The 52,481-nt window shown below is 57.3% G+C and carries 46 protein-coding genes (1 of these 46 running past the window's edge); 25 read left to right on the top strand and 21 right to left on the bottom strand.

What is annotated here, in order from left to right:
* Together LB462_RS05605 and LB462_RS05600 are read left to right on the top strand one after the other, a co-directional pair.
* Window positions 1-145 (top strand): NAD(P)(+) transhydrogenase (Re/Si-specific) subunit beta (locus LB462_RS05605; protein WP_224506381.1); only part of this gene is annotated, 145 nt, incomplete at its 5' end.
* Between the two features lie 57 nt (window positions 146-202).
* Window positions 203-976 (top strand): fumarylacetoacetate hydrolase family protein, encoded by a 774-nt coding sequence (locus LB462_RS05600; RefSeq protein ID WP_224506355.1) that lies wholly within the window; start codon window positions 203-205, stop codon window positions 974-976.
* A 117-nt stretch (window positions 977-1,093) separates the two neighbouring features.
* On the opposite strand, the gene sucD (LB462_RS05595) is transcribed toward LB462_RS05600, so the two are convergent.
* From sucD (LB462_RS05595) to LB462_RS05580, 4 genes are all read right to left on the bottom strand, one after another.
* Window positions 1,094-1,975 (bottom strand): succinate--CoA ligase subunit alpha, encoded by an 882-nt coding sequence (gene sucD, locus LB462_RS05595; RefSeq protein WP_224506354.1) that lies wholly within the window; start codon window positions 1,973-1,975, stop codon window positions 1,094-1,096.
* Window positions 1,972-3,147 carry an ADP-forming succinate--CoA ligase subunit beta gene (sucC, locus tag LB462_RS05590; RefSeq protein WP_224506353.1) on the bottom strand — a complete coding sequence of 392 codons (1,176 nt, stop codon included), beginning with the start codon at window positions 3,145-3,147 and terminating at the stop codon, window positions 1,972-1,974. The genes sucD (LB462_RS05595) and sucC (LB462_RS05590) overlap by 4 nt, the downstream gene beginning before the upstream one ends.
* A gap of 203 nt (window positions 3,148-3,350) precedes the next feature.
* Complete coding sequence (frc, locus tag LB462_RS05585; protein ID WP_112532306.1) at window positions 3,351-4,628, bottom strand: formyl-CoA transferase; 1,278 nt, start codon at window positions 4,626-4,628, stop codon at window positions 3,351-3,353.
* 95 nt (window positions 4,629-4,723) lie between these two features.
* Complete coding sequence (locus LB462_RS05580; protein ID WP_224506352.1) at window positions 4,724-6,475, bottom strand: thiamine pyrophosphate-binding protein; 1,752 nt, start codon at window positions 6,473-6,475, stop codon at window positions 4,724-4,726.
* 566 nt (window positions 6,476-7,041) lie between these two features.
* Here LB462_RS05580 and LB462_RS05575 point away from each other — a divergent pair.
* The 8 genes from LB462_RS05575 (at window position 7,042) to LB462_RS05540 (ending at window position 17,991) form a co-directional block, all read left to right on the top strand.
* Window positions 7,042-7,179: a hypothetical protein gene (locus LB462_RS05575; RefSeq protein WP_224506351.1), complete on the top strand. Its 138-nt coding sequence runs from the start codon at window positions 7,042-7,044 to the stop codon at window positions 7,177-7,179.
* 202 nt (window positions 7,180-7,381) lie between these two features.
* On the top strand, window positions 7,382-8,674 hold the full coding sequence (gene oxlT / locus LB462_RS05570) for an oxalate/formate MFS antiporter (RefSeq protein ID WP_224506380.1): 1,293 nt from the start codon (window positions 7,382-7,384) through the stop codon (window positions 8,672-8,674).
* Between the two features lie 240 nt (window positions 8,675-8,914).
* A complete protein-coding gene (locus LB462_RS05565) occupies window positions 8,915-11,041 on the top strand; it encodes an acetate--CoA ligase family protein (RefSeq protein ID WP_224506350.1) in 2,127 nt (708 codons plus the stop codon).
* A gap of 81 nt (window positions 11,042-11,122) precedes the next feature.
* Entirely contained in the window at window positions 11,123-12,322 is a 1,200-nt protein-coding gene (gene sucC, locus LB462_RS05560; protein WP_224506349.1) for an ADP-forming succinate--CoA ligase subunit beta, read from the top strand.
* Window positions 12,322-13,239 carry a succinate--CoA ligase subunit alpha gene (gene sucD, locus LB462_RS05555; RefSeq protein WP_224506348.1) on the top strand — a complete coding sequence of 306 codons (918 nt, stop codon included), beginning with the start codon at window positions 12,322-12,324 and terminating at the stop codon, window positions 13,237-13,239. The genes sucC (LB462_RS05560) and sucD (LB462_RS05555) overlap by 1 nt, the downstream gene beginning before the upstream one ends.
* Window positions 13,240-13,265: 26 nt before the next feature.
* Complete coding sequence (locus LB462_RS05550; protein WP_224506347.1) at window positions 13,266-16,076, top strand: phosphoenolpyruvate carboxylase; 2,811 nt, start codon at window positions 13,266-13,268, stop codon at window positions 16,074-16,076.
* 105 nt (window positions 16,077-16,181) lie between these two features.
* Window positions 16,182-16,898: a GntR family transcriptional regulator gene (locus LB462_RS05545; RefSeq protein ID WP_112532300.1), complete on the top strand. Its 717-nt coding sequence runs from the start codon at window positions 16,182-16,184 to the stop codon at window positions 16,896-16,898.
* Between the two features lie 82 nt (window positions 16,899-16,980).
* Window positions 16,981-17,991: an NAD(P)H-quinone oxidoreductase gene (locus LB462_RS05540; RefSeq protein ID WP_224506345.1), complete on the top strand. Its 1,011-nt coding sequence runs from the start codon at window positions 16,981-16,983 to the stop codon at window positions 17,989-17,991.
* 159 nt (window positions 17,992-18,150) lie between these two features.
* Here LB462_RS05540 and guaD read toward each other — a convergent pair whose 3' ends face one another.
* Together guaD and LB462_RS05530 are read right to left on the bottom strand one after the other, a co-directional pair.
* The gene (gene guaD, locus LB462_RS05535) at window positions 18,151-19,506 is read right to left on the bottom strand and encodes a guanine deaminase (protein ID WP_224506344.1); all 1,356 of its coding nucleotides are present in this window, start codon (window positions 19,504-19,506) and stop codon (window positions 18,151-18,153) included.
* Window positions 19,503-20,744: a urate hydroxylase PuuD gene (locus LB462_RS05530; protein WP_224506343.1), complete on the bottom strand. Its 1,242-nt coding sequence runs from the start codon at window positions 20,742-20,744 to the stop codon at window positions 19,503-19,505. The genes guaD and LB462_RS05530 overlap by 4 nt, the downstream gene beginning before the upstream one ends.
* Window positions 20,745-20,880: 136 nt before the next feature.
* Here LB462_RS05530 and LB462_RS05525 point away from each other — a divergent pair, with 136 nt between their 5' ends.
* Window positions 20,881-21,795, top strand: a complete 915-nt coding sequence (locus tag LB462_RS05525) for a LysR family transcriptional regulator (protein WP_224506342.1) — start codon at window positions 20,881-20,883, stop codon at window positions 21,793-21,795.
* 9 nt (window positions 21,796-21,804) lie between these two features.
* On the opposite strand, the gene xdhC is transcribed toward LB462_RS05525, so the two are convergent.
* From xdhC to uraH, 4 genes are read right to left on the bottom strand one after another with little or no spacing between them, the layout of a single operon-like run.
* Window positions 21,805-22,662, bottom strand: a complete 858-nt coding sequence (xdhC, locus tag LB462_RS05520; protein ID WP_224506341.1) for a xanthine dehydrogenase accessory protein XdhC — start codon at window positions 22,660-22,662, stop codon at window positions 21,805-21,807.
* 6 nt (window positions 22,663-22,668) lie between these two features.
* Window positions 22,669-25,005: a xanthine dehydrogenase molybdopterin binding subunit gene (gene xdhB / locus LB462_RS05515; RefSeq protein ID WP_224506340.1), complete on the bottom strand. Its 2,337-nt coding sequence runs from the start codon at window positions 25,003-25,005 to the stop codon at window positions 22,669-22,671.
* Between the two features lie 10 nt (window positions 25,006-25,015).
* Window positions 25,016-26,494, bottom strand: coding sequence for a xanthine dehydrogenase small subunit (gene xdhA, locus LB462_RS05510; RefSeq protein ID WP_224506339.1), 1,479 nt, complete (start codon window positions 26,492-26,494; stop codon window positions 25,016-25,018).
* A gap of 6 nt (window positions 26,495-26,500) precedes the next feature.
* Window positions 26,501-26,872, bottom strand: a complete 372-nt coding sequence (gene uraH, locus LB462_RS05505) for a hydroxyisourate hydrolase (RefSeq protein WP_224506338.1) — start codon at window positions 26,870-26,872, stop codon at window positions 26,501-26,503.
* A gap of 195 nt (window positions 26,873-27,067) precedes the next feature.
* Between uraH and puuE the strand changes: the two genes are divergently transcribed.
* Genes puuE through LB462_RS05490 form a run of 3 tightly spaced genes read left to right on the top strand, consistent with a single transcriptional unit; the run spans window position 27,068 to window position 29,981 of the window.
* Entirely contained in the window at window positions 27,068-28,468 is a 1,401-nt protein-coding gene (gene puuE / locus LB462_RS05500) for an allantoinase PuuE (RefSeq protein WP_224506379.1), read from the top strand.
* A 9-nt stretch (window positions 28,469-28,477) separates the two neighbouring features.
* The gene (alc, locus tag LB462_RS05495) at window positions 28,478-29,491 is read left to right on the top strand and encodes an allantoicase (RefSeq protein ID WP_224506337.1); all 1,014 of its coding nucleotides are present in this window, start codon (window positions 28,478-28,480) and stop codon (window positions 29,489-29,491) included.
* A gap of 4 nt (window positions 29,492-29,495) precedes the next feature.
* Window positions 29,496-29,981 (top strand): ureidoglycolate lyase, encoded by a 486-nt coding sequence (locus LB462_RS05490; RefSeq protein WP_224506336.1) that lies wholly within the window; start codon window positions 29,496-29,498, stop codon window positions 29,979-29,981.
* Window positions 29,982-30,049: 68 nt separating this feature from the next.
* On the opposite strand, the gene LB462_RS05485 is transcribed toward LB462_RS05490, so the two are convergent.
* From LB462_RS05485 to LB462_RS05470, 4 genes are all read right to left on the bottom strand, one after another.
* Window positions 30,050-30,637, bottom strand: coding sequence for a tRNA-specific adenosine deaminase (locus tag LB462_RS05485; protein WP_370637072.1), 588 nt, complete (start codon window positions 30,635-30,637; stop codon window positions 30,050-30,052).
* Window positions 30,638-30,742: 105 nt separating this feature from the next.
* Window positions 30,743-32,035 (bottom strand): NCS2 family permease, encoded by a 1,293-nt coding sequence (locus tag LB462_RS05480; RefSeq protein WP_224506334.1) that lies wholly within the window; start codon window positions 32,033-32,035, stop codon window positions 30,743-30,745.
* A gap of 256 nt (window positions 32,036-32,291) precedes the next feature.
* On the bottom strand, window positions 32,292-33,068 hold the full coding sequence (tam, locus tag LB462_RS05475) for a trans-aconitate 2-methyltransferase (RefSeq protein ID WP_224506333.1): 777 nt from the start codon (window positions 33,066-33,068) through the stop codon (window positions 32,292-32,294).
* A 96-nt stretch (window positions 33,069-33,164) separates the two neighbouring features.
* The gene (locus tag LB462_RS05470) at window positions 33,165-34,394 is read right to left on the bottom strand and encodes a DUF2865 domain-containing protein (RefSeq protein WP_224506332.1); all 1,230 of its coding nucleotides are present in this window, start codon (window positions 34,392-34,394) and stop codon (window positions 33,165-33,167) included.
* Window positions 34,395-34,890: 496 nt separating this feature from the next.
* Here LB462_RS05470 and LB462_RS05465 point away from each other — a divergent pair, with 496 nt between their 5' ends.
* From LB462_RS05465 to LB462_RS05440, 6 genes are all read left to right on the top strand, one after another.
* Window positions 34,891-35,289, top strand: coding sequence for an SH3 domain-containing protein (locus LB462_RS05465; protein ID WP_224506331.1), 399 nt, complete (start codon window positions 34,891-34,893; stop codon window positions 35,287-35,289).
* A 140-nt stretch (window positions 35,290-35,429) separates the two neighbouring features.
* On the top strand, window positions 35,430-35,804 hold the full coding sequence (locus LB462_RS05460) for a YciI family protein (protein ID WP_224506330.1): 375 nt from the start codon (window positions 35,430-35,432) through the stop codon (window positions 35,802-35,804).
* Window positions 35,801-37,042: an RNA polymerase sigma factor gene (locus tag LB462_RS05455; protein WP_224506329.1), complete on the top strand. Its 1,242-nt coding sequence runs from the start codon at window positions 35,801-35,803 to the stop codon at window positions 37,040-37,042. The genes LB462_RS05460 and LB462_RS05455 overlap by 4 nt, the downstream gene beginning before the upstream one ends.
* A 70-nt stretch (window positions 37,043-37,112) precedes the next feature.
* The gene (locus tag LB462_RS05450; protein WP_224506328.1) at window positions 37,113-37,544 is read left to right on the top strand and encodes a YybH family protein; all 432 of its coding nucleotides are present in this window, start codon (window positions 37,113-37,115) and stop codon (window positions 37,542-37,544) included.
* Between the two features lie 263 nt (window positions 37,545-37,807).
* The gene (locus LB462_RS05445; RefSeq protein ID WP_224506327.1) at window positions 37,808-38,956 is read left to right on the top strand and encodes an alpha-D-ribose 1-methylphosphonate 5-triphosphate diphosphatase; all 1,149 of its coding nucleotides are present in this window, start codon (window positions 37,808-37,810) and stop codon (window positions 38,954-38,956) included.
* 11 nt (window positions 38,957-38,967) lie between these two features.
* Window positions 38,968-40,107: an alpha-D-ribose 1-methylphosphonate 5-triphosphate diphosphatase gene (locus LB462_RS05440; protein WP_224506326.1), complete on the top strand. Its 1,140-nt coding sequence runs from the start codon at window positions 38,968-38,970 to the stop codon at window positions 40,105-40,107.
* Between the two features lie 13 nt (window positions 40,108-40,120).
* On the opposite strand, the gene LB462_RS05435 is transcribed toward LB462_RS05440, so the two are convergent.
* The 7 genes from LB462_RS05435 to LB462_RS05405 all read right to left on the bottom strand — a co-directional run bounded on the left by LB462_RS05435 (window position 40,121) and on the right by LB462_RS05405 (window position 48,305).
* Window positions 40,121-40,741: a DapH/DapD/GlmU-related protein gene (locus LB462_RS05435; protein WP_224506325.1), complete on the bottom strand. Its 621-nt coding sequence runs from the start codon at window positions 40,739-40,741 to the stop codon at window positions 40,121-40,123.
* Window positions 40,742-40,833: 92 nt separating this feature from the next.
* Window positions 40,834-42,462: an MFS transporter gene (locus LB462_RS05430; RefSeq protein WP_224506324.1), complete on the bottom strand. Its 1,629-nt coding sequence runs from the start codon at window positions 42,460-42,462 to the stop codon at window positions 40,834-40,836.
* A gap of 744 nt (window positions 42,463-43,206) precedes the next feature.
* Window positions 43,207-44,022: a formylmethanofuran dehydrogenase subunit C gene (locus tag LB462_RS05425; RefSeq protein WP_224506323.1), complete on the bottom strand. Its 816-nt coding sequence runs from the start codon at window positions 44,020-44,022 to the stop codon at window positions 43,207-43,209.
* Window positions 44,019-44,927 carry a formylmethanofuran--tetrahydromethanopterin N-formyltransferase gene (gene fhcD / locus LB462_RS05420; RefSeq protein ID WP_224506378.1) on the bottom strand — a complete coding sequence of 303 codons (909 nt, stop codon included), beginning with the start codon at window positions 44,925-44,927 and terminating at the stop codon, window positions 44,019-44,021. The genes LB462_RS05425 and fhcD overlap by 4 nt, the downstream gene beginning before the upstream one ends.
* A gap of 8 nt (window positions 44,928-44,935) precedes the next feature.
* Complete coding sequence (locus tag LB462_RS05415) at window positions 44,936-46,561, bottom strand: formylmethanofuran dehydrogenase subunit A (RefSeq protein ID WP_224506322.1); 1,626 nt, start codon at window positions 46,559-46,561, stop codon at window positions 44,936-44,938.
* Window positions 46,555-47,649, bottom strand: a complete 1,095-nt coding sequence (locus LB462_RS05410; RefSeq protein WP_224506321.1) for a molybdopterin-binding domain-containing protein — start codon at window positions 47,647-47,649, stop codon at window positions 46,555-46,557. The genes LB462_RS05415 and LB462_RS05410 overlap by 7 nt, the downstream gene beginning before the upstream one ends.
* A 266-nt stretch (window positions 47,650-47,915) precedes the next feature.
* Window positions 47,916-48,305: a 4a-hydroxytetrahydrobiopterin dehydratase gene (locus LB462_RS05405; protein ID WP_114431955.1), complete on the bottom strand. Its 390-nt coding sequence runs from the start codon at window positions 48,303-48,305 to the stop codon at window positions 47,916-47,918.
* A 100-nt stretch (window positions 48,306-48,405) separates the two neighbouring features.
* Here LB462_RS05405 and LB462_RS05400 point away from each other — a divergent pair, with 100 nt between their 5' ends.
* The 5 genes in view from LB462_RS05400 to LB462_RS05380 are tightly spaced (at most 41 nt apart) and all read left to right on the top strand, a layout consistent with a single transcriptional unit that may run on beyond the window.
* On the top strand, window positions 48,406-49,371 hold the full coding sequence (locus tag LB462_RS05400; RefSeq protein WP_224506320.1) for a beta-ribofuranosylaminobenzene 5'-phosphate synthase family protein: 966 nt from the start codon (window positions 48,406-48,408) through the stop codon (window positions 49,369-49,371).
* Between the two features lie 34 nt (window positions 49,372-49,405).
* Window positions 49,406-50,302, top strand: coding sequence for an NAD(P)-dependent methylenetetrahydromethanopterin dehydrogenase (locus tag LB462_RS05395; RefSeq protein ID WP_370637071.1), 897 nt, complete (start codon window positions 49,406-49,408; stop codon window positions 50,300-50,302).
* Window positions 50,268-51,407, top strand: a complete 1,140-nt coding sequence (locus LB462_RS05390; protein ID WP_224506319.1) for an ATP-grasp domain-containing protein — start codon at window positions 50,268-50,270, stop codon at window positions 51,405-51,407. The genes LB462_RS05395 and LB462_RS05390 overlap by 35 nt, the downstream gene beginning before the upstream one ends.
* Window positions 51,404-52,357, top strand: a complete 954-nt coding sequence (gene mch, locus LB462_RS05385) for a methenyltetrahydromethanopterin cyclohydrolase (protein WP_224506318.1) — start codon at window positions 51,404-51,406, stop codon at window positions 52,355-52,357. The genes LB462_RS05390 and mch overlap by 4 nt, the downstream gene beginning before the upstream one ends.
* 41 nt (window positions 52,358-52,398) lie before the next feature.
* Window positions 52,399-52,481: the beginning of an ATP-grasp domain-containing protein gene (locus tag LB462_RS05380; RefSeq protein WP_224506317.1), read on the top strand. 832 nt of this gene lie beyond the right edge of the window; only the first 83 of its 915 coding nucleotides appear in the window; the start codon lies at window positions 52,399-52,401; the stop codon falls past the right edge of the window.

Below are 52,481 nucleotides of genomic sequence, written 5' to 3'. Positions count from 1 at the left end.
GGGCACCGTGCTCTTCATCAAGCGCGGCATGGGCTCGGGTTATGCCGGCGTCGAGAACGAACTGTTCTTCCGCGACAACACCATGATGCTCTTCGCCGACGCCAAGAAAATGGTCGAGAACATCGTCAAGGCACTCGATCACTGACAACCGGCGGAGGGCTGAAGAAGAGATCCGCACTTTGCAAAATGGAGGATAGACAAAATGGCTCAATGGGTACGATTCGACGATGAGGGCATAGAGGGCTTCGGCCTTCTGCAAGGCAAGGATATTGTCGTTTATCAAGGCAATATGTTCGAGCAACCGATCGCCACCGACATGCGGCTTCCGCTTGCCTCGGTTCGCTTGCTGGCGCCTTGCGAGCCTTCCAAGATCATCGCGCTGTGGAACAATTTCCATCAGCTTGCCGCCAAACTCGATGTCGCGAAACCCGATGAGCCGCTCTATCTATTGAAGGCCCTGTCGAGTGTCGCATCTCCGGAGGCTGTGGTCCGCCGCCCTCCTTCCTACACCGAACGCGTCGGCTATGAAGGCGAACTTGGCATCGTGATCGGCAAGCGCTGCAGCAATGCGTCGGAAGCGGAAGCCGCAGCCGCCATTTTCGGCTACACCTGTGTCAACGACCTGACGGCGAGCGACATCATCGCCCGCGACAAGACCTTCGCACAATGGGCTCGCGCCAAGAGCTTCGACGGTTTCTGTCCGTTCGGTCCGGTCATCGCCACCGATATCGATCCGACCGAATGCAGTGTCAAAACGGAGCTCAACGGTGCCCTGCGCCAGGACTATCCCTTAAGCGATATGATCTTTCCGCCGGCAATTCTTGTCAGCGCACTGTCCAAGGATATGACGCTCGAGCCTGGAGATCTGATCTGCTGCGGTACGTCGCTCGGCGTCGGGTCGATAAAGGATCCGACCAATACCGTCTCCGTCACCATCGAGGGTATCGGCACCTTGTCGACCACATTTGTTCAGTAGGCATCGATGCTGAAATGAGAGAATACCCGGAAGCCAAGGTTCCGGGTATTCTTCTATCAAACCGGGATTGGATGTTTCAGCGCTCAATCCAACTCCGGCCAGACACGTCATATTCTTTCAGGCGGCCGCGGCCATCGCTTCGCGGATCGTCTCACCGACGAGATGCGGGCTCTGGGCGATGATCACGCCGGCATCCTTCAGCGCACTGATCTTGTTTCCGGCATCACTGGCAGCGCTTTGCGCAAAGGCACCGGCATGGCCCATGCGGCGTTCCGTCGGAGCATACCGGCCGACAACGAGCCCGACGACCGGAATGCCCGGTTTGATCCCGGCGAGAAACTCCGCCAGTTCCTGCTCTTCCGATCCGCCGATCTCGCCGATGGCGATCACACCGCGCGTATCGTCGTCGGCAAGGAAAAGCTCCATGCAATCGCGCATGCTCAGGCCGTGAATGGCGTCACCGCCAATGCCGACTGTTGTCGACTGGCCCAGTCCCGCCGCACTCACCTGAGCGATGACTTCGCTGGTCAGCGATGCCGAGCGCGACAGGATGCCGACGTGGCCCTTTCGCTCGCTGCCCGTCGCCATAACGCCGATCTTGCAGACCCCCGGCGATAGGATACCCTGCGAGTTCGGGCCGACAAGAACCGTCGAGCTTTGCTTCAGCGCCGCGCGCACGCGCAACATGTCCTGTACAGGCACCCGCTCCGTCAGAGCCACCACAAGCGGCATACCTGCCTCGATCGCCTCGATCATTGCTGCGGCAGCGTTTTCCGGCGGCACGAAAATCATGCTGGCATTGGCGCCAGTCTCCTTCATCGCTTCTGCAACCTCGTCAAAGACCGGGAGGTTCAAATGGTAGGTTCCGCCCTTGCCGGGGGTGACGCCGCCTACAATCCGGGTTCCGTATTCCATCATGGCCGCCGAATAATGCGTTCCCGCCCAACCGGTCATGCCCTGGCAGATCACACGGGTGTTCTGATCAACGAGAATGGTCATGATCTTTCTCCATGGGCAGCGGAAACGGCACGGTTCACTGCCGTCCACATGTCGGGACAGTCGATCACCTTGCAGCCGAAATTGGCGAAGCGGAACCGGGCATATTCGGCATTGTTGCCGGCCAGACGAACGACGACAGGGCACGTGCGGCCCGTGCGCCGCATCGCGATGCCGAGACCGTCGGCTATGGTATCGCAGGGCTGCATTCCGCCGCCATGCACATTGACGAGAATCGAGCGCACGGCCGGATTGTTGAGAAGAAGCGTGAACCCATGCGCGACATCGAGGCTAGTGGCCGTCGTGCGGATATCCATGAAGTTCGCCGCGCTGCCATTGGCCGCACGGACCATATCGAGTGTTGCCAAGCCGAGTCCGGCCCCGTTGACCGCCAGACCGATATTGCCGTCCATCCGCAGATAGTTGAGCCGGCGATTCTGCGCGACAAGCTCGGTTTCATCGCCGTCATGCTCTTCGCGCAGGGCCACCAGCTCGGGATGCCTGAACAGCGCGTTGTCGTCGATGATCATCTTGACGTCGACCGCGACGAACTTGCCCTCTTCTGTCACCACCAATGGGTTGAGCTCGATGAGTGTTGCATCGAGTTCGACAAAGGCCAGGCGCAACTGATCGACAAGCGAAGCAAAGGCAGAGTGAAGGCCGGAACCAAGGCCAAGCCGCTGGGCCAAGCCAGTCACGGCGGCTTTCTCCGGTGCATCTCCGGTACCGAGGGAAAGCCGTTCCAGACGGGTTTCGCCCGATTGAAGCCGCTGCTCGATATCCTCGCTCCCTTCAGCACCGGCGAGGATGGCAATTTCAGCCCTTGCCGCATCAACGAGCAACGATAGATAGAGGCTGCGGACAGGGCGAACCGCCGTTTCGATCAACACTCTGTTGACGCGGCAACCGGCTGGTCCTGTCTGTTCGGTTATGAGAGTGCGCCCAAGCATCGAGGCTGCAGCGGCTTCGACGTCGCCTGCAGATGAGACCAGACGGACGCCGCCTGCGAGGCCGCGGCCCCCCGCCAGAACCTGTGATTTCACGGCGATTCTGTCCACGCCCAAAGCCTCTGCTGCTTCGCGGGCTTCGCCGGGGGTCAGCGCCACCCGGCCTTCGGGGACATTGACGCCTCTGGCGGATAAGAGTGCTTTCGACTGGAACTCATGAAGCTTCATAGCCGCCTCCTCCCTGAAGCGAATAGGCTTATGGTGTGGCGATGCTTAGTACCGCCCGCGAGTCAGTGGAATACATAATGCCAACAAAGATCAGACCTGTCAATCGGTAGCCAGGTTATGATTTCTGCGCCCACAACCGCAACCCGGTCGAAAAGAAAACGGCGGCACCGGGGGGGGTTATGCCGCCGTTTTCTCGATGCGGATTACTCGGCAGCGATTTTCTGCGGGGTTCCGAGTGCACCGCTTTTCTGCAGTTCGTCGATCGTCCGCTCGTCGAATCTCAAGACGTCGCGCAGAATTTCGTCCGTGTGCTCTCCCAAGAGCGGGGAACGCGTAACGTCTGTCGGACTGTCGGAAAGCTTGATGGGGTTACCGACAGAAAGATAGTTGCCGCGTTCCGGATGCTCCACCTCGACGATCGTGCCCGTAGCTCTCAGCGATTGGTCTTCGGCGATCTCTTTCATGGACAGGATAGGACCGCACGGGATGTCCCTGTCGTTGAGGATTGCCATCGCCTCGAACTTGTCCTTGGTCATCGTCCATTCCTCAATGCGGGCAAAAATCGCGTTGAGGCGCGGCAGACGAGCAACGGGTTTTGCATAGTCGGGGTGGGTCTTCCATTCCGGCTCGCCGATCACGTCGCAAATCGCCTCCCAGACCGGCGCCTGGGTAATGAAGTAGATATAGGCGTTGGGATCTGTCTCCCAGCCCTTGCACTTCAGGATGCGCCCGGGCTGGCCGCCGCCAGAATCATTGCCGGCGCGCGGCACGCTTTCGCCGAACTCGATACCCTCGCCATATTGGCTGTATTCGTTCAACGGACCGTGCGCCAGACGTTGCTGGTCCCGCAGCTTGACGCGGCACAGATTAAGCACGCCATCCTGCATTGCTGCCGAGACTTTCTGGCCGCGCCCTGTTTTGGTGCGTTGGAAAAGCGCCGTGACGATGCCGAGGCAAAGATGCAGACCTGTGCCGGAATCACCGATCTGCGCTCCGGTAACCAGCGGCAGACCATCGCGAAAGCCGGTGGTCGAGGCCGCACCGCCGGTGCATTGCGCGACGTTTTCGTAAACCTTGCAGTCCTGATAGGGGCCGGGGCCGAATCCCTTGATCGAGGCAACGATCATTGCCGGATTGAGTTCCTGGACACGCTCCCACGTAAACCCCATGCGGTCGAGTGCACCGGGAGCGAAATTCTCCACCAGCACATCGCAATTTTTGATCAGTTCTTCCAGAACCGCCTTCCCGCTCTGATTCTTGGTATCGAGCGTGATCGAACGTTTGTTGTGATTGAGCATGGTGAAATAGAGGCTATCCACCTCGGGGACGTCGCGCAGCTGGCCGCGCGTAATATCTCCAACCCCGGGGCGCTCGACCTTGATGACATCGGCACCAAACCAGGCAAGAAGCTGTGTGCATGTGGGCCCAGATTGAACATGGGTGAAATCCAGGATGCGAACACCCTCCAAAGCTTTCGTCATTCTCTTCTTCCCTTTTTCTGGCGCGGAACTTGTTCCTTCGTTCTGCTCTCTGTCGATTTTGGGCCGGCGGCCTTTATGACCGCCGGGCTTTATCGTTATTTGTACATCGTCTGGTTTTTGGTCCCGGGCGCATACTCATTCGGATCGACCCAGATGTTGACGACCGCCGACCGGCCGGTCTTTGCTATGGCCTCGCGGGCCCGCAGCAGCGCCGGCTGAATTTCGGACGCTTCGCGAACTTCCTCGCCATGATTGCCGAGCATGTGGGCGAATTTGGAGAACTCGACGTCGCCAAGCTTGTTGCCGACATTGCCGCGTTCCTCGCCATATTTTGCAACTTGGCCATAGCGGATCTGGTTCATCGAGGAGTTGTTGCCGATAACCGCAAGATAGGGCGCGTTGAACCGGTCACAGGTTTCCATGTCGAAGGCCGTCATCGAGAATGCGCCGTCACCATAGTAGCAAAGCACTTCCTTCTGCGGATGAGCCAGCTTGGCTCCAAGCGCGAAGCCGGTCCCGACGCCCAGCGAACCAAGTGCGCCAGGATCCATCCATTGACCCGGATTGCGCGGGCGCACCGCCTGAGCCGAGATAGTCACCACGTCGCCACCATCGCCGATGTAGATCGTATCCTCGCCGAGGAACTCATTGAGCTCGTATGCAACACGGTAGGGGTGGATCGGGCTTTGGTCCGACTTGAGAAGCGGCAGCACCTTGTCATAGGCGATAACTTCCTGCTGCTCGAGAGTCTTCATCCACTCGCGGCGTGCCTGCCGCTTGCCCTTGTCGATCCGGGCGGATGCGGCCTGCAGGACCGCCGAAAGTATGGCGCCCGGATGGCCAACGAGCCCCAGATCGATATCGCGGTTTTTGCCGACGGTGCGGTAGTCCTGATCGATCTGTACCAGGGTAAGGTCTTTGGAAATCCGCTTGCCATAGCCCATGCGGAAATCGAACGGCGTGCCGATTACCACGATCACATCGGCATTGTTGAAGGCAAAGCCGCGTGTACGGTCAAAATGATGGGGATCGCCAATAGGCAATGTGCCGCGGCTTGCGCCATTGAAATAGCCGGGAATATCCAGGCCGCGAAGCAGCTCGATTGCTGCCTGAGTGCTGCCCGACGTGAAGACCTGTTGTCCAAAGAGGACGGCAGGGCGTTCGGCGTTGACCAGAACGTCGGCAAGCTTTTCGATGTCTGCTGGATCACCGATTGAATATGTCGATGCCCTGTAATGACCGGGCTGCGGTATGACGGCCTTTTCAATAGGGATTTCGCGATCCAGAACGTCACGCGGAATTTCCAGATAGGAAGGTCCAGACGCACCAGAGAAACACTCGCGCGCCGCCATGGAAATCATATCGGCAATACGTTCGGTCGAAGAGACGCAGGCAGCAAATTTGGTGATCGGCGTCATCATGTCGACATGCGGCAGATCCTGCAGCGAGCCCATCTTGTGCTGGGTCAAGGCGCCCTGCCCGCCAATATGAAGCACCGGGCTTTCCGAGCGGAATGCCGTAGCGATACCGGTTACCGCATTGGTACAGCCTGGACCGGCAGTCGTGACAACACAGCCCATTTTGCCTGTTTGGCGGGCATAACCATCGGCCGCATGAGCAGCGACCTGCTCGTGGCGCACATCGATAATGCGGATGCCTTCATCGATGCAGCCGTCATAGATATCGATGATGTGACCGCCGCAAAGCGTGAAGATGGTGTCGACACCCTCATTCTTCAGCGCCCGTGCCACCAGATGGCCACCGGACACCACGCTCCCGTCGCGAACCTTCCGCTTCAATGTATCTTCGGCCGTTGTGGCCTTCTCAACCTTTGTGACGATTGTCATGAACGTCTTTCCTCCTATTGAATTTTGTCGTCTCTTATCGTTGGCGCTTGGCCGTCCACCCGTTCCCCGTCTGCAGCTCTAAATGAGGCTGCCGCACCAGTAGCGAATACTTCAAGGGCTTGTTCAGGGAGCCAACCGGCTCAACTACATCGAGATTTTGCATGCGATAACGCTCGTTGAGATCGATGGCCTGCCTTCCCCCTGTTCCAGATTGCCGCCTCAAAGACGCAACCAGCGGAGACAGTCGAAAGAGCCAAGCCGGATTTACAAAGTCCGCAGCGCTTCCCCACCCGTATGCCGGGTCAGCTAAAGTGCTCTTGCGGAATTTCTGGCATAATAAATACCATAAGTCAAACACCCTTGATAAAGATAATCGCGGGTTGGGGAAAACCAGTTGAGAGGTGTAAAAAACATCGAAACAAAAGGGCTGCCTGAAGCGTTGTAAGAGTGTGCAGTGCACAACCTATGCAAAAATGGGATGCTGATATGCGTCTGGCGCCGTTGTGAACTGGGATATGGTATGCCAGATAAGGGCCAAGTTAAACGGTAAACAGGAGCGTCAAATCATGCCGGCACGTGCAGAAATAGCCAATACAGTCGATCGTACCGTCCCCCGCGGTATCATCGAGACGATTCTTGCCTTCCTCGACAGCGTTGCACGCACAAATGCACGCAACAAAAATAACGAACCTTTCGGTCTTTAATCGCTGAAAAGTTACTTTTCGTCCCCTTAAGCGGCTGCCGGATCACCTCCAGCGGCCGCTTAACGTTTTGAATACATTCAATTTTCACAAAAGTTGTATAGCATTACCAGCTTGGCTCTTGTCTTTTGGTATAACAGATACCAGTATGTCCCAATCAGCGCATGGCATTTTAGCTACATAAAAGGCGTAGAAAGGGATGAACATGACTCAAGCGGTAAAAGAGGAGTTCCGCTCGCACCAGGTCAGCGACGGATTCAGATGGGGACAGTTGGCAATTGGCGTGATCTGTATGGTCATGATCGCCAACCTGCAATATGGCTGGACATTCTTTGTTCCCGAAATTACCAAACAATTCGGTTGGGGGCGTGCAGAAATTCAATGGGCATTCACACTCTTCGTCCTGTTCGAAACATGGCTCGTTCCCATCGAGGGCTGGTTTGTCGATAAATACGGCCCGAAGATCGTTATCCTGTTCGGCGGCATACTTTGCGCAATCGGCTGGGTCATTAACTCATATGCCGATACCATGTTTCTCTTCTGCGTCGGCCAGGCTGTTGCCGGTATCGGCGCGGGCGCAGTTTACGGCACCTGCGTGGGCAACGCACTGAAATGGTTTCCGGACCGTCGCGGACTTGCCGCGGGTATCACAGCTGCCGGTTTCGGTGCAGGTTCGGCACTGACGGTTTGGCCAATCCAGGCCACAATCGCCAATTACGGCTTCCAGAACGCCTTCTTCTCTTTCGGTATCGGACAAGGCATTGTCATTATGGTTCTTGCGTTCTTCCTGCTGGCTCCGAAGCCAGGTCAGGTGCCGGAACCAACAAACAAGGGCCCGATCCTTCAGAGCCGCAAGCAGTATTTGCCTTCTGAAGTGGTCAAGCATCCGATTTTCTGGCTCATGTATGCCATGTTTGTTGCAGTTGGCGCCGGTGGCCTCGTTGTAACCGCCAATCTTGCACCAATGGCGAAGGACTTCGGTGTTGCGGACATTCCGATGTGGCTGGGCATACCGGCTCTCACATTGGCTGCTACCCTCGACCGTCTTCTTAATGGCGTGACGCGACCGCTCTGCGGCTGGGTGTCGGACAAGATCGGGCGCGAGAACACCATGTTCATCGCCTTCGGAATTGAGGCGATCGGTATCTATCTGCTCTATCTCTACGCGGGCAATCCGGTGATGTTCGTCATCCTCAGCGGCTTGGTGTTCTTTGCCTGGGGCGAGATCTATTCTCTCTTCCCGTCAACCTGCACCGATACGTTCGGCTCGAAATATGCCGCCACCAATGCCGGCCTGCTCTACACCGCCAAAGGTACTGCAGCGCTTCTCGTGCCGTTTGGCACAGCGATGGCGGCGGATGGCAACTGGAACTCGGTATTTATCATCGGCGTCGTTCTGAATGCAGGTGCAGCCCTTCTGGCTCTGTTCGTACTCAAGCCATGGCGTGCAGGCATTATTCGCAGGACGGAAGAGAACGTTCTGCAGCCTGCCCAATAATATCCCAACAGCAGTCGCCTGGGCTGAATGATCCAGCCCAGGCATTCAACATTCAAACAGTCAATCGCATTGAATACAAACAACTGCTGCCAGACATCAGGACTTGACACTAATTTTTCTGGCATACAATATACCAATACGGGGCGCCAAAAGCAGTTTCACCAGTTCGCGCCGCTGGCAAACCAAGCCACATCAATGCCGCCGTCACCGGGAGTGTACGCGGCCATCACGGAGGAAATCATGCTCGACAAAACCGTTGTCCGTAACGTACTGGAAGCGGCGCGGGCCGAGGGCCGCCAGGCACTCACCGCACCCGAAGGCAAGCTTATTTGCGATGCTTATGGCATAGCAGTTCCGCAGGAAGGTGTTGCAGGCAGCGCCGAAGAAGCCGCCTCGCTTGCGTCGGCCATGGGCTTTCCGGTGGTCATGAAAATCGTCTCTCCGGATATCCTGCACAAGACGGAAGCAGGCGGCGTTATCGTCGGCGTCAAATCTGCCGAGGAAGCCAAGGCCAGTTTCGACAAGATCATCGCCAACGCTCAAGCCTATAAGGCCGATGCGGAAATCATCGGCGTGCAGGTCCAGCAAATGCTGACCGGCGGCCTCGAAGTCATCATCGGCGCGGTAACCGACGACAGCTTCGGCAAGCTCGTTGCCTTTGGCCTTGGCGGCGTTCTCGTCGAAGTCCTGAAGGACATCACCTTCCGTCTTGCACCGGTGACGAACGATGAGGCCCTGTCGATGCTCGACAGCATTCAGGCAGCAGAAATGTTGAAGGGCGTACGTGGCGGTGAGCCAGTCAATCGTATCGCGCTTGCCGATATGATTGTGCAGGTTTCCAAGCTTGTCGACGACTATCCGGAAATCTCCGAACTCGATCTCAACCCGGTTTTCGCCACCAGGGAAGGCGCGATTGCCGCCGACGTGCGCATCGTCATCGACTACAACCAGGCTAAGCCCCGCCACCGCCCGACCCAGGACGAAATCCTCAAATCCATGAACCGCATCATGCGCCCGAAGGCGGTAGCAGTGATCGGCGCTTCGGCAGAGGATGGCAAGATCGGTAATTCGGTGATGAAAAACCTCATCAACGGCGGCTACAAAGGGCAGATCTATCCGATCCATCCGAAGGCCGAAGAGATCCTTGGCTACAAGACTTACAAGAGCGTCAGGGATGTTCCGGGCGATATCGATACGGCGGTCTTTGCCATTCCCGCCAAATTGGTTGCCGGCGCTCTTGCGGAATGCGGCGAGAAGAAAATTCCCGGCGCAGTGCTCATTCCCTCGGGCTTTGCTGAAGCCGGCGAACCGGAACTGCAGGACGAAATCGTCAAGATCGGCCGCAAATACAATATCCGCCTGATGGGCCCGAACATTTACGGCTTCTACTACACGCCGGAAAATCTCTGCGCGACATTCTGCACGGCTTATGACGTCAAAGGCTCGGCGGCCTTGTCGTCACAGTCCGGCGGTATCGGCATGGCGATCATCGGCTTTTCGCGTTCGGCCAAGATGGGCGTATCGGCGATTGTCGGTCTCGGCAACAAGTCGGATATCGATGAGGACGATCTGCTCACCTTCTTCGAGCAGGATGACAATACGCGGATCATCGCCCAGCATCTCGAGGATCTGAAAGACGGGCGCGCCTTTGCCGAAGTGGCAAAACGCGTCTCGAAGAAGAAGCCGATCGTCGTCCTCAAGGCGGGACGCACCTCCGCCGGTGCCAAAGCGGCCTCCTCCCATACGGGCGCGCTTGCCGGTAACGACAAGATCTACGAGGACGTTTTCAAGCAGGTCGGCGTCATCCGCGCCCGCTCGCTGCGGCAGCTCCTCGAATTCGCCCGCGGCATTCCGGTCATGCCGACGCCGAAGGGAGAGAATGTCGTCATCATCACCGGCGCTGGCGGCTCGGGCGTGCTTCTCTCCGACGCCTGCGTCGATAATGGCCTCAGTCTCATGGGAATGCCGGACGATCTTGATGCGGCCTTCCGCAAGTTCATTCCACCCTTCGGTGCCGCGGGCAATCCCGTCGACATCACAGGCGGCGAACCACCCCTCACCTACAAGAACACGGTCAAACTCGGCCTCGAGGATGATCGTATCCACGCGCTGATCCTCGGTTACTGGCACACGATCGTGACCCCGCCGATGGTCTTTGCCAAGCTCATGGTCGAGGTGAAGGAGGAGATGGCGGCCAAGGGTATCGAGAAGCCGATGGTTGCGTCGCTTGCCGGCGATGTCGAGGTCGAAGAGGCCGCCGAATATCTCTACCAGCATGGCATCCCCGCCTATGCCTATTCGACCGAGCTACCAGTCGAGGTGCTGGGCGCGAAGTACAAATGGGCCAGAGGCGCAGGTTTGCTCTAGGTTCTCCCCGCTGGGCCCTGGCGCAAGCCAGGGTCTGGTGCTCTCACAAAATCCGCAAATTTCAAGGGGAGGTTTTCCTCAATGCATATTCATGAGTATCAGGCCAAGGGTGTCCTGAAGTCCTTTGGCGTGCCCGTCCCGGAAGGCTATCTGGCCGTGGACATCGAAGAGGCCGGTGAAATGGCCGCAAGGCTCCCTGGTCCGGTCTTTGTCGTCAAATCGCAAATTCATGCCGGCGGTCGCGGCAAAGGTTCGTTCAAGGAACTGGGCGAAGGTGCAAAGGGCGGTGTCCGTCTTGCCCGTTCGATTGCGGAAGTTCGCGAACATGCCGCTGAAATGCTCGGCAATACATTGGTGACGATCCAGACCGGCCCTTCAGGCAAGCAGGTCAACCGTCTCTATGTCGAGGACGGATCGCAGATCGAGAAGGAATTCTACCTCTCGCTTCTCGTCGACCGCGCAACCAGCCGCGTTTCGTTCGTTGTCTCCACCGAAGGCGGCATGGACATCGAAACCATTGCGCACGACACACCGGAAAAGATCCTGACGTTCTCGGTCGATCCGGCAACGGGCATCTTGCCCCATCATGGCCGCGCCGTTGCCAAGGCGCTTGAACTTGACGGCGATCTCGCCAAACAGGCGCATACACTCGTTGCAAAACTCTATACCGCGTTCACTGCCAAAGACATGGAGATGCTCGAGATCAATCCGCTGATCGTCTCGAAGGACGGCCAGTTGAAATGTCTCGACGCCAAGGTCAGCTTCGATTCCAACGCACTCGCACGTCATCTCGACATTTTCGAAATGCGTGATGAGACCGAAGAGGATGCCAAGGAGATAGAAGCGTCGAAATACGACCTCTCCTACATCACGCTCGACGGCAGCATCGGCTGCATGGTCAACGGCGCCGGCCTTGCCATGGCGACCATGGACATCATCAAGTTCTACGGTGCAGAACCGGCCAACTTTCTCGATGTCGGCGGCGGCGCCACTGCCGAGAAGGTTGCGGCGGCATTCAAGATCATCACTGCAGATCCGAATGTAAAAGGCATTCTCATCAACATCTTCGGTGGCATCATGCGCTGCGACGTGATCGCGGAAGGTGTGATCACGGCCGTCAAGGAAGTGGGGCTGACGGTACCGCTCGTCGTTCGCCTCGAAGGCACCAATGTGAACGAGGGCAAGAAGATCATCGCGGCATCAGGCTTGAACGTCATCCCCGCCGACGATCTCGACGATGCCGCCCAGAAGATCGTCAATGCAGTGGGAGGCTCAAACTGATGTCGATACTGATCAACAAGAACACCCATCTCCTCTGTCAGGGCTTCACCGGCAAGACCGGCACCTTCCACAGCGAACAGGCGATCAAATATGGCACCCACATGGTCGGCGGCACCTCTCCCGGCAAAGGCGGAACGTCACATCTCGGTCTGCCCGTCTTCGACACGGTAGCGGAAGCACGTGAAGCAACCGGAGCTGACGCCTCGGTTATTTACGTGCCGCCTTTCGGCGCGGCAGACGCTATCTGCGAGGCGATCCAGGCGGAAATTCCACTGATCGTCTGCATCACCGAAGGTATTCCGGTTCTCGACATGCAGCGTGTCAAACGAGCATTGAGCGGTTCGAAGTCGCGACTGATCGGCCCCAACTGTCCGGGCATCATGACTGTCGATGAATGCAAGATCGGGATTATGCCCGGCTCCATCTTCCGCAAAGGATCCGTCGGCATCGTGTCGCGTTCGGGCACACTGACCTATGAGGCAGTATTCCAGACCTCGCAACAGGGTCTTGGCCAGACAACCGCGGTCGGAATCGGTGGCGATCCCATCAAAGGCACCGAGTTCATCGATGTGCTGGAAATGTTCCTCGCTGATCCGGCGACAGAATCAATCGTGATGATTGGCGAAATCGGCGGTTCGGCTGAAGAAGAAGCCGCGCAATTCCTCGCCGACGAGGCAAGACACGGACGTTCGAAGCCAACGGTCGGGTTCATTGCGGGTCGCACGGCACCTCCGGGACGGCGCATGGGCCATGCTGGAGCCATCATATCCGGCGGCAAAGGTGGCGCAGAAGACAAAATCAGTGCCATGGAAGCGGCTGGCGTCCGGATCGCCTCTACACCGGCGCGTCTTGGCACAACACTGGTCGAACTTCTGAATGAGCGTTCGATATCTCCACGCCTGTCGGCAACCGGTTGATGGATCGAGCGCCGGATCAAACCGCCATGTCGCTTGAAAATCACTGCCGCGAAAGGCTTGCCGCCTTTCGCGGCCGGCTGACCGACGAACCACGCTATAATCCTGTCGCACAGCTCTCCTTCGAACTGTCGCGTGATCTCGAAGCGGGCACGCTCAGCAGACAGGATTTGGCCGGCCTCATTCATACTCTCGGCAAGGCCAGCTTTCAGGCTCGCGCCCTCGCCCTCGCGGGTTATGTCGGCCCGCTCGATATGGATGAGAATCGCAAGCGTCTGACGTCCGCCATCGAATCCCTGCTCGGCGATGACGGCACATTCGAGGAAGATCTTGCCGTCCTTCGTTGCCAGCTTGGACTGGTATTTACAGCACATCCAACCTTTCTCCTGTCGCGCCGCCAGCGCAACATGCTCGCCCGCCTCGCCAATGGCGAAATCATTGAAGACGATGAAACAGGTTTGGGTCCTGATCGCCCGATTGCGCTGAATGATGAGCATGAAGCGGTGCTTATGGCGATCGATAGAGCCAGCGACGCGATCGCCGAGTTTTCGAGATTGTCGATTGAGATCCTGCGCAAGCGCCATGGAGATAGGTGGCGGGAGGCGCAGATCGGTTTCGTCGGCGTCGGTACCTGGGTCGGATACGACCTGGATGGACGCACGGACATAGCCTGGATCGACATGTTTCGCTTCAGGCTTGCTGAAAAATCGCGGCAGATCCGTCGCTATGAAGCTTCAATCGCCCGGATACTCGCAAAGCCCGGATGCGGATCGGCGACCGGAAACAAGCTCGGGCAGATGGCCCTGAAACTCGAGCGGCTCCACGCATGGAGCGGTCTTGTGCTGGAAGCCTTTTCGCAAATACCGCTCGATCCGTCAGCCCTTGAGGCCGCTTCGGAGATATTGACGACCGATCATCCCGACCGGATCGTCAGCATCGATCCCTTGCTCTCCATCCTGGACGCGGCCGTTGCGGATGCCCCCGACGAAATCGCGCTGGACCTGCTCATTCTGCGCAGCGAGATGGCAGCGCTCAGCTTTGGCGTGGGTGAAGTTCACCTGCGTATCAATGCGACACAGCTTCATAACGCCATCATGCAGTATTTGGACCTTGATTCCGAAGAACAGATCGGCAGTCGATCCATTCTCGAAATGCTTGGCGAACTCATCCGCGATGCCGATAAGTACCAGGTCAACTTCGCCTCCCTCGATATCGAGCAAAAAACTGCGCTGCGTCAGTTCTTGCTTGCCGCCCAGATTCTCAAGCATGTCGATAGCGATTCCTCCATTCGCCTGTTGATTGCCGAATGCGAAAACCCGGCAACTGTGCTTGCCGCAATGTGCTTCGCCCGGCTGTTCGGCGTCGACCACAAGCTCGATATATCGCCGCTGTTCGAAACGCCCACAGCACTGGAGAACGCAGCCCGCTTCTTCGACGTGCTTTTCGCCATTCCTGAATACCGGGACATCGTGCGTGCCCGCGGTCGCATAGCGATACAAACCGGCTTTTCCGATTCCGGTCGTTTCATGGGTCAGATTCCAGCGGCTCTCGCCATTGAACGCGTCCAGGGGCAACTGGCGCGTGCATGTACTCGTCACGAACTCACGGATGTCGAAGTCCTCATTTTCAACACGCATGGCGAATCTGCGGGCCGCGGCGCCCACCAGCGCTCATTCATGGACCGGGCCTTCTACGTGCTTAGCCCATGGATCCGCCACCAATACCGCGATGCCGGCATTGCCCTGAAACATGAGGTTAGTTTTCAAGGCGGCGACGGATATCTCTATTTCGAGACGCCCGAGCTGGCTCTTGCCACGTTGACGAGACTTGTCGAATGTGAGGTGCCGGCACGCGGCGCGCCCGAAGATGACATGCTCTATGCCAAGACGAGCTTTTCCTTCGATTTTTATCGGCATATTGCGAATTTTCATGATCATCTTCTGAATGACCGGGCCTATCACAGAACGCTCGGCTCGTTTCCGCAAGGGCTTCTCAACGAGACCGGTTCGCGCAAATCGCGCCGGCAGTTCGATGTCGCTGGCGCCGAAGTCCATCAGGTCAGGAAAATTCGCGCGATCCCCCATAATGCCATCCTGCAGCAACTCGGCTACCCGCTGACTGTTGTCTCCGGTTTCGGAAGTGCAGTGCGCGATGATGAGGATCGCTTCGTGGAAGTTTATAAGGGATCGGATCGCCTGCGCCGGCTTACGTCTCACGTTTTTGCCACGAAACAAAAGTCGAGCATCAAGGCGCTTGCAGCTTTCGCGACCATTTACGACCCCGCATTCTGGTCGTCGCGACCCTATGCCGGCGCCGAGCCGCACCTCGCCGCACCTTGTCTTTCGATAACACAACTCCTTGAAGGCGATGAAAGGGCGACGGCCATAAGCGCGCTGGCGGTCAAGCTGAGGATCGATGCCATCTGGCTTCACCGCATCCTGGATGCGGTCGAACTACCTGCGGGCAAGCCACGGGAGTCAGAACATGAGCGCAGCGACATGCTGCAGGCCATACGCCTGGCACTATTGCAGCATATCTTTCTGATGGCCGCTCGCGTTCCGCGATTTTCGACGCGCAACGATATTTCTCGCGACGACATCATGGAACTGATCTTCAGCCTGCGCATACCCGAAGCAGTCGAATTGCTCCGCGGAGCGTATCCCGGGGACCCCGTCGATATGAAGAACTATCACCTTAGCGAGCCATTCACCTATCCGGGAGAACGTCCCTCGAACTATGCCGATCTCAGCGCCCGGTTGATCGACCCGATTGCCGATACGTACACCGCTATTCTTGAAGCCGGCACAGCGCTGGCTCTTGATTTCGGCGCTCATGGCTAACGTAAATGGTTGCAAAAACTCGCAAAATGACTTCAATGACTTAAATATGGTATTATACATTCCAAATATAAATGGAGATGATCCGACGTGAGCCCGAGAACCCACATGCGTTGGCCGCTGGCCGATGACGTCACCCCGGACCTCGTCCTTGAGCCCTTTGCGGCCGAGCCGAACTTCAAAACGCGAATCTATGCGACATTGAAACAGGCCATCGCCAATATGGACATCTATGCCACGTCGGAAGATACCTGGCTCGACGAACGGCAATTGGCCGATCGGCTTGGTGTTAGCCGTACACCCATCCGCGAAGCGATCGCGATGCTGGAGCAACAGGGGTTTGTGAAATCCATCCCTCGCCGCGGCATCATGGTGTTGCGCAAGACAAAGCGCGAAGTAATCGAAATGATCCAGGTCTGGGCTGCTTTGGAAGCCATGGCTGCCCGCCTCGTCTCGCTCAATGCCAGCGGCAAGGATATTGCACGCTTGAGGACGCTCTTCGAAAAGTTCCATGAGGGCCACAAGCCGGCCGATTATCTGGGTGAGTATTCCGAAGCCAATTTGCAGTTTCACCAGACCCTGATCCAGATGACGGATTCGAAAATTCTCCGGGAAACAACCGAGAACATTCTCCTCCACGTTCGAGGCATCCGGAAGATCACCATCGGGCGCGACGACCGCGCATCCCAGTCGATCAAGGATCATCTGGCAATCATTGCGGCCTTGGAAAAGCGCGATACCGAGACGGCCGAAAAGCTCTGCCGCGATCACACGCTCGGCCTCGCCGCCTACGTGGAGAAGCACAGCGAAGGTATTTTCGACTGAGAAACCTGACCGCTCGCCGCGCTTGAAGCAGCGAGCAGTGTGGACCTCTCACTCCTTCCATCCCACCTTTGGAGATGCGGCAATGATCGGCCTTCCCGAAACCATGACTGTGATCGCCATCAGCGAACCGGGCGGTCCTGATGTTCTCAAAGCGGAGCAGCGTCCTATTCCTGCCCCTGCGGAGAACGAAATACTCATTCGTGTTGCTGCCGCCGGTGTCAACCGCCCCGATCTCTTCCAGCGCGCGGGTAACTATCCGCCGCCGAAAGGCTCCTCCGACCTGCCCGGTCTCGAAGTTGCCGGCGAAGTGGCGGCCGTGGGAATGGGTGTGTCGCGATGGAAGGCGGGAGACAAGGTCTGCGCCCTGACACCGGGGGGCGGCTATGCCGAATACGCGCTCGTCGACAGCTTGAGCGCACTACCGATCCCCGACGGGCTCTCTTTCGTAGAAGCTGCCGCCATACCGGAAACCTTCTTTACCGTTTGGCATAACGTCTTCGAGCTTGGCGCCTTGAAGCAGGGTGAAACCCTGCTGATCCATGGCGGCGCATCGGGCATAGGAACGACTGCGATCATGCTTGCCAAGGCATTCGGTGCGACAGTGATCGTAACCGCAGGGACGGACGAAAAATGCGCCGCTTGCCTTAAGCTCGGTGCGGATACGGCAATCAATTACCGCACGGCGGATTGGCTGGCAGAGGTCAGGGACGTGACCGGGCGGCAAGGCGCCAACGTCATCCTCGACATGGTCGGCGGTCCCTATATCGAGAAAAACTACCAGGCGGCCGCGATCGGCGGACGAATCGTCAATATCGCATTCCTGCAAGGCTCGCGCGCCGATGTCGATTTTATGCGTCTGATGATGAAGCGCCTGACGCACACCGGCTCAACGCTGCGCGCGCAACCTCTGGAGGCAAAGGCGCGCATCGCCGCCGAGCTTGAAGCCAATGTCTGGCCGCTCCTCGCCGAGGGTAAATGCCGGCCGCTTATCCACGCGTGTTTTCCATTTACCAAGGCAAGTCAGGCCCACACATTGATGGAAGCCAATACCAATATCGGCAAGATCGTGCTCACAATTGAAAACGACCGGTAATTTTTAGAAGCCGAACAGTTTTTTGCGCAAGATGGCGTGATTCCTGCACAAGACTGACCGATTCCTATGCAAGAAATGCCGAAACCCATATGGTTTTTGCAATCGCAGATTTAAATTTTGGTGTAGTGACGCGAAAATCGCGCCACTACACGTGACTGATCAAGCCGGCTGCAATTCAGGCAAGGACCGAGCGCCATGAGACGCGGCAGCTTTATCGAGTCCGCTCTTCATGGGCTTGCCGGCGACGTAAACCTCTGAAACAGAACGATCATCGCCCATGGTCTGGAGAATAAACAGCTCCTCTGCCAAGGTCGTGGCAGTCCTCATGCGCAATTCCATCGCCGGCTTGGCACGGCTGTCGAGAATGGTGATATCGGCATCTGCCCCCGCACGCAGCGAACCGATACGATCCTCAAGACCTAGTGCCCGGGCATTGCCAAGCGTCATCATGTAGTAGGAAGCGAATGGCGAGAGGCGCTGGCCCTGTACATGCAAAACCTTGTAGGCCTCGCTCATCGTCTCCAGCATGGAGAAGCTGGTCCCCCCGCCCACATCGGTCGCGACGGACGTGCGTGCACCGAGCTCTTTGAACCGACCTTGGTCAAACAAGCCGCTGCCGAGGAAGAGATTGGAGGTCGGACAGAAAACCGCGACTGATTTTGTCTCAGCGAGCGCCGAAATTTCCCGGTCCGAAAGGAAGATGCAGTGGCCCAGCAACGTCTTGGATCCTAGCAGATCATAGTTCGCATAGATGTCGGTATAGTCCTTCGCCGAAGGATAAAGCGAAGTTGCATAGGAAATTTCGTCTTTATTTTCAGATAGATGCGTCTGGACATAACATTCCGGATGTTCGCGCACCAAAGCGCGGCTCATGTCCATCTGCTCGGGTGTTGAAGTGATGGCGAAGCGCGGACTGATTGCGTAGTGCGCGCGTCCGCGGCCATGCCACTTGGCGATAAGAGCCTTGGTATCGTCATAACCGGACTGCGGCGTATCGCGCAGTGCGTCGGGAGCGTTGCGATCCATCATGACCTTGCCGCCGATCATCAGCATATTGCGCTTCTCAGCGGCAGCAAAGTAGGCGTCAACGCTTGTCCGGTGAACCGAACAATAGGCAGCGGCGGTTGTCGTGCCGTTGCGCAACAACTCGTCCATGAAGCGCCCGGCGATGAAATCGGCGTGCGCGGTGGACGAGAATTTCTGCTCCTCGACGAAGATATAGGTATTCAACCACTCTAGCAGCTGCGCGCCGTAGGAGGCGATTGCCTGGGTCTGCGGGAAATGCAGGTGGGTGTCGATGAATCCAGGCAGGATCAAATGCGGACGGTGATCGACGATCTGCGCCTGCGGACCCGCAATCGACGCCAAGGCCGCGTATTCGCCAGCTTCGACAATCTTGCCGTTGTCGACCAGCACCGCGCCATCTTCGAAATAGTTGTAGGCTGACTGATCGTCGATGCTCTTTGGCTCGTCGACGAATGTCAGCACGCGGCCACGTAAAAGCAATTTGCTCATTGGACTGTTCCTCCCTGAACTGTGGTCTCATACCAGCTGGCGAGCAGGCGGCGTTCCTCGTCGGTAATGCCGCTGACATTGGCCGGCGGCATTGCATGTGAACGTCCGGCCTGCAGATAAATCTCACGGGCATGCGCTGCGATCTCGCTATCGGTCTCAAGCACGACACCCTTGGGCGGCACGATGATGCCCTCCCAGCCGGGTTCCTTGGCGTGGCACATCGAGCAGCGTCCGAGGATAGTGTCCTTCACCTTGGGGAAGGCTTCCGCGGAAATGAACGGTTGCTGGACAGCGGAGATTCTCTCCTCTCCGCTTTCGCCCGAAAGAATCTTCGGCACAGTCGAGAGCCACATGATGATGACGAAGAGGATCGCGGTAACCAGCCACGTCCATGTCGGTTCCCCCTTGCGCGCGTGGCGGGTGTTGAACCAATGGCGGATCGTGACGCCCATCAGGAACACCAGCGATGCGATGATCCAGTTGTATTTGGTGCCGAATGCCAGCGGATAGTGGTTCGACAACATCAGGAACAGCACTGGCAGGGTCAGATAATTGTTGTGGGTCGAGCGCTGCTTGGCCTGCTTGCCCAGCGCGGGATCCGGAACTTTTCCTGCGATCAGATCGGCAACGACTTTCTTCTGGTTCGGGATGATGATCATGAACACGTTGGCGGACATGATCGTCGCTGTGAACGCGCCTAGGTGAAGAAACGCTGCACGCCCGGTGAAGAGCTGCGTATAGCCCCAGGCCATGCCGACGAGCACGAAATACAGCAGCACCATCAGCTGCGTGTCGTTCCTGCCGAGCGGCGACTTGCAGATCGTGTCGTAGACGATCCAGCCGCCAAAGATCGAAGCGAGGGAAATCGCGATAGCCACTGGCCGCGACACGTCGAGTACATGCGGATCGATCAGGTAGAGATCGGCGCCTACATAGTAGACGATGCAAAGCATGGCGAAGCCCGAAAGCCACGTCGCATAGGATTCCCATTTGAACCATGTCAGATGTTCAGGCATCTGCTCCGGGGCCACCAGATATTTCTGGATATGATAGAACCCGCCGCCGTGGACTTGCCACTCCTCGCCGTGGGCACCAGCGGGAAGGTCCGGCCGCTGGCGCAGACCGAGGTCAAGCGCCACGAAATAAAAGGATGAGCCGATCCAGGCGATGCCGGTAATCACATGCAACCAGCGAACGGCGAAGTTCATCCAGTCCCAGGCAATAGCGTATTCGTACATGCGGCTCTCCCATTTATTGTGGGAGAGTATGTGCCAAAGCCTATGCTCATGGGAAACACCGTAATGGACCCATCTCTTTCAAAAAAATCTTTAAAATGCTAGATCATCAGACAGTGTAAGGCTTCGGGCGAAAATAATGTCGTACCTTGATAACCTTCGTGTTTTTGTTCGAGTCGTCGAACTTGGAAACCTCTCTGCCGCCGGACGCGACCAGCGCGCTTCTCCGGCTGTCGCCAGCAATCGGATCAAGGAACTCGAGCGTCATCTTGGCGTCCGTCTTTTCAATCGCACGACGCGCAAACTGACTCCTACCGAGCACGGCCGCGTATTCTACGAAGGCGCAGTCAAGATCATCGAGGCAATCAATGAGGCCGAAGCGGCGATTGCCGATCTGTCGAAAAAGCCCAAAGGTGCAATTCGCATCACCGCACCGCTCGGGATCGGCCGGCGCCTGATTGCATCCGGCATTCCGGAGTTCCACGACAAGTACCCGGATATCGAAGTGCGGCTGCGATTGTCGGATCACAACGTCGATATCATGAGCGAGGGTGTCGACGTTGCCTTCAAGCTCGGCATACTCGAAGACTCCAATTTGCGCATGCGCGGCATCATGAATTGCGAAAGGGTAATCTGCGCGTCGCCGGATTATCTGGAAAGGCGCGGTACACCTCTAACGCCCGATGATTTGATAGCCGAACATCATGACTGCCTGCTGCTACGCTATCCGGGCTCCAAAGAATATTTCTGGACGCTGCAGATGCCCGAAGGTACTCGCAAGCTGGAAGTCAGTGGTCCTTATGATTCCGACGATGGCGATGTCCTGACACAATGGGCGCTTGAGGGTCGCGGCATCATCAACAAACCGTTGTTTGAAGTGAAAAGCCATTTGAATGACGGAACGCTGAAAGCGATCCTCGAAGACACGCCTCCGGCCAGTATTCAGCTCGCAGCAATCTACCCGCACAAGCGTTTCCAGGATCCGAAGGTCCGGCTGATGATCGACTTCATGACCGAGCGCTGTCAGCGCCTGGTCAGTGCAATGTTGGAATAAGAGCTCACCTCAGGCTGGAACGCGCCTACGTTCTTTGGGTGCAACATTTGGCGTAAGGCGATAGTTCAACGCCGAAACCATGATTTCAGCCGCCGCCAGAGCCGCAATGACAGTTGGGCGCTTGTCCTTCACGGCGGTCCCGCCGACCGGACAAACCAGCCTGTCGAAAAACTCAGGACGACCCACCTCACGTGTCAACCAGTTGCGGAACGTTGCCCGTTTCGTCTTGGAGCCGATCATTCCGACGTAGGACGCATCATTCCTGGCAAGTGCTTCGGCCGTAATCAAGAAGTCGAGTGCATGGTCGTGGGTGAGGACGACGAATGCACTTCCCGCTGGCGCATCACGAACGACCGCCTCAGGCATGGCCGTCAGGCAAGTTTCGATGCCGGGGACCTGCGTGGCGGAAAGTTCCTCTTCGCGTGTGTCGACCAATATCGTTCGCAGCGGGACCAGTGAAAGCGCCATGGCCAGTGCATCGCCGACATGACCGGCACCAAAGATATAAACATGCGGCCGCCCAGCGATTTCGAGATCGACCTTCTCGATCAATGTCATGGCCACAGTTCGATCAACCCGTTTGAAGCCCAGTGAGACACGGCCACCGCAGCATTGGCCAATCTCCGGTCCGAGCGGGATCGTCATTTCATCCATTTGGACGCCGTTTTCGAGCGCCCTGCGCGCGTGATCAATTGCCATGAATTCGAGCTGCCCACCGCCTATGGTGCCAAAAATGCAATCCGCTGCCACCAGCATCCAGGCTCCGGCCTCGCGGGGCGTAGACCCATCTGCTGCCTTCACCTCGACCAGCACGACCTGCTTCCGTCGATTCAGAAAATCCCTGATATCGTCGTGGTTCGTTGGCATGGGATTTCACAGCTCCTTGCCCGCCGACCGCAAACGTTCTACCGCGATCAATACACGCTCTGGTGTGGCCGGGGCATCGAGGCGCGGTGAAATTCGATAGTCCGCTACACTGGCAACTGCCATCGAGATTGCCTCCAGCACGGAGATTGCCAGCATGAATGGCGGCTCGCCGACGGCCTTGGAGCGGCGGATCGTTTCTTCGCGGTTGACCGACCAACTGGCAAGCTGCACGTTGAACGTGCGTGGACGATCCGATGCCAGCGGGATCTTGTATGTCGACGGCGCGTGCGTGCGCAGCCGTCCCTTGGCATCCCACCACAACTCTTCAGTCGTCAGCCAGCCCATGCCCTGTACGAAGGCGCCTTCCACCTGGCCCAGATCGAGCGCAGGATTCAACGACTTGCCAACATCATGAAGAACATCGGTCCGGTCGACCTGATACTCGCCGGTCAGCGTGTCGACGCTCACCTCGGATACCGAAGCGCCGTAGGCGAAATAGTAGAACGGGCGGCCCCTGCCCTCGGCCCGGCTCCAGTGGATTTTTGGCGTCTTGTAAAAGCCCGCTGCCGAGAGTTGAACGCGAGCGCCATAGGCGGATCTGATAAATTCCGGGAATGGAATGAGCCGGTCGCCTACCCGCACCGTATTGGGCTCGAAGAAAACCTGTTCCTGTTTGACATCATAATGCTCGACGGCAAACTGAACGAGGCGTGCCTTGATCTGTTGGGCGGCATTGGCTGCGGCCATGCCATTGAGATCCGAACCGGAAGAAGCAGCTGTCGCAGAGGTATTTGGAACCTTTGCGGTTGTTGTTGCTGTTATTCTGATGCGGTCGAGATCGACCTGGAATTCGTCGGCCACAACCTGCGCTACCTTGGTGTTCAGCCCCTGTCCCATCTCGGTACCACCATGGTTGAGATGGATTGAACCGTCCGTATAGACATGGACGAGAGCGCCAGCTTGATTGTATTCCGTTTTGGTGAAGGAGATGCCGAACTTCACCGGCGTCAGCGCTATACCCCGCTTGATGACCCGGCTGTAGCGATTGAAGTTGATAATCGCCTCGCGCCGAGCCGCGTAATCAGATGTTGCTTCAAGCTCCGCAATGATTTGCGGGATGATATTGTCTTCGACCGTCTGATGATACGGCGTAAGATTGCGACCCTCGCCGCCATAGAAATTGGCCTTGCGAATTTCCAGCGGATCCTTGCCAAGCGCATAGGCGATCTCTTCGATCATGCGCTCGCCGCCGACCATACCCTGCGGACCACCAAACCCACGAAAAGCCGTGTTGGAAACGGTATTGGTTTTCAACGGTCGCGAACGCAGCCGGACATTCGGGTAGAAATAGCAATTGTCGGCGTGGAAGAGAGCACGGTCCGTCACTGGACCGGAAAGGTCCGCCGAGAAACCGCAGCGCGCCGAGAATGTCGCATCGACAGCTTCAATGCGGCCCTCGTCGTCGAAGCCGAGTTCATAGGCAACGTGGAAGTCGTGGCGCTTGCCGGTCGCAACCATATCGTCGTCGCGATCGGGGCGGATCTTCACGGCCCGCCGGTATTTCTTTGCAGCGATTGCCGCCACAGCCGCGAATAGATTGGCCTGCGTTTCCTTACCGCCAAAACCGCCACCCATGCGTCTTACGTTGACTGTTACGGCATTTGAGGGCACGCCGAGGACGTGGCCAACCATGTGCTGCGTTTCGCTCGGGTGCTGCGTTGAGGAAAAAACCGTCACCTCGTCATCCTCGCCAGGGATGGCGAAGGCAATGTGACCTTCCAAATAGAAATGATCCTGTCCACCAATGCGCATTTCCCCGCTCAAACGGTTCTTTGCACCAGCGAGGCCAGCGGCAATGTCGCCCCGTTCCAGCTTCAGTGGATCGATCACCAGCGGATAGTTGGCCTTTTCCGCTTCCAGTACGTCGGTGACATGGTCGAGATCACGGTACTCGATTTTGACCTTCGATGCCGCCTGACGCGCAATTTGCCGCGTTTCTGCAATCACCGCGAAGATGGGTTGGCCATGGAATTCAACCTTGCCAACTGCAAAGACGGGATCGTCATGTTTACCTGCGGGGCTCACGTCGTTGTGGCCCGGGATATCGTCAACCGTCAGCACGCCAATAACGCCGGCGCTAGCTTTCACCGCCTCGAAATCGATGGACAGGATTTCCGCGTGCGCACGCTGCGACAGGCCGAGGTAGGCATGGAGCGTGTCCGATGGTTCCGGCATATCGTCGATGTACTCGGCCGTACCGGATACGTGCTTATGCCCGGATTCGTGCGGTTGCTTTTCATGGATGCCACCGCGAATGCGGGCAATCGGTTGAATCACATTCATTGCGCGCTCCTCACCCAAATGCCGCTTCGTAGCGGTTCAACCGGACATGCTCGCCGCCTGTCTCAAGGTAGAAGCGCCGCAACAGGTTCTTTGCGACCAAGAGGCGATAGTCAGCAGAAGCGCGCCAATCCGTCAGCGGCGTGAAATCATCGGCGAAAACTGCTGCTGCCTTTTCAATAGCGCCCTCATCCCAAACGGCGCCGGTCAACGATGCCTCGACCGCACTTGCACGCTTGGGAGTTCCGGCCATCCCGCCAAATGCGATGATTGCATTCTCCACCCGGCCTCGTTCGTCGAGAGAAATCCGGAATGCGCCGCAGACCGACGAAATGTCTTCGTCCAAACGTTTGGAAATCTTGTACACACCGTAAAGGTCCTCGACATCGAGATAAGGGATATGGATCGCTTCCACGAACTCGCCGAGTGCACGATCCTGTTTGCCATACTCGATAAAGTATTTCTCAATTGGAACGGAGCGGCGATTGTTACCCTTGCGCAATTGAACTGTCGCACCAAGGCCTATCAAGGCCGGCGGCGTATCGCCGATTGGCGAGCCGTTGGCGACGTTGCCACCGACAGTCCCCATGTTGCGAACCTGCTCACCGCCAATGCGGTTCCAGAGCTCTGTCAACTGCGGGAAATGGCGAATGATGACGGGATATGCGTCGGTGTAACTTACGCCTGCACCAAGCGTCAGACCATCGTCACCCTCTGTTATCAGCCGCAAGTCATCGAGATGCGACAGGAAGACCACCGGGCCGATCTCGCGCATGAACTTCGTCACCCAGAGCCCGACATCGGTCGAGCCCGCGACAATCGTCGCGCCTGGATCGTGTTCCAGCGCATCGGCGAAATCATCAACGTTGGCGGGAAGTACAAGCTGTTGTCTGCCCTCCCCGACCACAACGCGCTTGCCATCTTTCAAGGTAAGCAGTTGTTCGGTAACGCGTGCACGCTCAGTGACAAGTGGATCCCTGTTCAGATCGCCAATGGCGGTAACGCTTTCCGCGGCCCGGATGATTGCGGCATAGCCAGTGCAACGGCAGAGATTGCCCTGCAGAGCCTTTTCGATTTCCTGGATATTCGGCTTCGGATTTTGCATCCAAAGACCGTAGAGCGACATGACGAAGCCGGGTGTGCAGAAACCGCACTGCGACGCATGAGTGTCAACCATCGCCTGCTGCACCGGATGCAATGTCCCATCCGATCCAGCGAGTGCCTCGACCGTCACGACATGGCAACCATCCAGAGAGCCAACGAAACGGATGCAGGCGTTGACCGATTCATATTTGAGCTGGCCATTGAACAGGCGTCCGACGAGGACTGTGCACGCTCCACAGTCGCCCTCGGCGCACCCTTCCTTGGTGCCCCTCAGTTTGCGGTCGAGCCGGAGAAAATCGAGAAGCGTTTCGGTCGGGGAAACATCTGTGCGCTCGACAACCTTGTCGTTGAGCAGAAACCGGATGCTATTGCGGATCTGGACTTCCATCTGAGGTCAACTCCCGCGATAGGTTGAATAGCCGAAGGGCGCGACGAGCAGCGGCACGTGATAGTGAACGTTCTCGTCATCGATGCCGAAGCGGATCGGGACCACATCGAGAAACGGCGTCTGGCCATTTGCAGGTTGGCTGCCGAAATATTCGCCTACATGAAAGCGGAGTTCGTAAGCACCTGAGCGCATATCAGCGCCGGTCAATAATGGTTTGTTGCAGCGTCCATCTTCATTAGTGCGTGTGCTGTGCAGAGGAAGAAGGCGCTCGCCATCGACGCGAAAGAGATCGATCCGCAACCTGGCGGCAGGCTTGCCGCTGGCCGTGTCAAGCACATGGGTCGTCAGGCGACCGGCAGCTTCATCGTGAAGGCTCATGTGTATTCCTCCCTCCCGCGGAGTACTTTTCAATTTCCATCGCTCAATGTGCCCCTTGGCATCAGTCCCGGGTAGGCAGCGCCTGATTGCAGGACTTTCAAAATTTTCTGGGGGAATGCTTCGTCCATTATTTGGGTATTCAGGGTGGAATAGCGATTTGAGGAGGGACCCACCTTGGCGAGATATCCGCGCGACATGCATGGCTACGGTGCAAATCCACCGTCGGCCAACTGGCCAGATAATGCGCGCATCGCCGTCCAGCTTGTCGTCAACTACGAGGAAGGTGGCGAAAACTGTGTCTTGCATGGCGACGCCGCCTCTGAAGCTTTCCTGTCAGAGATTGTCGGGGCGCAGGCGTGGCCAAATCAGCGTCACTGGAACATGGAGTCGATCTACGAGTATGGCGCACGCGCCGGGTTTTGGCGCCTGCATCGCTTGCTGACAACGAAGAACGTGCCGGTAACGGTCTATGGCGTGGCGACGGCCCTGCAGCGGTCGCCCTCGCAGGTTCGAGCCATGCTCGATGCAGGCTGGGAGATCGCATCGCACGGCCTGAAATGGATCGACTACAAGGATTGCAGCGCTGAGGCTGAGCATGAACACATGCTCGAAGCGATCCGCATCCACACTGCCGTTACCGGTGAACGTCCCCGCGGCTGGTACACGGGTCGATGCTCGGCGAACACAGTCGATCTGGTGACCGAAGAAGGCGGCTTCGACTATGTTTCCGATTCCTATGCCGACGACCTGCCGTATTGGCACGAGTTCGGCGGCCACCATCAACTCGTCATTCCCTATACACTCGATGCCAACGATATGCGGTTCGCAACCCCGCAAGGGTTCAATGCCGGCGACCAGTTCTTTTCCTATCTGAAGGACAGTTTCGATACCTTGTACGCGGAAGGTGAAGCGGGTTCGCCCAAGATGATGAGCATTGGTCTCCATTGCCGCCTGGTCGGCAGGCCCGGACGCGTCGCGGCCCTGGCCCGGTTCATCGACTACGTAAAAAGCCACGAGAAGGTCTGGCTCGCTCGTCGCATTGACATCGCGCAGCACTGGGCCACGAACCACCCGTATAAAACGCAGCGAGTGCAGCCATCGACAATGTCCGAGGACGCATTCGTCTATTGCTTTGGCGGGGTGTTCGAACACTCAGACTGGATCGCAAAACGGGCATACGCTGCCGAGCTCGGACCATCCCACGATAACGTCACTGGCCTGCACGCAGCGCTTTGCACGGCATTTCGCAACTCTTCCGACAACGAACGTCTCGGCGTCTTGAATGCTCACCCAGACCTTGCCGGAAAACTGGCGCAAGCCAAACGCCTGACGGAAAGCTCTGCACTGGAACAGGCGTCCGCAGGCCTGGATGAGTTAACAGACAACGAGCGAGAGAAGTTCACCGCTCTCAATGCGCGCTATGTCGAAACCTTCGGATTTCCATTCATCATCGCGGTCAAAGGCCGAGGCAAAGACGAAATCCTTTCCGCCTTTAAAACGCGGATCGCCAATGACCGCCAGACAGAATTCAACACAGCGTGCCGGGAGGTGGAGAAGATTGCTCTTCTGCGCCTTCAAGACATGCTGGCAAACTGAGGAATGAAAATGTCAAACACCAATGAAGATATCCCCGCATTCGCCCGTAACTCGATCAATCTTGCATCGGCTGGCCTCGGGGCAAAGCCGATGTTCGCGACCGATGAGTTCTTTGCACCGCTGGAACGCATGCTGAGCGACGAGCCTGCAATTTTCTATCCTGAAAAATTCGACGACAACGGCAAGTGGATGGACGGTTGGGAAACGCGCCGGCGACGCAGCAGTGGACATGATTATGCGGTCGTCCAGCTTGCCGCGCCGGGCACCATCGCCGGTTTCGATGTCGACACAGCCCATTTCACGGGGAACTACCCTCCTGCCTGCCGTATCGAAGCTTGTAATACAACGGGCAAACCTGGCGAAGCCACCTTGTGGACGGAGGTGCTCGGATTGAGTCAACTCGGCGCCAGTTCGCACCACTATTTTACTTGCAGCTCCAAGCAAGTGTGGACCCATGTTCGCCTGCACATACATCCGGACGGCGGCGTTGCTCGCTTGCGTGTCTACGGTCAGCCGTCGCTGGACATTGACAGCGTCAATGGTGAGGCCGTCGATCTCGCGTCGTCGTTACTTGGTGGCCGCGTCGTCGCCATGTCTAATGCACATTATGGCTATCAGCGCCTGCTCGCGCCGGGCCGCGGCATCAACATGGGCGACGGCTGGGAAACACGCCGCAGACGTGAGCCAGGCAATGACTGGATCATCATCAAGCTTGCCGCGCGCGGAACAATTGAAAGTGCAATTGTGGATACGGCCCACTTCAAGGGGAACTATCCGGATGCCTGCTCGATTCAGGTCGCCGATCTTGGCGATGCCGGCGAGAGCCTCGACGAACTGGTTGTCGCTTCGTCCATGTTCTGGGAAGAGATTCTGCCTGTCCAGAAGTTGTCCGCGGACAACATTCACGAATATGGCGGCAACCATATCAAGCAAAACGGTGCAGTGACGCACGCTCGCTTCAACATCTACCCGGATGGCGGCGTGAGCCGGTTGCGGCTGTTCGGCAAAATCGCGCGCGGTTAATTCTATGCGCGAGATCGTCATTCAACCGTTGACCCGGGAGGCGTTTGCGCCTTTCGGCGATGTCATTGAGATCGAAGGCGCAAGCAGCTTTCCCATCAATCATGGCATGTGCATGCGCTACCATGATCTGGCCAAGGTCGAGACGACGGGAGAAAATGCACATACTTTGATAAGCCTGCTACGCGGCAAGCCTTATGAACTGCCCCTCAAGCTGGAAATGGTCGAGCGGCATCCCCTCGGCAGTCAGGCCTTCGTGCCCCTGTCAGGCAATCCGTTTCTCGTGGTTGCAGCCCACGACCAGCCGGATGGCCCAAGCGACCCTGTCGCCTTTCTGACGGAACCGGGCCAGGGCGTGAATATTCATCGCAACGTGTGGCACGGCATTCTGACGCCGCTGCAGGGGCAGTCAGACTTTGTTGTGATCGACAGGGGCGGCGACGGCGTCAATCTGCAGGAGCATTTCTATCCCGAGGCGTTTCTTATTCGCTAACGCCGAACAACACACGCAAAAAAGGCCGCCCTCCTCAGGAAGGCGGCCTTTTTCATAGATGTCGAGGATCAGTTCAGCGGAATTGAGTTTTTTTCCTTGCTGGCCTGATACTGCTCAGAGAGTTCGGCATATTTCGCACTGATTGCCGCAGCGCGTTTTTGCAGCCTATCGCGATCCGGTTCCGGAAGCTCCGCAATCATCTTGTGGATGGAATAGCTGTTCCAGAACGCGTTTTCCTTGTTGTAGCCGCCCGGTTCCAGCGTGAAAACCTCCTTCAAGATTTTGAGATCATGCGGGATTGCGAATGCATCACGTGAATCTTCGTGGCTGAAGAAGTAGTAGAAATTGTCAAAACCTGCCCAAGTGATAGCCGAAAGGCACATGGAACAGGGTTCGTGGGTCGACAAGAAAATCAGTTCGCGCGGATCTGGGCGGGTATCCCTCTCCATCTCAAAGAACCGCTTCAACGTATGAACCTCGCCATGCCATAGCGGGTTTTCCGTCTCATTGTTGGTCTCTGCCAAGACAAGCGACAGATCCGATTTGCGCAGCAGCGCCGCGCCGAAGATCTTGTTCCCGGCGGCTACGCCGCTCTCGGTTTTTGGAATAATCCGGCGGTCGATCGTATCAAGCAGTACCTCAATCAGGTTGCTCATGGCCTGCTGTTCCATCGGTGACTTTCTGATCAGAGACTATCCAATATCGAAAATAGCAATGGCGCGGATGCGACGCAATCGCCGCATCCGCGCCGGATTGTAAAGTCAGCCGGGAAACAGCGCGAACTTTATAACAAAGAGCGCAGCCACAAGCCATGTCGCGGGGTGCACAACACTTGCCTTGCCGGTGAATGTCTTCAACACGACATAGCTGATGAACCCGAAGGCGAGACCGTTCGCTATCGAATATGTGAAGGGGATCATCAAAGCGGTAATCGCTGCCGGGGTCGACTCAGTGACATCACCCCATTCGATATCGACGAGTTCATGCATCATGAGCCCCGCCACATAGAGCAACGCTGGAGCAGTCGCATAACCCGGCACGGAAGCCGCGAGTGGCGAGATGAACAGCGCCGCCAGGAACAGCACCGCAATGGTCAACGCGGTCAAACCTGTGCGACCGCCAGCTTGAACGCCCGAGGCACTTTCGACATAGGCGGTCGTGCTGCTGGTCCCGAGCAACGAGCCGGCGACGATGGCCGTGCTGTCAGCAAACAATGCGCGGCCAAGATTGTTCGGTTTTCCCTCTTCGATAAGCCCGGCACGCTTGCTGACGCCGATCAAGGTTCCGGTCGCATCAAACACCTCGACAAGCACGAATACGAGGATGACCTGAAGAAGCCCGGTATGCAACGCACCCATGATATCAAGTTGGAGGAAGGTTGGCGCCAGACTTGGCGGCGCTGAAAATACGCCCTTGAACTCACTCACGCCAAGGATCATCGACAGGACCGTCACAACTAGAATGCCGATCAGAATTGCCCCGCGAACTTTGAGCGCATCGAGCGCGGCGATGACGAAGAAGCCCAGGATCGCGAGCAAGGCTCCTGTACTTCCAAGATGACCCAAACCAACGAATGTCGCAGGATTTGCGACGACGATGCCGGAATTTTTCAACGCAATGAATGCGAGGAAGAGGCCGATACCCGCCGCAATCGCACTTCGCAACGATTTGGGAATGCCTGCGACAAGCCAGCGACGTATTCCGGTTACTGTCAGAAGCAGAAAGATGCAGCCCGAGATGAACACGGCTCCGAGCGCCTGCTGCCAGCTGAAACCCATCGCCGCTACGACCGTAAAGGCGAAGAAGGCGTTGAGGCCCATTCCGGGTGCCATGCCGATCGGCCAATTGGCAACCAGCGCCATCACGCCCGAACCGAGTGCAGCGGCGATACAGGTCGCGACAAACACAGCATTGCGATCCATCCCCGTCGAGGACAAGATCTCTGGATTGACGAAAATGATATACGACATCGTCAGGAACGTCGTCAGTCCTGCCAACACTTCCGTGCGTACCGATGTGTCGTGGTCGTTAAGCTTGAAAAGCTTTTCGAGCATAATTCCTCCCCTTGGCAAAAGCCTAAGTCTCCGGTTGCCTGACAAGCGCGCTACGCGTCAATGCAGACTGCCTCTTTTGAGTTTTCGATAATTCTCCTATCAAGAGATGGCAGGCATACACTCCTCCGCATACCGCCGCTCCTCAGTGTCGCCACTGCGGATGGGATTGTGCGATTTTCGTCACGGCGATGCTAGGCACCTATTCCGCATTCATTTGCGAAACACCTTCAATATTTTCTTGAGCTTTATGATGGATTTACCGCGTCGCAACGATGAATATGCGAGGGAATGGCAACAGCACTATCCCGTCATCCATCGGCTTGTAGGATTGAGCCAAACGTTGCCTGTACTTGTCAAGAAAATCTGCGCGTTCATCGTCGTTGAGCAGAGAAAGATACGGGCGTAACCCTGAACCCTTAAACCATTCAATGATGCCATCCAGCCCTTGCAACGGATGATGATAGGTCGTGCGCCAAATGTCGATGTGTTGGCAATGGGGCCGTAGCAATTGATAGTAGAATGACGCTGTGCCTATTTCGCTGCGAGTGGCATCCGCCTGCGTTACCCTTGCAGCCCAGCGTTCGTCAGCCGCCACTTCCCGCATGGCGATATGTGTCGCCTCCTGCAGATTATCTGGCATCTGTATCGCCAGGGAACCTCCTTTACTCAGAAAACCCATCAGCCGCGGGAAAAGCCGGTCGTGGTCCGGAAGCCACTGCATAACGGCATTGGCGTAGATAAGATCGGCATTCCTGTGCGGCTGCCACACATCAATGTCGGCAACCGCGAATTCGCAGCCCGGCAGTCGCTCCTTTGCCTTGGCGGTCATATCCGCAGAAGAATCGATCCCAAGGACTTCAGCATGTGGATACCGCTTTACAATCAGTTCGGTGGAATTGCCCGGGCCGCAGCCGAGGTCCATTGCAAATTTCACATTCTGATTGGGAACGGCGGATAGCAGGTCATTTGCCGGGCGGGTGCGCTCGTCCTCGAATTTCAGATACTGGTCAGGCGACCAATCCGCTTTTCTCATATGCGACTCATGCTCCCTGTCACTCGCCAAGGCTTAGCATGGCTACCACGCCAACAAAGCTGAAATATTGCACCGCTTTAGTTGAGGACAGATCGGCTATTGAATTCGTCGCATAATGTCGGACGCTATCGTCTTGACGATATTCTCAGGCGTGAGGATGCTGGCTTTGCTTTCCTGGACCTCCGTTTCGGGAGGTTGAGCAGTAAAATCTGTGGGATTGGCTTCATTGGGGAAAAACGCTGGGCCGACGGTCCTCACATTTTCATGGGGCGCCTCGTCTTCATCAATGTCTCCCTGAGCAGGTTCTTCCGACAAGGTATCAACGTCGGGCTCTCCCACCGCTTGCAACGCTGATGTGGCAGGCTTGGATTGGGAAACGGGTGTCTCCGGTGCGGCAGCCATCATATCGGCTTGAGCATGGCACGTGCAACCCGGCACGGCTTTGACACCCGCCGTGCGGTAATTGAATGCGTTGGGAAGTTCGCTATAGGGCTTCTTGTCGGTGACGGATATCATTGCATCCGATTCCTGTTCGGGCACCGCGTGATAGTACAATTTCGCGTTCCCGGCCGGACACATCGCACTACAGGCATTTTGATCACGCGCAAAATATTTGGGCTTGGTCGAGAACGAGATCGGGAAATAGTATCCATCGCATGTCCGCACACAAATGGTTCGATAACCCTTTTTGACGACGCCGTTAACGCTTGGCTCTGTCCCTTCATAGGTCGCCGCAAGCGTCTCCGGTCCCGCAGACACCTTGCGATGTGCCTCGCGTTCATCCAATTGCCGTTTGACCATTATTCTGGAGGCAGGCTTTTGCTCCTCGTCAGATTGCGTGCCAAACAGAACTTCCAGCAAGGTCTTGCGACGGACACTGGATGAATCATTGTTTCTGCCAATCGAAGCCACCCTGTCATTACAGCCTCTAGCTTCCATTGAGGCCAGAATCTGTTGGCGTGAAGGCTGCGACGAACCAGACCTGTCGCTTGCATTTTGCAGCTTTGCGAGTTTGGCGGACATCGCGTCAATGGTTTGAGCATAACGCTTGCAGAGTGCAGGATCCCCACGGGAAAACAGGAAACCTCCACAACCTGCCTTACCTGCCTTTGCCCGCATTTGTTGGAGCTGCAGCGCTTGTCGCTGCACCAGAGGGCTGTTCTTCTGTGAAACACTTCTGCCGCTTGAGGCGGCCACCAATTGCCGCTGCAAGGTCGCGCATGCCGCAGGGGCGGCGTGGGCGGTTTTGAGGGATGTCGGAACAAGCGCCGATATCAACCCGGTAACAACTAAAAGTTGAAAGAAAGGAAACAGCCGCGTTGCCATCTGCAGCCTCCGAGATGCCGCCAACTTTGAAGAAAGCTCGATCGCGTTAAATCTCGGGAAAAACGAATGCTTGGCGGAGTTGCCAGATCGCAATACTCCCGAATTTGGCGAAGCTTCCTGTTTGAGAATAACTCATTCTTAAATTCAACGTAATCCCAATTATTTATTTGTCGTATTAATATTAATGACGATTTCGTGAATTACTGGAGTTTTTTTTCCAGCAACTTGTCTAACCATTAGCCCACTTTTCCGAATTTACCGCCGAATTCTACTCCTGCAGGCCCGCGCAATTGTAATCCATTGCGTAATAGATAGCTGGCTATGATTCACGTGCGGCTCTTACATTCTGGATGTAACGAGAAATTCTCAGATAATTGTTTCTGATATACAGTAATCTTTACCATATCTGCAAGGCCTCTCGACAACACTTCAGGAATCGCATTTGTTGCCACTAATATTGATGGAATGTAGATGACGCACAGCGGGAGGTGATCCAATGTCTAACAAGCTGTTATCAGCCATTTTGATTAGTATCGGGCTGTTTGCGTGGCCAGCTTCGGCCTTGGCCGACGTTGGTTATACAACCGGAAATGTCAATCTACGCACCGGACCAGGAACCAGTTACGCTCGCGTCGGGACCCTGTCTGAAGGGACGCGCATCAATGTTCTGGGGTGTCAGCCGAGTTGGTGCCACGTCGCAACTCAAGGCGTCCGTGGATGGCTTTCTGCCAACTACGTCCAGCGGACAAGGGTTATCGTACAACGCCCAGTGGTCATTCGCCCTACTGTCGTTGTAAGACCCGCATATCATTATGGTCATGGTTATCGTCCTCGTCCGAAACCGAATCGTCCGCGGCCCAACTGCAAAATAGCACCCGGATTCCCTTGCAGGTAATTGTGTGACGGAATGGCGGGATGGCCCCTTGGTGCTTTTCCCGCCATGGTGCTGCAACCATTTCCGAGAATGCATAATTTTCTAGACCCGATGTCGGGATTGGCCATAGTGGATCGTCTTCAAATGAGAAGGAACGATCCATGCTTTACGCCATACTTTGCTATAACCCCGAAGACGTTGTCAGTTCCTGGACCAAGGAAGAGGATGACGCAGTGATGGCGCGCCTCGCAGTCGTCCAGGAAAAGCTTACCAAGCAGGGACGTCTTGGCCCTGTCGCAAGGCTTCTTCCGACGACTGCTGCGACCACCCTTCGCAAAGGTCGCGAAGATCCAGTTGTCATAGACGGGCCCTTTGCCGAGACAAAAGAGCAACTTCTCGGGTTTTACATTGTCGATTGTAAATCGCTGGACGAAGCACTTGAAACGGCGCGAGACCTTGCGCGCGCAAACCCGGGCACCGGCTCCTACGAGATAAGGCCGGTCGGTATCTTCAGGCCAGGATCGAGTTTTCCATGAACGACACGAACTGGATCGATGCAGCCCTCGTTGCGGCCCGCCCGCAGGCAGTTGGTGCATTGCTTCGCTACTTCCGCAATCTCGATACGGCGGAAGAGGCATTTCAGGAGGCCTGCCTTCGCGCGCTGAAAAGCTGGGGAAAGAACGGTCCGCCGCGAGATCCCACTGCGTGGTTGATCTTTGTTGGGCGCAATAGTGCGATCGACGTCGTTCGGCGGCAGGTAAAGCAACAGCCTCTGCCACCCGAGGAGCTTTTGTCGGACTTGGAAGATGCGGAAACCGCTATCGTCGAGAAGATAGACGGTTCCGACTATCGCGACGATATTCTGCGCCTGCTCTTCATTTGCTGTCATCCCGATCTTCCTGCCACGCAGCAAATCCCCTTGGCGCTCCGGATCGTGTCAGGCCTGTCTGTCCGGCAGATCGCCCGCGCCTTTCTCGTCGGCGAAAGTGCAATGGAGCAGCGGATAACACGCGCAAAGAGTCGTATTGGAGCTGGCGAAATACCATTCGAAACGCCTGGGCCGGTCGAACGGGCCGAACGGCTCGCAGCAGTCGCAGCCATGGTCTACCTGATCTTCAACGAAGGTTATTCGACCGGCAGCACCGAGGCACAAGCAAGATCACCACTATGCGACGAAGCCATCCGCCTTTCGCGATTGCTCCTGCGAATCTTCCCGACTCAGCCGGAGATTATGGGATTGACTGCACTTCTCCTGCTGCAAAGTGCCCGTTCTGGCGCCCGCTTCGATACGGACGGCTCGGTGATACTGCTGGAGAACCAGGATCGCGACCTCTGGAATCGGAGCATGATCAATGAAGGATTGGCGCTGATCGACAAGGCAATGCGCCACAGAGCACCCGGTCCCTATCAGATTCAGGCGGCAATCGCTGCGTTGCATGCACGGGCCAATCGCGCTGAGGACACGGATTGGGCCGAGATCGATCTGCTTTACGCAGCACTCGAAAGGCTGACCCCCTCGCCCGTCATCACGCTCAATCGTGCCGTTGCCGTTGCAAAGGTGCGAGGTCCCGCCGAAGCACTGGCGCTGATCGAGCCTCTGGAGGACAGGCTCTCCGGTTATTTTCATTTCTTCGGCGTCAAAGGTGGCCTGCTGATGAAGATAGGCCGCACCAGCGAAGCTCGGGAGGCGTTCAATCGCGCAATCTCTCTCGCTAACACGGCTGCAGAAGCCGCCCACATCCGCATGCACCTTGATCGGCTTGCGCAAGACTGATTCTTCGCAGCCGTGTCGGATCGGCGGTTGTTCATTCGTCCTTTGTTTAGAGGTAACGAAGGAGAACAAAATGACCACCCACGACGAGAAAACCGCAGTCGCGACTGTAATAAAGGACTGGTCGAAAGCAATCAGCAACAAGAACGCCGCGCAAGTCTTGTCTCATCTTGCCGATGATGTTGTACAGTTCACGCTCGCTCCACCGCTGCGATATCAGGGCAAAAGCGCTGAAGACCTGCAAGGCTGGTTCGATACGTGGGAAGGACCAATCGGCATTGAATCGCGCGACACGGCGATTTCGGCCGGCGCTGATATAGCTTTTGCAACAAGTCTCGTCCGCATGACGGGACGGAAAACCGACGGCGAGAAGCCTGATATCTGGTTTCGTCAGACGATTGGCCTGATCAAGCAAGCTGGCACGTGGAAGATCGCCCATGAACACGCCTCTGTACCTTTCTACATGGATGGCAGTTTCAGGGCTGCCATCGATCTGAAGCCATAATTCCACCCGTCTTACCGCCGGAGTTCGCGCGATACAGGAAGTCCATTCCTGTAACCGCGCGAACTCACTTGTGCTTAAGCAATACTTCGTCGGTAGTTTCGGTGACTTTGTCACGTCCCTGTCATGAAAAGCGGGATAAGAACCACTTCGGATTCCCCCAAAGACGCATTGTCACAAGGACGCAATCTTTAGATCGCCAACTTTGATTGGCGCGCGCGGCGTCATTGCCGCTATTCCTGGCTACCGCATTTCGAAGGAAGCACATGATGAACGAATTGATTCTTACAGGCGCCCGCGTCGTTCTTGACGATGCGATCATCAATGGTTCGGTGCAAATCGTCGACGGCACGATAGCCAGCATAGACATGGGACGTTCGGCAGTGCCGGGTTCGATTGACGTCGCCGGCGATTATATTCTGCCTGGTCTCGTCGATGCCCACACCGATCACCTTGAAAAACATGTGTTTCCGCGCGCTCACGTCAAATGGGATATGCTGCGGGCAGTCATGGCACATGATGCTCAAATCATCGGCGGCGGTGTCACAACGGTTTTTGATTCGCTGTGCGTCGGCGCCACCATCAAGAATCCTGAACGCCGCGAGATACTTGGGCCGATGATCGACGCGCTCGAATATGCCGGAGCAAAGGGCATGATGCGGGCTGAGCATCTCGTGCATCTACGTTGCGAGATCACCGATAATATGACGCCGGCACTGATTGCGGAAAACATCGACCGGGACATCGTGCGTGTGATCTCGATCATGGAACACATTCCGGGAAAACGTCAAAGTCATGATGTGTCGAACTATCTCGATCGGCGAATGAAGGAAACAGGCAAGGATCGGGCGGCTGTCGAAGAAGAAACACGGGAGTTGCTGGAAAGCCTCGAAGCAAGTTCAAGTGAAGTGCGGCACCTTGTCGTCGAATTTGCCAAGACGCGCGGCTTGCCCATGTTCAGTCATGACGATCTGACTGTCGAGCATATCCGCATGGCGCATGCCGAAGGCGTGCGTGTGGCGGAGTTCCCGGTCAGCATCGAGGCTGCGCGTGAGGCGCGGGCCCAATCCATGTTGATTGTGGCGGGTGCACCGAATGTGCTACGTGGCGGATCACAGTCAGGCAATGTGGCGGTAACCGAACTGCTTGCCGAGGGGCTGGTAGACATCCTGACTTCGGATTATGTGCCGCGTTCGATGCTGGATTGCGCGTTTTTATTGGCAAACCGGCCGGAATTCGACACTGACCTGCCTTCGGCTGTCCGCATGATGACCAGCGTTCCCGCGCGGGTCTGCGGTCTTGACGACCGCGGCGAAGTCCTTCCGGGCTTGCGTGCAGACCTTATTCGGGTACATCTGGCGGACAACATCCCCGTCATCCGCTCCGTGTGGCGGCAAGGACGGCTCGTCAACTAAATGGAAAAATCATGACCGAAATGCTCGTCACCAATGCCCGGCTGGTCCTGGCGGATCGCACCCTCGATGGGTCCATGGGCGTTCGAGATGGCCTGATCCAGGACATCGGAGAAGGGCCAAGCTCCGTTACTGATGCGGTTGATTTTGAAGGCGATTTTCTTATTCCTGGCTTCGTCGAGCTCCACACCGACAACCTCGAAAAGCATCTGCAGCCGCGGCCCGGGGTCATGTGGCCCTCAAGTGCCGCATCGGTGGTTGGGCACGATGTGCAGATTGCCGGCGCTGGAATTACCACAGTATTCGATGCTGTCGCAGTCGGCGAATATTCTTCGGCAAGCGCCCGCCGCCAGATGATCACAACTACAGTGGAAACTGTTGCCAATCCGCGTGTTCGAGAAGTACTTCGCAGCGAGCATCTGTTGCATCTGCGCTGTGAGCTGGCAGATCCGGCTGTGCTCGATATCTACAAGCCGATTGCGGACAACCCTTACGTCAAGCTCGTCTCGTTGATGGATCATACACCCGGCCAGCGGCAATGGGCGGATCTCGCCAAATGGCGGCAATTCAATCGCGACAAAAAATGGACGGATCTTGAATTCGACCAGATGGTTGCAGATCGAATCGCGGCGCAATCTCAATATGTTAACCGCTATCGAACCGCCGTGATCGACCTTGCTCGCCAGCATGGCACTGTGTTGGCCAGCCACGATGACACAACGCCGGAGCACGTCGACGAAGCCATGAACGACGGCATCTCCATATCGGAGTTTCCGACAAGTATAGACGCTGCAGCTCATGCGCACCGGCGCGGTATGAAAGTCGTCATGGGTGCACCGAATGTGGTTCGTGGCGGGTCGCATTCAGGCAACGTCTCGGCGATCGATCTGGTGCAGCGGGATCTTCTTGACGGGCTCTCTTCCGACTATGTGCCTTCCAGCCTGATGCAATCGGTGTTTTTACTCAACCAAAGTGCAGGAATCGATCTTGCGAAGGCTGTATCGTTCGTTTCAGCCAATCCGGCTCGGATGGTCGGCCTGGACGACCGTGGCGTTATTGAGATAGGCAAGCGGGCCGATTTCAGCAGAGTCCGGCTGATAGATGGCGTTCCGGTCATACTGAGCGTATGGCGGGAAGGAAGGCGCGTCTCCTGACGCGCCAGTATTCTCAAGTACTATACTTCTCGACAAAGGCCTTGGCGCTCAGGGCACGCATATCGGGAAGCGTTTCTCCAAGCTTTTCGTGACTCCAGTCCCACCAAGCGAGAGAGATCAACTTCTCCGCGAGTATTTCCGGATGGCGGCGCTTGATGAATTTTGCCGGCACGCCAGCAACGATCGTATATGGCTCGACATCCTTGGTCACCACTGCTGAAGAGCCAACGACAGCGCCGTCCCCGATAGTAATACCCGGCATGATAACGGCGCCATGACCGATCCAGACGTCATTGCCAATGTTTACCTTGTGATCACGGCGCCATTGGAAGAATTCGTCGTCGTCGCCAAGATCAAAACCGAACTGGCGTGAGCGATAACTGTAATGATGCTGACTGGCGCGCCACGTTGCATGATTTCCCGGATTGATGCGGGTAAAGGCTGCGATCGAACAAAACTTGCCGATCTTTGCGTAAATAATCGAGCCGTCATGCACGATATAGCTGTAGTCGCCGAACTCTGTTTCGGCGATGGCCGTGCGCGCGCCAACCTCTGTATATTGCCCTAATGTGCTATCCCGCACCGTTGCCGTCGGGTGAATTGTCGGGGCAATCCCCAGCATCTTTTCGCTCATTTCAACGCCTCTTGTTACCATATGAATCGTTCGGCGGCTTTCTAAGCTCCGCATGCAACAACAATATGAATGTATTGAGCAATTTCGCGTTATCAGGACAAATCAATCGGTGTTTTGTGTGCGGCAATATCGTGCGGCAGGATGGTTTGGCGCTCGATCATGCGATGCACGCGCGGTTCCGACAGACCGCGATGCAACGCGCGAATCCGATCGCCGATGGCGGCGTCAGCCTGGGTTCGCCGCTGATTGTGACGCACATACTCGACCCAGGTCGGCGTGTGGTAACTTTCGGTCCATATTTCAGGGTTCTCCAGATCGCGCATCAGCGCCCAATGCCCTGCCCCGTCGCGAATGCGGACGCGCCGCCGGGCGGCCATAACCACAAGGAAATCAGGAACATCGTCCTCCGCGATAACATAATCTATCATGATGACGATGGGGCCGCTGCGCGGTTTCAGGTCGAGTTTCAGCAGTGGCTCACTGAAGCGATTGAGCGGATCGAGATTGAGCGTTTTAAACTCTGGCAAAGCATAGCGCAGGCCAATTGCCGCGCCGAACAACATGACTATACTTGAAGCGAGCAGTGCCCTGTCTGCCCCATACTCGCCCGCTGCAACACCCCATAACCAGCTGCCGCCGGCGATGCCACCAAAGGTAGTCGTCTGATAAAGCGACAAGGCGCGACCGACGACCCAGCGCGGCGTCGAGAGCTGCACCGTCACGTTGAACAGCGAAAGCGCAAGCACCCAGCACGCACCGGAAAGAAGCAATGCGACATTGGTCGGCCAGACATTGCTGCTAACTGCGGTGAGGCCGGCACTCACTGCGAAGCCAATAAAGGCAATGCGAACAATGGCTTCGCTCGACAAATATTCCCGCAGACGCGCGCTGATCAATGCACCGGCGATCGCGCCGATGCCGAAGGAGCCGAGCATGACGCCATAAACCAGCGGGCCGCCATGGACGAGATCACGCGCCACCAGCGGTAAAAGAGCGAGAACGGCACTGGCCGAGAGGCCGAAAATGAAACTGCGGAAAATCACCTTTCCGATGTTCGGCGACATCGCTACGTAGCGCAAACCGGCGGAAATCGCCCGCCCCAACGTCTCGCGCGGCAAAGGATTGGCGTCGTATTTCGGCTGCCAGCGGAACAATGCATAAATCAACGGCAAATAACTTACAGTATTGACTGCAAACGCTGCCGCGGCGCCTGCTATAGCGACAATCACACCGCCGATGGCAGGGCCAACGCTGCGGGTAATATTGAAGCCCATGCTGTTCAATGCGACCGCATTCGGCAAATCATCGCGCGGTACCATATCCCCCACCGAAGCCTGCCATGAAGGGTTGTTCAGCGCCGTCCCGCAACCGATCAGGAATGTGAAGCAAAGTAGCAACCATGGCGTGATCAGGTTGAAGTGAGAAAACAAGGTCAGTAAGACCGATACGCCCAGCATGAAACACTGCGCGACTATCATCACCCGGCGGCGGTTGAAATTGTCGGCAAGAGCGCCGGATATCAACGAAAACAACATGATAGGCAGTGCCGTCGAAGCCTGAACCAGCGCAACCATATCGACAGAATCGGAGATGGTTGTCATCATCCAGGCCGCGCCGACTGACTGGATCAGGGAACCGAAATTGGAGGAAAGACTCGCGAGCCAGACAGTTCTGAAGATATCGTGTCTGAATGGCGCGAGTGGCGATGCCCGGTCTGTCACCTCGTCAACTTTCTTCTTTGGAAGACCTTAGAGCAAGTTTTGTCTATTTAGAGTCGTTCTGCCGGGTGAATTCGGGCCAAATCCATCGGCCTTCGGCATCGTCCGATGGAAAGGCATCGGCCTCGCCAAACCCCTCGACCTTGAACCAAATTCCCTCCAGCAGAACGACTCTAAATAGACAAAACTTACTCTAGCGTTACTATCCCGTTATAAGCGAGACTCCACCGATTGCCAGTCGTCGAATTCCGCCCTCCCGCCAATTTGCGGGTTTCTCACAACTTCATACAATTAGATTAAACGCGCCGGTTGAAATTCTTGCGCCAGATTCGAGGTTTCTTGCATCAGAATCCGGCATTCGTGCATGAGAATCGCAAGAAGACGCGCGATATCTGCCTCAGAAACAGCATCCGACCCGGCGAAATTGGCCGATTTCGGCAATTTGGCGGAAAATTAATTGAACGAGCGTTTCTTTAATTTTTTGGTTGGGTGTGCAGGCCAATTTTTACGTGGCGGGTAGGCTTGGCAACACCACCATGTGCGTGGTTCGACAAGCTCACCATGAGGGAGGTGGTTGATTGCAAGTATCCTGAAAGGATGGCGATAGCTCAAACGTGGCGATACCGCAAACGTGTCGATAGCTAAACGTTGGCGATTATCATTGCTGTCAACCCACCTCCCTCATGGTGAGCTTGTCGAACCACGCACAGCTCCACTGCCAATAGAGATTGCGGCGGCGCGGAAAACTTACCTTCCTCGCCGGAACAGAATCTCGCCCTTGCCGGATACGGCGACGTCGCCGCCAAATTTACCCGGCCGCGCCCCGAGCAGTGGCTTGTCCATGATTTTCTCCTGGACGAGAAACCTGTCGAACACGCCCGAAAAAGCGATGTCGGTTTCGCCGCAGTCAACAAAGGTCGGGGCAAGATTTTCCGGGCGGCGGTCGAGGAACAGGGAGCCGCGTTTCATCAGGTAACCGGGCATCGCACCAACGCGGCCGGCGACGACAATCGACCCGGCGATCATGCGGTAGCCGGCATAGTCACCACAACCTTTGAGGATGGCAATGATACCGCGACGCAGTCTCTCACCTGCATAATTTCCGGCCTTGCCGCGAACAATCAGCAAGCCGCCTTCCATGCCGGTGATTTCGCCAGCGAGCGGCCCGCCGAGATAGTCTCCGGCATTGCCCTTGATCTCAAGCCGGCCATCAACCATACCCGAACCCGCGTGGTCGCCGGCGCTACCGTCAATGAGCAGGGAACCGCCGGACATTTTCCTGCCCGCCTCAAGACCGACATTGCCGGTGACGCGAATGGCGCCACCGCTCAACCCGGTACCGACCTTGTCGAAGCGCGCGCTGCCGCCCTCGAAAATGATGCTCTGTGGATCTTTGCCGGTGACCTTGAAGATATCGCCCACCAAGGCGGGATTGCGGGTGGTTCCAACGCGCAGCTTTTCTATCTGTTCATCTGTCAAACCGGCCAGCCCGGCAGGTGTCAGAGCCGACAGGTCGAGGCGTTCTTCCGGTTCGGCACGAAGCGAGAAGGTCAGCGCTTTCATGGAAGCAGATCCTTCAGGTGGTAGTGGAACTTGCCGAGCTTGCCACCATAATTGCCGGCGCTGATCCGAACCGCACCTCGCTTGGGCCCGAGTTCGATGACCGCCTTCAGACCTGCGCGCATGGCAGCCGTCACAGCGTCGTTGTTCTCGCCATCGATGACGATCTCCAGCACTGCATTGACCTCCGGCGTCAGCGCGGAGTTGACGACGCCGCGCAGGGTCGGTGCAAAAGCATCATTGGTCGAAGCCATCATGCCCTTGTATTTGCCGCCGACTTTCGAGCCCGACCGGACGACGCCGCCCGGGAACGGCATAATCGCGCCGGGAACTTTTTCAATGGCGGCAACCGCGCGTTCCGCTGCGCGCAGGGCCTTGGCATTGTCGGCAGCAAGGAGCAGAAGATTACCACCGCCGACGGCAAGCTTGGTCAGCCCCGTCGTCGCCTCGCACAGGAACTCGCCGTCCATCACCGGCACGCGCCAATAGTGCTTGCCGCCAAATTTCTTCGATATCTGCCAGCCATCGCCGAAGTAACGCAGCGCGTTGCCGAGATCGAGCGGCGCCGTTCCTTCAAGATCGGCAAAGCAGGCGCTGCCGGGCGATGTCAGCACACATTGCCCGAGGCGGTTCTTCAACTGCTTCTGCAATTCGTCCGTGCCCATCGCGAAAATCATCACACGACAACCCGGCCGGCCATCCGGGGTTTTCGATGCCGGCAGATCCCTGTCGATGGCCGCCTCGCAGCCGCAACCGATGACCGAAGTTGCATAGCCAGTCATGGTGATAGCGGCCTGCCGCGCCCATTTCAGCGTCGGCGCCGTGATGATGATCGCAGTGGCGCGCATGCCGAAAGCTTCGGCAAAAGTATCATCGATAACGACGCCATTGCGGTTCAGCTGATGCATCCCGTTCATCAAATCACCTCCGCAAATGGGTCCGGACGCTGGATCGCGGAATCCGGGAAGGTGAACCAGTCGAGCGAAAGCCCGTAGCGCTCTTCGTGGTAGGCTTGCATGCGCTTGACCATCGCCTTGTCCGGCGGCGGATTGAGCCGCAGGGTCTTGCCCCAGCGATAGTGGGTTACCTTGCCGTTCTTGACGACGAGATCGCCATTCTTGAAAACCAGCGCCGCCTCGCGGAACATTTTTGCGATGTCCCTGCCCTTGCGATAGACCGCGACATCGGCGATGGCCCCTGCCCCGAGATGACCGCGATCCTTGAGGCCGAGGAGCCTGGCGGGTGCTGCACGGGTCATGATGGCGATCTCTTCCAACGTGTATTCGCGTCGCACCGAGGCGAGTGTCGTCAGCCCGAGCGCCGTTGCATTGAGCTCCGTGGATTTCGCATCGCGGGCATTGCTGCTCATCAAAAGTTCGAAGAGTTCCGGATAGGCGGTGAAAGGCGCGCCGTTCGGGTGATCGGTGGTGAAGTATACGCGCCATGGGTCGGTGATGAGCAGGAAAAGCTCGAGGCCGACGGCCCATTGCAGCGAGCCGTAATAGTCCTGTTTATAGCGATAGGGCACAATGCCGCCGCCGCCATTGCCGTCGCCATCCAGAATGACGGTCTTTTTCGGGCTGGCATTGCCGATGGCGGAAAACTGCCGCATCACGTCCGATGAGATGGTGACCGTCTGGCCGAACATCACCTGGCCGATATCTATGGTCACATCAGGGTTGGCATTGACAGCTTCCGCCAGGCGCGCCGCCTCGGACGAGAATTTGCGCTTGCCCTCGGTGCCATAGCCATAGAACTGGAGATGGGCGAGATGCAGCGGCACACCTTCCGTGGCAGCGATTGTCGCGGCAGCCGTATCGGCGCTGCCGGCAATGCCGAGATTATTGGCGTGCACATGCAGGGGATGCGGAACGCCGAGCCGCGTCACCGATGCCTGCAGCGACTTGACGATCTTGCGCGAGCTGACGCCATATTCCGGCACGGTATCATCGAGCGAAAACGAGCGGACATTCTCCTTGAAGGCGGCCGCCGCGCCGGCATTGATGACCTTTACGCCGAGGGCGCGGGTCGAGCCGATGACCCAGGCGACATAATCATCGAGCATCGCCGAGGACTTGCCATTGCGAAGGAGCGACAGGGTAAAATCATCATTGCCGAGGATGGCGAGCGTCGCCTTGTCGATGATCGGGATGTCGGCGAGTTCGAGATGCGTATGCAGTGCCGTGTACGGCGCCATCGCTGGTTCGACAACGGTTGTGAAGCCCATCTGCGCGTAGAGCGTGCCGGTCTGGAAGGTCGACCAGCCGGCGTTCGACAGTGGCGTATTGGCCGGGCGCGGCTGGTGCGCGCGGTGATGCTCGGGCAGGAGCAAGCGCGCCGTATTCACATTGCCGCCGCCAATATGCGAATGGATATCGATGGCTCCAGCCATGACGATGCAGCCGGAGACGTCGTGCGTCTCATCCGCCGTCGCGCCCTTCGGCGCATCGACAAGCAGGCCGTCCCTGATCCAGACGTCGCGCTTTGTGGTTGCGCCGTTGACGGGGTCGACGACCTCTCCGCCGGTAAGATGGATCAGCATGGCAGCGCCTTTCGACCAGGCAATGCTTCGGCCAACTGGTTGATGATGCTCGAGACGCTCGGCAGTTGCGAAGGCTGGGCGGCCTGCACCGCCCTGAATGTGCCGGTCCGGCTCGAGTAGGAAACGCCATCATGATCGATGCCTGCCTTGCCGACCGAAATCGTGATTTTGGCACCCACCGTTGGGACATTCGTTTTGCTCAGCGATATCAGCGGTATCTTTCCCCCACGGGGGGGAGTTTCACCGCCCCTCGTCGACATCCAGACATGAAGGTCCGCTTCCTTGTCGCGGATCATGCGCTGGATGTCCCATCGCCCGGGGTCATAGCTTGGGAGGCTATTCGAGAAACCTGTTCGGGGTGGAAAGCCCGTCATCCATAGCGAGGTGAGCGCGGTGCCCCACGCGTCGTCATCGGCGGGCAGAAACACGCTGCTGGCGCGGCCGGTCTTGTTCAAGTCGGCAATCAGGCCCTGCAGCATGACGAGGCCGGCCGTTTCGCCCGACCTACCCGAGAAGACGAAAACCGGGAATTGTGCCGTGGTCAGGGCCTTCTTGAAACGTTCGATATTGGTCAGGGAGGCAGCGATGCGCTGGCCCTGCAACGCGGCGCGAAGCACGCCAAGCGCGGCAGGAAGGGACAGAACCTCTCCGCGCAGTGATATCGCTTTCAACTTGCGGGCGAGCTTGCCAGCTTCGGCCGTTTCGGTTCCATCGATATGGAACCAGCTGCGCTTGTGCTTGTCGCCAAGATCCGGCTGCGAATCCGCCCAGGCCTGCAGGAGTTCGTGATGGGCCGAAGGGATTTCGCCGACGATGACGATCAGGCTCGAACGGCGGCGCGCTTCTCCCGGCGTCGTGAACATGCCGCCGTGATCGGTGAACAACGCAACCTCTTTGGCAAGGACATCACCCGCGGCATGATCGTAAGCGCCGCCTAACCTTTCGGCGAGCGCTATGGCACTGCGCGTACCATGCACATCCGCATCAAGGGTGAAAACTGGACAGCGGCTGGACGCCAGAAGCTTTGCAGCATTCCGAACAGCATCCGTCAAAGGTACCGGCTGGCTGCCAATCCATGCAACCGACATATTCCGCAACTTTCTGGTGCCTGCCTAAACTTAGCTACCTTTTTTTCGAATGTGAACCCTGTTATCGCAACCCATTCACATTAAAAATCACGTTCCAAGAACGTGATTAATCGCCAACGCCTTTCCCTCCCCCTTGTGGGGAGGGAGGCTGCGGAGCAGCAGGGAGGGGTCTTTTCGACATAAGCAAGAAAGACCCCTCCCGTCGCTTCGCTCGCCCTCCCCACAAGGGGGAGGGTAAGGCGGAGAGGTCCCGCATCAACGACAACTCAATCGTCGTACTTAACGTAGGCGAAGCGCTGGTCGGTTTGCGGCGTTCCTTCCAGCGATCCCGCCTCCTTGCCCGGTTGCCAGTGAACGACACTCTCGATTTTTTTGGCGAGCTCGAAATCCTTGTCGGTGATGCCCTTGGCGGCGTGGTTCTGCAACAGGACCTCGACCCATGCGTAGGAGGCCTTCAAATCCGGATGATGCCAGGCGGCTTCGGCGAGGTGGCCAACGGTGTTGATCACCATCAGGGTCGACTTCCAGCCATGGGTCTTGTACTTGCGGCGAATCCAGCCGTTCTCATAGCGCCAGTGCGGCAAATCCGCCTTGAGCTTTTCGTTGATTTCGCTTTCGGAATATACCTTTTCCTTGGGCTTCTTCTCGTCGGTCATGGCCGATAATCCACTTCTTGATTGATGATGCTTGCACCTCGGTCGAAAGACGATATCATAGTGCAGGGCCCGATTTTTGAGATTGTGTAAAGAATAGCAAATGTCGGAATCCGTCACCATTAAAGTCCCGGCGCGCCTTCATCTCGGCTTTCTCGATATACCGCGTTCTGGCACCGACCGCTTCGGCAGCGTCGGCTTGCCTGTGCAGGATATCGCGACAGTCCTGACGATTTCCCGTTCGACCGAGACACAGGTTCATGGCGACGAACAGGCGCGCATCGAACAGCATGTGGCGACTTTGTGCAATCATCTCGGCATCAAGGCGCAACACCGGATCAATGTGCAGCGAGCGATCCCGCGGCATGTAGGCCTGGGTTCGGGCACTCAGATCGCGCTGGCTGTCGCAGCTGCTATCCGCACGCTGCATGGTCTGCCGCTCGACGCCGTCAACGACGCCGTCCTGCTCGGACGCGGCTCCCGCTCCGGCATCGGTATTGCTGCATTCGAAGAAGGTGGTGTGATCATCGATGCGGGAAAAGGCGCTGGCAGCGCGGCGCCCACTGTTATTTCGCGCATACCGTTTCCTGAAGCCTGGCGCATCATCCTCGTCTTCGATGCCTCTACGCAAGGCATCCATGGCGACGCCGAGATCGAAGCCTTCCGGACACTACCGCCGTTCCCGGTCGAAACCTCGTCTTCGATCTGCCGCCATGTGCTGATGGGTATCATGCCGGCGCTGATCGAGCAGGATCTCCCATCATTCGGCCGCGCTGTGGAAGCGATACAGGCCGAGATCGGCAACTATTTTGCACCGGCGCAGGGCGGCGTCTTCACCAGCAAGCATGTCGAAGCCGCCATACGGCAGCTGGCACAGGCGGGTGCTGTTGGCATCGGCCAGAGCTCATGGGGACCGACGGGTTTCGCCTTTGCCGCCTCGCAGACGGAGGCGACGCGCATTGTCGATGCGATCGGCGGGCGGTCGCCCGGCACCACCATCCAGATCGTTGCGGGCAGGAACGCGGGTGCGGATATCACGCACACCACATTAAACTTCGCAACAGCTTAAGTTCAGGGCCAATTATCAACAAGGAGCGGAAACAGTGAGCCGCAAAACCATCCTTCACATGCTGACACCACTTCGGCAAATGAGCCCGTTCGACGTCAATATGGCGCTCGATGCAGGCTACGACGCCGTAGTCCCCTATACGGATGTCACCCTTGCGGATGTCGGCAATCTCGTCCAGGACGCGATTTTTTCGCGCCCGCCGGATGCGGGTGTTGCGACAGGCATCTTCCTTGCGGGCAAGGATGCGCCGACGGCGCTCGACATGCTCGATGCGGCGAAGAAAGCCATGGTGCCGCCCTTTGAAATATCGGTTTTCGCCGATCCGGCAGGCTCGTTCACCACGGCGGCGGCGATGGTCGCCAAGGTCGAAAAGGCGCTGATAAAGCACCATGACCGCGAATTGAACGGAACCTCGGTGGCAGTCTTCGGCGCAACGGGTGTCGTCGGTTACTGCACAGCGGTCATCGCGGCCGAACAGGGTGCGCGGGTGACGATCGTGGGTCACGATGGCATTGAGCGCGTGCAGGAAATTGCGGCGTCGATCAAGCAACGGTTCGGCGTAACAGTCGAGCCTGCCGACGGCTCGACGGAAGCCAAAAAGGCTGCAATCGTCGAGGATACGGAAGTCGTGCTGGCGGCGGCAAAGGCCGGCATTCAGGTGATTTCGCGGGCGCAGCTCGGCTCTGCGGGCGGGCTTCTCGTCGCCGCTGATGTGAATGCCGTCCCGCCGGCGGGTATCGAGGGCTTGAAAGTCAATGCCAATGGCGAGCCGCTTGATGCGACACAGGCTGTCGGCATTGGTCCACTCTCCATCGGCAACGTCAAATACAAGACGCAAGCCGGTTTGTTTGAACAGATGATCAAGGCGAAAAAGCCGGTTATCTTTGATTTTCGGGATGCATTCACCCTTGCTCGCGACCTCGCCAAATAATCCCGCGATCCTGATCGCCGCGATTTCCGGACGCTCTCTCGCAGCGGCGGCGCGGCGCGCCGGTTTCCGGCCACTGGTCGCCGACCTTTTCAACGATGCCGATACGCTGGCACTGGCGGAGCGCGCATTGAAACTTTCCGGCAGCCTGCAGAGCGGGATCGACGAGGAGCGGATCACCCGGGCGCTGGCTGAACTTGCAGGCGACGACCAGCCGGTGGCTGTGATCTATGGCTCAGGCTTCGAGCGCAGACCGGAGATGATCGAGGCGATTTCACGCCAGTTCCAGATCGCCGGCAATACTGCAGAAACGGTCCGCCTGGTGAAGGATCCGTCCGCTCTGGCGCGGCTATGTTCCGAGCTCTCGATACCGCATCCCGATATTCGCTTCGATGCGCCGGAACATCCGCAAGACTGGCTGACCAAGCTCGCCGGCGGTGCCGGTGGGTCGCATGTGAAGCCCGCCAATGGTAATGCGTCCGGACACGAGCATTATTTCCAGCGCTTCATTCCGGGCAGGAACCTTTCCGCGCTCTTTCTCGCCGACAGGCAGGAGGCGCACATTGTGGGCTTCAGCCGGCAATGGTCGTCGCCTTCGGAACACACGCCATTTCGTTATGGCGGTGCGGTGCGACTGCGGCGCTACGACAAGAACAAGGCAGCCCGGATCGAGGAATGGCTGACGGCTTTGACCAAGCGCACCGGCCTTGCCGGCCTCAACAGCGCCGATTTCATCGATGGTGATGCCGGCCTGCATCTGATCGAGATCAATCCGCGCCCCGGCGCGACACTTGATATTTTCGATAGCGACCAGACCCCGCTGCTGCGCGAACACTTACGCGCCGTCATGGGATCCAACATAACCTTGCCCGCCTATAAGGGCTCTACCGCTTCGGCGATCGCCTACACGGCGAAAGCAATCAGCGCCTTTCCGAAAATCGATTGGCCGGCGCTGACCGCGGATCATCAGATGTCAGGAACAACACTTGAAGCAGGCGACCCTGTCTGCACGGTTTTTGCCACGGCTCCCTCCGCTGCAGCAGCGATGCGCGCCGTGAAGAGCCGCGTCAAGGAGCTCGCGGTTAACTGGAGGGGGGATTTTCCATGAGGGACGGTCATGCCTATCTGAACAGAAACGCGCAACGCATAGCCGACAGCATGATCGAGGATGCGGACCGGCTCGGTGTCAGTCACAGTCGCGGAAGCCTTGGCGAGCATTTGATCGATGCGGGCGCGAACAGTCCAGGCGGCATTGAAGCCGCCCTGCGTATTGTCGAAATCTGCCTCGGCGGGCTTGGGACTGTGTCGGCAGGGCTGAGTTCGGGCAAGTGGCCCTATTCGGTCGATGTCCGCTCGTCGCAACCGGTTCTCGCCTGCCTCGCCAGTCAGTATGCCGGGTGGAATCTCTCGCACGAAAAGTACTTCGCCATGGGTTCCGGTCCCGTGCGTGCGCTGGCACGGGTGGAGCCGCTGTTCGAGGAAATCGCCTACCGCGAACCCAAGGCTGACTCGTCCGTGATCGTGCTTGAGACCTCGACACCGCCGCCCGCTGCAATCATCGAGAAAGTGTCGAAGGCGACAGGGCTTGCCCCTGACAGGCTGACTTTCATCTATGCTCCGACGCAAAGCCTGACGGGCGCAGTGCAGATTGTCGGGCGCGTGCTCGAAGTCGCGCTGCACAAGGCACACGACCTCAAATTCCCGCTGGCTGACATTGTCGACGGTGCAGGCCGCGCGCCGATCCCCGCGCCGCATCCTGACTTCCTGCAGGCCATGGGCCGGACCAATGATGCCATCATCTACGGCGGAACCGTCCAGCTTTTCGTGAAGGGCAGCGCCGAAGCGGCGCGCAACCTGGCGGAGCAATTGCCGAGCCATACGTCTCGCGACCATGGCCAGCCATTTGCCGATATTTTCAAGAAGTTCAAAGGGGATTTCTATGCCATCGATCCGCGTCTGTTCAGCCCCGCCGAGGTGATCGTTACAGCGATCGAAACCGGTGATACGTTCCGTCACGGCGGAATTCACGACGCGATGCTGGAACAGTCCCTGGGCTGAGTCATCGCAACGACTTTCACCACGGACACTGAGACGCAGACATGACAGATACGATACTGATCCTTTCGGACCGGCCCGACCGCCAGGTGAAACAGCTGCGCGCCTCGCTGCGAAGGCTCGGGTT

The sequence above is a fragment of the Phyllobacterium chamaecytisi genome, assembly GCF_020164455.1.
In the GTDB taxonomy this organism is placed as follows: Bacteria; Pseudomonadota; Alphaproteobacteria; order Rhizobiales; family Rhizobiaceae; genus Phyllobacterium; species Phyllobacterium chamaecytisi.
The sequence above is the reverse complement of the archived record's forward strand: the minus strand, read 5'-3'. Positions and strand labels throughout refer to the sequence as shown.

What these genes read in the sequence shown, in the direction of transcription:
- LB462_RS05600 (WP_224506355.1), top strand. Translation starts at nt 203, where the DNA reads ATGGCTCAATGGGTACGATTCGACGATGAGGGCATAGAGGGCTTCGGC.
- sucD (WP_224506354.1), bottom strand. Translation starts at nt 1,975, where the DNA reads ATGACCATTCTCGTTGATCAGAACACCCGTGTGATCTGCCAGGGCATG.
- sucC (WP_224506353.1), bottom strand. Translation starts at nt 3,147, where the DNA reads ATGAAGCTTCATGAGTTCCAGTCGAAAGCACTCTTATCCGCCAGAGGC.
- frc (WP_112532306.1), bottom strand. Translation starts at nt 4,628, where the DNA reads ATGACGAAAGCTTTGGAGGGTGTTCGCATCCTGGATTTCACCCATGTT.
- LB462_RS05580 (WP_224506352.1), bottom strand. Translation starts at nt 6,475, where the DNA reads ATGACAATCGTCACAAAGGTTGAGAAGGCCACAACGGCCGAAGATACA.
- LB462_RS05575 (WP_224506351.1), top strand. Translation starts at nt 7,042, where the DNA reads ATGCCGGCACGTGCAGAAATAGCCAATACAGTCGATCGTACCGTCCCC.
- oxlT (WP_224506380.1), top strand. Translation starts at nt 7,382, where the DNA reads ATGACTCAAGCGGTAAAAGAGGAGTTCCGCTCGCACCAGGTCAGCGAC.
- LB462_RS05565 (WP_224506350.1), top strand. Translation starts at nt 8,915, where the DNA reads ATGCTCGACAAAACCGTTGTCCGTAACGTACTGGAAGCGGCGCGGGCC.
- sucC (WP_224506349.1), top strand. Translation starts at nt 11,123, where the DNA reads ATGCATATTCATGAGTATCAGGCCAAGGGTGTCCTGAAGTCCTTTGGC.
- sucD (WP_224506348.1), top strand. Translation starts at nt 12,322, where the DNA reads ATGTCGATACTGATCAACAAGAACACCCATCTCCTCTGTCAGGGCTTC.
- LB462_RS05550 (WP_224506347.1), top strand. Translation starts at nt 13,266, where the DNA reads ATGTCGCTTGAAAATCACTGCCGCGAAAGGCTTGCCGCCTTTCGCGGC.
- LB462_RS05545 (WP_112532300.1), top strand. Translation starts at nt 16,182, where the DNA reads ATGCGTTGGCCGCTGGCCGATGACGTCACCCCGGACCTCGTCCTTGAG.
- LB462_RS05540 (WP_224506345.1), top strand. Translation starts at nt 16,981, where the DNA reads ATGATCGGCCTTCCCGAAACCATGACTGTGATCGCCATCAGCGAACCG.
- guaD (WP_224506344.1), bottom strand. Translation starts at nt 19,506, where the DNA reads ATGAGCAAATTGCTTTTACGTGGCCGCGTGCTGACATTCGTCGACGAG.
- LB462_RS05530 (WP_224506343.1), bottom strand. Translation starts at nt 20,744, where the DNA reads ATGTACGAATACGCTATTGCCTGGGACTGGATGAACTTCGCCGTTCGC.
- LB462_RS05525 (WP_224506342.1), top strand. Translation starts at nt 20,881, where the DNA reads ATGTCGTACCTTGATAACCTTCGTGTTTTTGTTCGAGTCGTCGAACTT.
- xdhC (WP_224506341.1), bottom strand. Translation starts at nt 22,662, where the DNA reads ATGCCAACGAACCACGACGATATCAGGGATTTTCTGAATCGACGGAAG.
- xdhB (WP_224506340.1), bottom strand. Translation starts at nt 25,005, where the DNA reads ATGAATGTGATTCAACCGATTGCCCGCATTCGCGGTGGCATCCATGAA.
- xdhA (WP_224506339.1), bottom strand. Translation starts at nt 26,494, where the DNA reads ATGGAAGTCCAGATCCGCAATAGCATCCGGTTTCTGCTCAACGACAAG.
- uraH (WP_224506338.1), bottom strand. Translation starts at nt 26,872, where the DNA reads ATGAGCCTTCACGATGAAGCTGCCGGTCGCCTGACGACCCATGTGCTT.
- puuE (WP_224506379.1), top strand. Translation starts at nt 27,068, where the DNA reads ATGCATGGCTACGGTGCAAATCCACCGTCGGCCAACTGGCCAGATAAT.
- alc (WP_224506337.1), top strand. Translation starts at nt 28,478, where the DNA reads ATGTCAAACACCAATGAAGATATCCCCGCATTCGCCCGTAACTCGATC.
- LB462_RS05490 (WP_224506336.1), top strand. Translation starts at nt 29,496, where the DNA reads ATGCGCGAGATCGTCATTCAACCGTTGACCCGGGAGGCGTTTGCGCCT.
- LB462_RS05485 (WP_370637072.1), bottom strand. Translation starts at nt 30,637, where the DNA reads ATGAGCAACCTGATTGAGGTACTGCTTGATACGATCGACCGCCGGATT.
- LB462_RS05480 (WP_224506334.1), bottom strand. Translation starts at nt 32,035, where the DNA reads ATGCTCGAAAAGCTTTTCAAGCTTAACGACCACGACACATCGGTACGC.
- tam (WP_224506333.1), bottom strand. Translation starts at nt 33,068, where the DNA reads ATGAGAAAAGCGGATTGGTCGCCTGACCAGTATCTGAAATTCGAGGAC.
- LB462_RS05470 (WP_224506332.1), bottom strand. Translation starts at nt 34,394, where the DNA reads ATGGCAACGCGGCTGTTTCCTTTCTTTCAACTTTTAGTTGTTACCGGG.
- LB462_RS05465 (WP_224506331.1), top strand. Translation starts at nt 34,891, where the DNA reads ATGTCTAACAAGCTGTTATCAGCCATTTTGATTAGTATCGGGCTGTTT.
- LB462_RS05460 (WP_224506330.1), top strand. Translation starts at nt 35,430, where the DNA reads ATGCTTTACGCCATACTTTGCTATAACCCCGAAGACGTTGTCAGTTCC.
- LB462_RS05455 (WP_224506329.1), top strand. Translation starts at nt 35,801, where the DNA reads ATGAACGACACGAACTGGATCGATGCAGCCCTCGTTGCGGCCCGCCCG.
- LB462_RS05450 (WP_224506328.1), top strand. Translation starts at nt 37,113, where the DNA reads ATGACCACCCACGACGAGAAAACCGCAGTCGCGACTGTAATAAAGGAC.
- LB462_RS05445 (WP_224506327.1), top strand. Translation starts at nt 37,808, where the DNA reads ATGATGAACGAATTGATTCTTACAGGCGCCCGCGTCGTTCTTGACGAT.
- LB462_RS05440 (WP_224506326.1), top strand. Translation starts at nt 38,968, where the DNA reads ATGACCGAAATGCTCGTCACCAATGCCCGGCTGGTCCTGGCGGATCGC.
- LB462_RS05435 (WP_224506325.1), bottom strand. Translation starts at nt 40,741, where the DNA reads ATGAGCGAAAAGATGCTGGGGATTGCCCCGACAATTCACCCGACGGCA.
- LB462_RS05425 (WP_224506323.1), bottom strand. Translation starts at nt 44,022, where the DNA reads ATGAAAGCGCTGACCTTCTCGCTTCGTGCCGAACCGGAAGAACGCCTC.
- fhcD (WP_224506378.1), bottom strand. Translation starts at nt 44,927, where the DNA reads ATGCATCAGCTGAACCGCAATGGCGTCGTTATCGATGATACTTTTGCC.
- LB462_RS05415 (WP_224506322.1), bottom strand. Translation starts at nt 46,561, where the DNA reads ATGCTGATCCATCTTACCGGCGGAGAGGTCGTCGACCCCGTCAACGGC.
- LB462_RS05410 (WP_224506321.1), bottom strand. Translation starts at nt 47,649, where the DNA reads ATGTCGGTTGCATGGATTGGCAGCCAGCCGGTACCTTTGACGGATGCT.
- LB462_RS05405 (WP_114431955.1), bottom strand. Translation starts at nt 48,305, where the DNA reads ATGACCGACGAGAAGAAGCCCAAGGAAAAGGTATATTCCGAAAGCGAA.
- LB462_RS05400 (WP_224506320.1), top strand. Translation starts at nt 48,406, where the DNA reads ATGTCGGAATCCGTCACCATTAAAGTCCCGGCGCGCCTTCATCTCGGC.
- LB462_RS05390 (WP_224506319.1), top strand. Translation starts at nt 50,268, where the DNA reads ATGCATTCACCCTTGCTCGCGACCTCGCCAAATAATCCCGCGATCCTG.
- mch (WP_224506318.1), top strand. Translation starts at nt 51,404, where the DNA reads ATGAGGGACGGTCATGCCTATCTGAACAGAAACGCGCAACGCATAGCC.